The organism is Sphingomonas sp. dw_22, from assembly GCF_018449795.1.
Lineage (GTDB): Bacteria > Pseudomonadota > Alphaproteobacteria > Sphingomonadales > Sphingomonadaceae > Sphingomonas.
In genome coordinates this window covers 56,515-111,784 of sequence record NZ_JAAVVE010000009.1, presented here as the reverse complement: position 1 = coordinate 111,784, position 55,270 = coordinate 56,515, and the positions used below count along the sequence as shown (strand labels likewise).

The 55,270-nt window shown below is 67.5% G+C and carries 52 protein-coding genes and 1 pseudogene (1 of these 53 cut by a window edge); 27 read left to right on the top strand and 26 right to left on the bottom strand.

Annotation, left to right across the window (positions count from 1 at the left end; all coding sequences use genetic code 11):
* Positions 1 to 323 precede the first annotated feature (323 nt).
* The 7 genes and pseudogenes from HB724_RS06615 to HB724_RS06585 form a co-directional block, all read left to right on the top strand.
* Positions 324 to 722: pseudogene (locus tag HB724_RS06615) on the top strand (4-(cytidine 5'-diphospho)-2-C-methyl-D-erythritol kinase); the annotation flags it as partial.
* A gap of 173 nt (positions 723 to 895) precedes the next feature.
* Positions 896 to 1,624, top strand: a complete 729-nt coding sequence (locus tag HB724_RS06610; RefSeq protein WP_213980114.1) for an enoyl-CoA hydratase/isomerase family protein — start codon at positions 896 to 898, stop codon at positions 1,622 to 1,624.
* The gene (locus HB724_RS06605; protein ID WP_213980113.1) at positions 1,624 to 2,358 is read left to right on the top strand and encodes an N-formylglutamate amidohydrolase; all 735 of its coding nucleotides are present in this window, start codon (positions 1,624 to 1,626) and stop codon (positions 2,356 to 2,358) included. The genes HB724_RS06610 and HB724_RS06605 overlap by 1 nt, the downstream gene beginning before the upstream one ends.
* Positions 2,359 to 2,369: 11 nt before the next feature.
* A complete protein-coding gene (gene ilvD, locus HB724_RS06600; protein ID WP_213980112.1) occupies positions 2,370 to 4,091 on the top strand; it encodes a dihydroxy-acid dehydratase in 1,722 nt (573 codons plus the stop codon).
* A gap of 93 nt (positions 4,092 to 4,184) precedes the next feature.
* The gene (locus tag HB724_RS06595) at positions 4,185 to 4,634 is read left to right on the top strand and encodes a hypothetical protein (protein ID WP_256731352.1); all 450 of its coding nucleotides are present in this window, start codon (positions 4,185 to 4,187) and stop codon (positions 4,632 to 4,634) included.
* A complete protein-coding gene (locus HB724_RS06590; protein ID WP_213980111.1) occupies positions 4,631 to 6,037 on the top strand; it encodes an NAD(P)H-hydrate dehydratase in 1,407 nt (468 codons plus the stop codon). The genes HB724_RS06595 and HB724_RS06590 overlap by 4 nt, the downstream gene beginning before the upstream one ends.
* Entirely contained in the window at positions 6,028 to 7,230 is a 1,203-nt protein-coding gene (locus HB724_RS06585; RefSeq protein ID WP_213980110.1) for a class I SAM-dependent RNA methyltransferase, read from the top strand. Before HB724_RS06590 ends, HB724_RS06585 begins: the two co-directional genes overlap by 10 nt.
* On the opposite strand, the gene truA is transcribed toward HB724_RS06585, so the two are convergent.
* Together truA and fmt are read right to left on the bottom strand one after the other, a co-directional pair.
* The gene (truA, locus tag HB724_RS06580) at positions 7,221 to 7,961 is read right to left on the bottom strand and encodes a tRNA pseudouridine(38-40) synthase TruA (RefSeq protein WP_213980109.1); all 741 of its coding nucleotides are present in this window, start codon (positions 7,959 to 7,961) and stop codon (positions 7,221 to 7,223) included. The genes HB724_RS06585 and truA overlap by 10 nt on opposite strands.
* Positions 7,958 to 8,965 (bottom strand): methionyl-tRNA formyltransferase, encoded by a 1,008-nt coding sequence (gene fmt / locus HB724_RS06575; RefSeq protein ID WP_213980108.1) that lies wholly within the window; start codon positions 8,963 to 8,965, stop codon positions 7,958 to 7,960. The genes truA and fmt overlap by 4 nt, the downstream gene beginning before the upstream one ends.
* Positions 8,966 to 9,019: 54 nt before the next feature.
* On the opposite strand from fmt, the gene recR reads away from it, so the two are divergent.
* The 3 genes from recR to rmuC all read left to right on the top strand — a co-directional run bounded on the left by recR (position 9,020) and on the right by rmuC (position 11,884).
* Positions 9,020 to 9,616 (top strand): recombination mediator RecR, encoded by a 597-nt coding sequence (gene recR / locus HB724_RS06570; RefSeq protein ID WP_213980107.1) that lies wholly within the window; start codon positions 9,020 to 9,022, stop codon positions 9,614 to 9,616.
* A 32-nt stretch (positions 9,617 to 9,648) separates the two neighbouring features.
* Positions 9,649 to 10,173 carry a peptide deformylase gene (gene def, locus HB724_RS06565; RefSeq protein ID WP_213980106.1) on the top strand — a complete coding sequence of 175 codons (525 nt, stop codon included), beginning with the start codon at positions 9,649 to 9,651 and terminating at the stop codon, positions 10,171 to 10,173.
* Positions 10,174 to 10,513: 340 nt separating this feature from the next.
* Positions 10,514 to 11,884, top strand: coding sequence for a DNA recombination protein RmuC (gene rmuC, locus HB724_RS06560; protein WP_213980123.1), 1,371 nt, complete (start codon positions 10,514 to 10,516; stop codon positions 11,882 to 11,884).
* A 62-nt stretch (positions 11,885 to 11,946) separates the two neighbouring features.
* Here rmuC and HB724_RS06555 read toward each other — a convergent pair whose 3' ends face one another.
* A complete protein-coding gene (locus HB724_RS06555; protein ID WP_213980105.1) occupies positions 11,947 to 12,348 on the bottom strand; it encodes a hypothetical protein in 402 nt (133 codons plus the stop codon).
* A 133-nt stretch (positions 12,349 to 12,481) separates the two neighbouring features.
* Between HB724_RS06555 and HB724_RS06550 the strand changes: the two genes are divergently transcribed.
* The gene (locus HB724_RS06550) at positions 12,482 to 13,270 is read left to right on the top strand and encodes a DUF2189 domain-containing protein (RefSeq protein ID WP_213980104.1); all 789 of its coding nucleotides are present in this window, start codon (positions 12,482 to 12,484) and stop codon (positions 13,268 to 13,270) included.
* 195 nt (positions 13,271 to 13,465) lie between these two features.
* Here the strand turns inward: HB724_RS06550 and HB724_RS06545 are convergent, their stop codons facing one another.
* Genes HB724_RS06545 through HB724_RS06510 form a run of 8 tightly spaced genes read right to left on the bottom strand, consistent with a single transcriptional unit; the run spans position 13,466 to position 19,362 of the window.
* Positions 13,466 to 14,161, bottom strand: coding sequence for an META domain-containing protein (locus HB724_RS06545; RefSeq protein ID WP_213980103.1), 696 nt, complete (start codon positions 14,159 to 14,161; stop codon positions 13,466 to 13,468).
* 51 nt (positions 14,162 to 14,212) lie between these two features.
* Positions 14,213 to 15,016, bottom strand: coding sequence for an RNA methyltransferase (locus HB724_RS06540; RefSeq protein ID WP_213980102.1), 804 nt, complete (start codon positions 15,014 to 15,016; stop codon positions 14,213 to 14,215).
* Positions 15,017 to 15,058: 42 nt separating this feature from the next.
* Complete coding sequence (locus tag HB724_RS06535; protein WP_213980101.1) at positions 15,059 to 15,331, bottom strand: HPr family phosphocarrier protein; 273 nt, start codon at positions 15,329 to 15,331, stop codon at positions 15,059 to 15,061.
* Positions 15,328 to 15,735, bottom strand: coding sequence for a PTS sugar transporter subunit IIA (locus tag HB724_RS06530; RefSeq protein WP_213980100.1), 408 nt, complete (start codon positions 15,733 to 15,735; stop codon positions 15,328 to 15,330). The genes HB724_RS06535 and HB724_RS06530 overlap by 4 nt, the downstream gene beginning before the upstream one ends.
* 16 nt (positions 15,736 to 15,751) lie before the next feature.
* Positions 15,752 to 16,675 carry an RNase adapter RapZ gene (rapZ, locus tag HB724_RS06525; RefSeq protein WP_213980099.1) on the bottom strand — a complete coding sequence of 308 codons (924 nt, stop codon included), beginning with the start codon at positions 16,673 to 16,675 and terminating at the stop codon, positions 15,752 to 15,754.
* Entirely contained in the window at positions 16,672 to 17,115 is a 444-nt protein-coding gene (locus tag HB724_RS06520; RefSeq protein ID WP_213980098.1) for an aldolase, read from the bottom strand. The genes rapZ and HB724_RS06520 overlap by 4 nt, the downstream gene beginning before the upstream one ends.
* Positions 17,115 to 18,686, bottom strand: a complete 1,572-nt coding sequence (locus HB724_RS06515) for a stimulus-sensing domain-containing protein (RefSeq protein WP_213980097.1) — start codon at positions 18,684 to 18,686, stop codon at positions 17,115 to 17,117. The genes HB724_RS06520 and HB724_RS06515 overlap by 1 nt, the downstream gene beginning before the upstream one ends.
* Entirely contained in the window at positions 18,655 to 19,362 is a 708-nt protein-coding gene (locus HB724_RS06510) for a response regulator transcription factor (protein ID WP_213980096.1), read from the bottom strand. Before HB724_RS06510 ends, HB724_RS06515 begins: the two co-directional genes overlap by 32 nt.
* 208 nt (positions 19,363 to 19,570) lie before the next feature.
* On the opposite strand from HB724_RS06510, the gene HB724_RS06505 reads away from it, so the two are divergent.
* The 3 genes from HB724_RS06505 (at position 19,571) to HB724_RS06495 (ending at position 23,099) form a co-directional block, all read left to right on the top strand.
* Positions 19,571 to 21,178, top strand: coding sequence for a phosphoenolpyruvate carboxykinase (locus tag HB724_RS06505; RefSeq protein WP_213980122.1), 1,608 nt, complete (start codon positions 19,571 to 19,573; stop codon positions 21,176 to 21,178).
* Between the two features lie 91 nt (positions 21,179 to 21,269).
* Complete coding sequence (locus HB724_RS06500) at positions 21,270 to 21,638, top strand: hypothetical protein (protein ID WP_213980095.1); 369 nt, start codon at positions 21,270 to 21,272, stop codon at positions 21,636 to 21,638.
* A gap of 189 nt (positions 21,639 to 21,827) precedes the next feature.
* Positions 21,828 to 23,099, top strand: coding sequence for a hypothetical protein (locus tag HB724_RS06495; protein ID WP_213980094.1), 1,272 nt, complete (start codon positions 21,828 to 21,830; stop codon positions 23,097 to 23,099).
* 20 nt (positions 23,100 to 23,119) lie between these two features.
* Here HB724_RS06495 and HB724_RS06490 read toward each other — a convergent pair whose 3' ends face one another.
* The 3 genes from HB724_RS06490 to HB724_RS06480 are packed head-to-tail and all read right to left on the bottom strand — an operon-like array spanning position 23,120 to position 26,404.
* Complete coding sequence (locus HB724_RS06490; RefSeq protein ID WP_213980093.1) at positions 23,120 to 24,925, bottom strand: DUF885 family protein; 1,806 nt, start codon at positions 24,923 to 24,925, stop codon at positions 23,120 to 23,122.
* Positions 24,926 to 24,945: 20 nt separating this feature from the next.
* Positions 24,946 to 25,389 carry an NfeD family protein gene (locus tag HB724_RS06485; protein WP_213980092.1) on the bottom strand — a complete coding sequence of 148 codons (444 nt, stop codon included), beginning with the start codon at positions 25,387 to 25,389 and terminating at the stop codon, positions 24,946 to 24,948.
* Position 25,390: 1 nt separating this feature from the next.
* The gene (locus tag HB724_RS06480; protein ID WP_213980121.1) at positions 25,391 to 26,404 is read right to left on the bottom strand and encodes an SPFH domain-containing protein; all 1,014 of its coding nucleotides are present in this window, start codon (positions 26,402 to 26,404) and stop codon (positions 25,391 to 25,393) included.
* Between the two features lie 29 nt (positions 26,405 to 26,433).
* Between HB724_RS06480 and HB724_RS06475 the strand changes: the two genes are divergently transcribed.
* The 5 genes from HB724_RS06475 (at position 26,434) to HB724_RS06455 (ending at position 31,232) form a co-directional block, all read left to right on the top strand.
* Positions 26,434 to 27,252 (top strand): CoA ester lyase, encoded by an 819-nt coding sequence (locus HB724_RS06475; RefSeq protein ID WP_213980091.1) that lies wholly within the window; start codon positions 26,434 to 26,436, stop codon positions 27,250 to 27,252.
* A gap of 43 nt (positions 27,253 to 27,295) precedes the next feature.
* Positions 27,296 to 27,691 carry a hypothetical protein gene (locus HB724_RS06470; RefSeq protein ID WP_213980090.1) on the top strand — a complete coding sequence of 132 codons (396 nt, stop codon included), beginning with the start codon at positions 27,296 to 27,298 and terminating at the stop codon, positions 27,689 to 27,691.
* Positions 27,692 to 27,754: 63 nt separating this feature from the next.
* Positions 27,755 to 29,212: an IMP dehydrogenase gene (gene guaB, locus HB724_RS06465; protein WP_213980089.1), complete on the top strand. Its 1,458-nt coding sequence runs from the start codon at positions 27,755 to 27,757 to the stop codon at positions 29,210 to 29,212.
* 293 nt (positions 29,213 to 29,505) lie between these two features.
* Positions 29,506 to 30,690, top strand: coding sequence for an RsmB/NOP family class I SAM-dependent RNA methyltransferase (locus HB724_RS06460; RefSeq protein WP_213980088.1), 1,185 nt, complete (start codon positions 29,506 to 29,508; stop codon positions 30,688 to 30,690).
* Positions 30,691 to 30,722: 32 nt separating this feature from the next.
* The gene (locus tag HB724_RS06455) at positions 30,723 to 31,232 is read left to right on the top strand and encodes a tetratricopeptide repeat protein (protein WP_213980087.1); all 510 of its coding nucleotides are present in this window, start codon (positions 30,723 to 30,725) and stop codon (positions 31,230 to 31,232) included.
* A 175-nt stretch (positions 31,233 to 31,407) separates the two neighbouring features.
* Here HB724_RS06455 and rsmA read toward each other — a convergent pair whose 3' ends face one another.
* The 4 genes from rsmA to lptD all read right to left on the bottom strand — a co-directional run bounded on the left by rsmA (position 31,408) and on the right by lptD (position 37,020).
* Positions 31,408 to 32,226, bottom strand: coding sequence for a 16S rRNA (adenine(1518)-N(6)/adenine(1519)-N(6))-dimethyltransferase RsmA (rsmA, locus tag HB724_RS06450; RefSeq protein WP_213980086.1), 819 nt, complete (start codon positions 32,224 to 32,226; stop codon positions 31,408 to 31,410).
* Positions 32,223 to 33,218, bottom strand: coding sequence for a 4-hydroxythreonine-4-phosphate dehydrogenase PdxA (pdxA, locus tag HB724_RS06445; protein WP_213980085.1), 996 nt, complete (start codon positions 33,216 to 33,218; stop codon positions 32,223 to 32,225). Before pdxA ends, rsmA begins: the two co-directional genes overlap by 4 nt.
* Positions 33,219 to 33,237: 19 nt before the next feature.
* Positions 33,238 to 34,584: a peptidylprolyl isomerase gene (locus tag HB724_RS06440; protein WP_213980120.1), complete on the bottom strand. Its 1,347-nt coding sequence runs from the start codon at positions 34,582 to 34,584 to the stop codon at positions 33,238 to 33,240.
* Between the two features lie 123 nt (positions 34,585 to 34,707).
* Entirely contained in the window at positions 34,708 to 37,020 is a 2,313-nt protein-coding gene (gene lptD / locus HB724_RS06435; protein WP_213980084.1) for an LPS assembly protein LptD, read from the bottom strand.
* A gap of 109 nt (positions 37,021 to 37,129) precedes the next feature.
* Here lptD and HB724_RS06430 point away from each other — a divergent pair, with 109 nt between their 5' ends.
* Entirely contained in the window at positions 37,130 to 37,570 is a 441-nt protein-coding gene (locus HB724_RS06430) for a DNA polymerase III subunit chi (RefSeq protein WP_213980083.1), read from the top strand.
* Positions 37,571 to 37,838: 268 nt separating this feature from the next.
* Positions 37,839 to 38,261 carry a nucleoside-diphosphate kinase gene (gene ndk / locus HB724_RS06425; RefSeq protein ID WP_213980082.1) on the top strand — a complete coding sequence of 141 codons (423 nt, stop codon included), beginning with the start codon at positions 37,839 to 37,841 and terminating at the stop codon, positions 38,259 to 38,261.
* Positions 38,262 to 38,317: 56 nt separating this feature from the next.
* Here the strand turns inward: ndk and HB724_RS06420 are convergent, their stop codons facing one another.
* The 7 genes from HB724_RS06420 to HB724_RS06390 form a co-directional block, all read right to left on the bottom strand.
* Positions 38,318 to 39,064, bottom strand: coding sequence for a class I SAM-dependent methyltransferase (locus HB724_RS06420; protein WP_213980081.1), 747 nt, complete (start codon positions 39,062 to 39,064; stop codon positions 38,318 to 38,320).
* Complete coding sequence (locus HB724_RS06415) at positions 39,065 to 39,964, bottom strand: hypothetical protein (RefSeq protein WP_213980080.1); 900 nt, start codon at positions 39,962 to 39,964, stop codon at positions 39,065 to 39,067.
* Positions 39,965 to 40,037: 73 nt separating this feature from the next.
* Complete coding sequence (locus tag HB724_RS06410) at positions 40,038 to 41,429, bottom strand: ATP-binding protein (protein ID WP_213980079.1); 1,392 nt, start codon at positions 41,427 to 41,429, stop codon at positions 40,038 to 40,040.
* Between the two features lie 22 nt (positions 41,430 to 41,451).
* Positions 41,452 to 42,171 (bottom strand): response regulator, encoded by a 720-nt coding sequence (locus HB724_RS06405; protein ID WP_213980078.1) that lies wholly within the window; start codon positions 42,169 to 42,171, stop codon positions 41,452 to 41,454.
* An 87-nt stretch (positions 42,172 to 42,258) separates the two neighbouring features.
* On the bottom strand, positions 42,259 to 42,729 hold the full coding sequence (locus HB724_RS06400) for a ca2+ sensor protein (RefSeq protein WP_213980077.1): 471 nt from the start codon (positions 42,727 to 42,729) through the stop codon (positions 42,259 to 42,261).
* 135 nt (positions 42,730 to 42,864) lie between these two features.
* Entirely contained in the window at positions 42,865 to 43,641 is a 777-nt protein-coding gene (locus HB724_RS06395) for an acyl-CoA thioesterase domain-containing protein (protein ID WP_213980076.1), read from the bottom strand.
* Positions 43,638 to 45,134 (bottom strand): class I adenylate-forming enzyme family protein, encoded by a 1,497-nt coding sequence (locus tag HB724_RS06390; RefSeq protein WP_213980075.1) that lies wholly within the window; start codon positions 45,132 to 45,134, stop codon positions 43,638 to 43,640. The genes HB724_RS06395 and HB724_RS06390 overlap by 4 nt, the downstream gene beginning before the upstream one ends.
* 584 nt (positions 45,135 to 45,718) lie before the next feature.
* Here HB724_RS06390 and HB724_RS06385 point away from each other — a divergent pair.
* The 4 genes from HB724_RS06385 to HB724_RS06370 all read left to right on the top strand — a co-directional run bounded on the left by HB724_RS06385 (position 45,719) and on the right by HB724_RS06370 (position 51,673).
* Positions 45,719 to 46,954, top strand: coding sequence for an acyl-CoA dehydrogenase family protein (locus HB724_RS06385; protein ID WP_213980074.1), 1,236 nt, complete (start codon positions 45,719 to 45,721; stop codon positions 46,952 to 46,954).
* Between the two features lie 167 nt (positions 46,955 to 47,121).
* Complete coding sequence (locus HB724_RS06380; protein ID WP_213980073.1) at positions 47,122 to 48,192, top strand: acyl-CoA dehydrogenase family protein; 1,071 nt, start codon at positions 47,122 to 47,124, stop codon at positions 48,190 to 48,192.
* A 250-nt stretch (positions 48,193 to 48,442) separates the two neighbouring features.
* Positions 48,443 to 51,181, top strand: a complete 2,739-nt coding sequence (locus tag HB724_RS06375; protein WP_213980072.1) for a TonB-dependent receptor — start codon at positions 48,443 to 48,445, stop codon at positions 51,179 to 51,181.
* Positions 51,182 to 51,334: 153 nt separating this feature from the next.
* Entirely contained in the window at positions 51,335 to 51,673 is a 339-nt protein-coding gene (locus HB724_RS06370) for a PilZ domain-containing protein (protein ID WP_213980071.1), read from the top strand.
* A 10-nt stretch (positions 51,674 to 51,683) separates the two neighbouring features.
* On the opposite strand, the gene HB724_RS06365 is transcribed toward HB724_RS06370, so the two are convergent.
* Positions 51,684 to 52,943, bottom strand: a complete 1,260-nt coding sequence (locus tag HB724_RS06365) for a TetR/AcrR family transcriptional regulator (RefSeq protein WP_213980070.1) — start codon at positions 52,941 to 52,943, stop codon at positions 51,684 to 51,686.
* Between the two features lie 162 nt (positions 52,944 to 53,105).
* Between HB724_RS06365 and HB724_RS06360 the strand changes: the two genes are divergently transcribed.
* Together HB724_RS06360 and HB724_RS06355 are read left to right on the top strand one after the other, a co-directional pair.
* Positions 53,106 to 54,389, top strand: coding sequence for an acyl-CoA dehydrogenase family protein (locus tag HB724_RS06360; RefSeq protein WP_213980069.1), 1,284 nt, complete (start codon positions 53,106 to 53,108; stop codon positions 54,387 to 54,389).
* A 139-nt stretch (positions 54,390 to 54,528) separates the two neighbouring features.
* Positions 54,529 to 55,270, top strand: the 5' portion of a protein-coding gene (locus HB724_RS06355; protein ID WP_213980068.1) for a Zn-dependent alcohol dehydrogenase. The gene runs 344 nt beyond the window's last position; only the first 742 of its 1,086 coding nucleotides appear in the window; its start codon is at positions 54,529 to 54,531; its stop codon lies beyond the right edge, outside the window.

The window sequence follows — 55,270 nt, the reverse complement described above, 5'->3', positions numbered from 1 at the left end:
CCGGCGCCGCTGATCCCCGCTCCTTCCCTGCGGGGAAGGACGTCACGCCGGGCGCCCCCCCCCCCATGCGCCCGCCGTGAGCCCGCCCCCCGGCCCCGCCCCCCGCGTCCCCCCCCCCCCCGGGTGCCGGCCCCCCCCCCCCCCCGCCCCCCCCCCCCCCCCCCCGCCCCCCCCCCCCCCCCCCCCCCCCCCCCCCCCCCCCCCCGGCCCGCCGGGCCCCCCCCCCCCCCCCCCCCCCGCCCCCCCCCCCCCCCCCCCGCCCCGCCCGCCCCCCCCCCCCCCGCCCCCCCCGCCCCGCCCCCCCCCCCCCCCCCCGCCCCCCCGGCCGGCCCCCCCTGGGCAAGGGCCGGGGCGAGCGACTCGAACCGATCGCAGGCCTCCCCGGCACGCCCGTCCTGCTGGTGAACCCCGGCGTCGCCGTCTCCACCGCCGCGGTGTTCCGCGCCTGGGACGGCACCGATCGCGGGCCGATCGGGCAGGGCGATCTCCTCCAGGCCGCCCGCGCCGGCCGCAACGACCTCGAAGCGCCCGCCCGCGCGCTCGCGCCGGTGATCGGCGACGTGCTCGAAGCTCTTGCCCGGCAGGACGGCGTACTGCTCGCCCGCATGTCCGGCTCCGGCGCCACCTGCTTCGCCCTGTTCGAAAGCGAGGACGCCCGCGCCCGCGCGGCCGCCGCCATCGCCCGCCCCGATTGGTGGATTCTCGAAACCCGCCTCGCCTGAGCCGTTTACCAATTCCCGAAAGCTCCCGTTGGCATTCCCGCGCGCATAGCCGTCGCCAGCGGATCAGACGCTTGGCGCGGGACGTTCGCTGGTGGCTCGCGTGACCGGGTGAAAGCCCCGTCCGCGCGCCATCCCCGTGACAGCGGCGCCCGGATCGGGCAGAGCCGCCTCCCATGATCCAGACCAGCCGAGACGGACCCATCGCCACCATCGCGCTGGCGCGCCCCGAAGCCAGGAACGCCCTCCCGATCGCGGCATGGGAAGCCATCGCCGCCGCCGCCCGCGAAATCGGCGATGCCCGCGCCGTGATCCTCCGCTCCGATGTCCCCGGCATCTTCTCCGCCGGTGCCGACATCCGCGAATTCGAGCAGCTCCAGGCCGATCCAGGCCTTCGCATCCGCTTCCGCGAAGCGATGCGCGCCGGGATCGAGGCCGTCGCCGCGCTTCCCATGCCGGTGATCGCCGCGATCGACGGCGGCTGTTTCGGCGCCGCGGTCGCGCTGGTCCTCGCCGCCGACATCCGCGTCGCCGGCAACGGCGCCGAATTCGCCACCACGCCCGCGCGCCTCGGCATCGGCTATCCGCAGCAGGACGTCGCCCGCCTCCGCGCCCAGGTGGGCAGGGGAGTCGCCGCGACGATGCTGTTCACCGGCGATTGGGTGAAGGCCGACGAAGCCAAGGCGATCCGCCTGGTCGAGATCCGCGCGAAGAACGCCGGCGATACCGCGCTCGCCATCGCCCGCACCGTCGCCGCCAACGCGCCCCAGGCCGTCCGCCAGCTCAAGCGCGCGCTGGGCGGACCCGCCGTCGATCTGGATCAGGCGTTCGACGATGCGTTCGGCGGCCCCGAATTCGCCGAGGGCCTCGCCGCCTTCGGCCGGCGCCGCAAGCCGGTCTATTGATGCAGCCGCCCGCCGAAATCCTCGAAGGCGCCGCGCAGGACGTCCTCCTGCTCTGCGACCACGCCTCCAACGCCGTGCCCGAGGACGTAGGCCTCGGCATCCCCCCGGAACTGCTCGACCTCCACATCGCCATCGACATCGGCGCCGCCGCCGTTACCCGCGCGCTCGCCGCTCGCCTCGAAACCCCCGCGATCCTCGCCACCGTCTCGCGCCTGGTCATCGATCTCCACCGCGAGCCCGATCATGTCGGCCTGATCCCCCATCGGAGCGACGGCCACCTGATCCCCGGCAATGAAACCGCGAACCGCGCCGAACGCATCGCCCGCTTCCACGCCCCCTATCACCGCCTGATCCGCGACCGCATCCGCGCCCGGCGCCCCAGCCTCATCCTCTCGATCCACAGCTTCACGCCCTGTCTGGAGCATGGCGGCACCCCGCGCCCCTGGGAGGTCGGCGTGCTCTACAATCGCGACACCCGCGCCGCGCACCCTACGATCGCCTTCTTCCGCGACCAGGGCCTGACAACCGGCGACAACGAGCCCTATTCGGGCCGCCTGCTCAACGCGACGCTCAACCGCCATGCCGAGGGGCAGGGCATTCCCTCGGTCGCGATCGAGATCCGCAACGACCTGATCCGCGAAGCGGCGGGCGTCGAGCGGTGGAGCGGAATTCTGGCGGACCTCACAAATTCTTTGCGCAATAGTCTTGCGCGAAACGGGTCTGTCGCGACATAGGCTTGCGCGCCATGACCAACCGATTCGATAAATCCAAGCTCCCCAGCCGCCACGTCTCCGTCGGCGTCGAGAGCGCCCCGCACCGCAGCTATTATTACGCCATGGGCCTCACCGAGGAGGAGATCGCCCGTCCGTTCGTCGGCATCGCCTCCGCCGGCAATGATTCCGCCCCGTGCAACACCACGCTCGACATGCAGGCCGATTGGTGCCGCACCGGCGTCAACGAAGCCGGCGGCATGCCGCGCCGCTTCAACACCATCACCGTGACCGACGGCATCGCGATGGGCCATCAGGGGATGAAGTCCTCGCTGGTCAGCCGGGAGGTGATCGCCGATTCGGTCGAGCTCAGCGTGCGCGGCCATTGCTATGACGCGCTCGTCACCTTCGCCGGCTGCGACAAGTCGCTGCCCGGCATGATGATGGCGATGCTGCGGCTCAACGTGCCGTCGATCTTCGTCTATGGCGGCTCGATCCTGCCCGGCCGCTGGCACGACCGCGACCTGACCGTGATCGACGTGTTCGAGGTGGTCGGCCGCTACTCCGCCGGCAAGTGCCCGCTCTCCGAGGTCACCGAGATCGAGAAGGCGGCATGCCCCGGCCACGGTGCCTGCGGCGGCCAATACACCGCCAACACCATGGCCTGTGTCGGCGAGGCGATCGGTTTGTCCCTGCCGAACAGCAATATGGCACCGGCTCCTTATAAATCACGTGAGGAAATCGCGGTCGCTGCAGGCCGCCAGGTGATGGAGCTGATCGCCCGCAACATCCGCCCGCGCGACATCTGCACGCGCGAGGCGTTCGAGAATGCCGCGCGCATCGTCGCGGCGACGGGCGGCTCGACCAACGGTGCGCTTCACCTCCCGGCTATGGCGCACGAGGCGGGGATCGAGTTCGACCTGTTCGACGTCGCAGAGATCTTCAAGACCACCCCGTACATCGCCGATCTCAAGCCCGGGGGCCGCTATGTCGCCCGGGACATGTATGATGCGGGCGGCATCTACATGCTGATGAAGACGCTGGCGGCCGAGGGCTTCCTGCATCTCGATTGCCTGACCGTCACCGGCAAGACGCTGGGCGAGAATATCGACGAGGTCACCTGGAACCCGGACCAGAAGGTCATCTACGACGCGAAGACGCCGATCACGCCCACCGGCGGCGTCGTCGGCCTCAGGGGCTCGCTGGCGCCCGAGGGCGCGATCGTGAAGGTGGCGGGGATGAAGCGCCTCCAGTTCACCGGCGCCGCCAAGGTGTTCGAGCGCGAGGAGGATGCCTTCGCCGCGGTCGAGGCGAACGCGATTCACGAGGGCACCGTCGTCGTCATCCGCTATGAAGGGCCCAAGGGCGGGCCGGGCATGCGCGAGATGCTGGCGACCACGGCGGCGCTCTATGGCCAGGGGCTGGGCGAGAAGGTCGCCCTCATCACCGACGGCCGCTTCTCCGGCGGCACGCGCGGCTTCTGCATCGGCCATGTCGGGCCGGAGGCGGCGGACGGCGGCCCGATCGCGCTGGTCGAGGATGGCGACATCATCCGGATCGATGCCGAAGCCGGCACGATCGATCTCGATGTCGCCGAGGATGTTCTCGCCGAACGCCGCGCCCGCTTGGAGCCGCGGGTGAACGATTACCAGTCCGGCGCGCTCTGGCGCTATTCCCGAAATGTCGGCCCGGCCTATAAGGGCGCGGTGACGCACCCGGGAGCCAGCGCCGAACGCCATGTGTACGCCGACATCTGAACTAAAAGCCCTCTCCCGCTTGAAATCCCTCTCCCGCCTGCGGGAGAGGGTGGCCGAGCAACGCGAGGCCGGGTGAGGGTGAGTCGTGTCCTCATGCACGTCGCTCACCTCTCGCACACACCCTCGCCCCGACCCTCTCCCGCAAGCGGGAGAGGGAGAATAAGTATTGCCTTTCTGACGCTGACGCTCACCGCCTGTGGCGTCCAGGTTCGCGACAAGGCGACCGAGGCCAAGGCGCAGACCCATGAAAAGGCGATCGAACATGCCGAAGGCCGCATCGAATGTGCCCCCGAAGGCGCGGCGCAGTTCGCCTATGTCTGCGCGATCGATCGCGTCCAGTCGCAGGACGGGCTGTTCCTTACCCTGCGCCAGCCCGATGGCGGCTTCCGGCGCCTGCTGGTCACCACCGACGGGCGCGGCGTGGTCGCCGCCGATGGAGCGGAACCGGCAGTGGTGATGCTGCTGCCGCCCAACCGGATCGAAGTGGCGATCGGCGGCGCACGCTACCGGCTCCCGGCCACGGTACGCGGAGCGAGCCGATGACCATCCCCGCCGGCGCCCCGATCGTCACTGCCGCGCAGATGCGCGGGGCGGAGGAAGCCGTATTCCGCAGCGGTGTCTCGCAGGACGCGCTGATGGAGCGGGCAGGGGAGGCCGTCGCCCGCGAGGCGGCGCGCTTCGCGATGGGCAGGCCGATCCTGGTCCTGGCAGGCCCTGGTAACAACGGCGGAGACGCCTATGTCGCCGCGCGCCTGCTCAAGGCGGCCGGGCAGGACGTCATGCTGGTCGCGACCGGCGAGCCCAAGCCCGGCGCCGCCCAGCGCATGCACGCGCAATGGGACGGCCCGACCACGTCGCTCTACGCCGCGCGCCCGCGCCCGCTGTTGGTCGACGGCCTGTTCGGCACCGGCATGACCCGCCCGCTCGAACGCGGCCTCGCGGCGGTCTTCACCGAACTCTGTCGCGGCGCCGATTTCACGCTGTCGATCGATCTCCCCTCGGGCATCGATACCGATAGCGGCGCCAATCTCGGTGCGCCGATCCGCAAGGGCGCAACGCTGGCGCTGGCCGCGCTCAAGCCCGCGCACCTGCTCGATTACGGGCTGGAGGCATGCGGGCACGTCCTGCTCGCCGACATCGGCATTCCCGTCGACACCCGTTGGCGCAGCGCCGCGCGGCCCGGGCTGGCCGCGCCCGGACCCAACAGCCACAAATACACGCGGGGCCTTGTCGCCGTCATCGAGGGCGCCATGCCCGGAGCGGCCCGCCTCGCATCCCGCGCGGCGATGGCGGGCGGTGCGGGCTATGTCGTGCTCGCCGGCGTCGATCCCTGGACTGGCGGTCCCGACGCGCTGGTCCGCCGCGGCATCGGCACCAGCGACGATCTCGCCGAATTTCTCGCCTGGGACCGGATCGACGCCGTGGTGCTTGGCCCCGGCCTCGGCCGCGATCGCCGCGCCGAAGCCTATGTCCGCGCCGCCTTCGCCTGCGACAAGCCGATGGTCCTCGACGGCGACGCGCTCAGCCTGCTCGCCTCGGGTGCGACCCGCAGCCTCCAGGCCCGTACCGCGCCGACCTGGCTCACTCCCCATTCGGGCGAGTTCGATCGCATGTTCGAAGGCGAAGGCAGCAAGATCGATCGCACCCTGGCCGCCGCCGCCGCCACCGGCGCGACGATCCTCCACAAGGGCGCCGACACCGTGATCGCCGATCCCAGGGGCGAGGTCCGCGTGCTTGCCGGCGCCTCGTCCTGGCTCTCCACCGCCGGCACCGGCGATGTCCTGGCCGGCCTGCTCGCGGCGCGGGTAGCGGGAGGCGGGAAGGGCGTCGGCCCCGCCGAAGCGGCCGCATGGCTCCACGGTCGCGCGGCGCAGCTTGCGGGACCGGCCTTCATCGCCGATGGCCTGATCGACCGAATCCCCAGGGCCATTTCCGAATGTCTGTGATCGAAGACGAAATCATCCGCGTCGCCGCGCGCGGCGATGGCGTCACCGCGGACGGCCGCCACGCCGCCTTCGCCGCGCCCGGCGATCGCCTGACCGTTGAGGGCGCCGTGATCCCCGGCCCGCACCACCGCCAGCCCCCCTGCCGGCATTTCCCCGAATGCGGCGGTTGCCAGCTCCAGCATCTCGACGATGCCGCCTGGGCCGGCTTCATCACCGATCGCATCACCGCCGCGCTTGCCGCGCACGGCCTGAACACCGAAATCCGCCCGCCTGCGCTCTCGCCGGACAGGACGCGCCGCCGCGCCACGCTTCATGCCGAGCTTCGCGGCCGCCAGCTCCGCCTCGGCTTCACCGAGCCCGGCAGCCACAAGATCGTCGACCTTCAGGAATGCTGGATCCTGGATCCCGCCCTCTTCGCGCTGCTGAACCCCTTGCGCGGCCTGCTCACCGCGCTCCTCCCCGGCGCCCGCCGCGTCAACGTCCATCTCGCGATGACCGATCAGGGCCCGGACATCCTCATCGACGGCATGGAAGCCGAGGGCTTGGCCGCCGCCGAGGCGATCACCGCCTTCGCCGCCCGCAACAGGCTCGCGCGCTTCTCGCTCGACGAAGGTTTCGGCCCCACCGCGCGCTGGGAACCCGATCCGGTGACGGTTACGCTCGGCGGCATCGCGGTGCCGTTCCCCAGCGGCAGCTTCCTCCAGGCGACGCCCGAGGGCGAGGCCGCGCTGGTCGCCGCCGCGCGCGAGGCGGTCGGCGGGGCAGGGACGGTCGCCGATCTCTTCGCCGGCCTCGGCACCTTCACCTTCGCCTTCCCCGATGCCCGCGTCTATGCGGCCGAGGCGGCGCGCGATCCCATCTTCGCGCTCAAGGCCGCAGCGGGCGGTGCCCGGCGCCAGGTCTTCGCCGATCACCGCGACCTGTTCCGCCGCCCGGTCCCCGCCGCCGACCTGAACAATTTCGCCGCGGTCGTCCTCGATCCCCCTCGCGCCGGCGCGCGCGAACAAGCGGCCGAGCTGGCCGGATCCGGGGTGCCGGTCATCGCCTATATATCCTGCAATCCCAGCACTTTCGCGCGCGATGCGGAAACCCTGTCTCAAGCAGGCTACAGCCTCGACTGGATCCAGCCGGTGGGCCAGTTCCGCTGGTCCATCCATGTCGAGCTGGCGGCGAAGTTCAGCCGTCAGGGATAATCGGCGCGCAGGAAGAACAGTCCGTCCGGAGGCGCATTGAGCCCCAGCCGCGCCCGGTCCCGTGCCTCAAGCGCCTCAGTCATATCGTCCGGCGACCATTTCCCCTGGCCGACCAGCGCCAGGCACCCGACCATCGAGCGCACCTGATGATGCAGGAACGACCGCGCCGATGCGAACACGCGGATCCGGTCGTCCTCCTGCGCCACGTCGAGCCGGTCGAGCGTCCGCAAGGGGCTGTCCGCCTGGCAATGCGCCGATCGGAAGGTGGTGAAGTCGTGCCGCCCCACCAGCCGCGCCGCGCCGGCCTGCATCGCCGCCACGTCCAGCACCTGCGGCACGCGCCAGGCCAGCCCCTTCTCCCAGGTCAGCGGCGCCCGCCGCGTCACGATCCGATATTCATAGTGCCGCGCCATGCATGAGAAGCGCGCATGCCAGTCGCCCGCCACTTCGACGCAATCGAGCACCGCCACCGGCGCCGGCCGCAGCAGGGCGTTGAGCGCCTCCATCAGCCGGAACGGCGCGATCCCGCGTCCGATATCGAGATGCGCCCGCATCCCCAGCGCATGCACCCCCGCATCGGTCCGCCCGGCCGCATGCACCGTCACCGCCTCGCCGGTGATCGCATGTGCGGCGTCCTCGATCGCCTGCTGCACGCTCGGCCCATGGTCCTGGCGCTGCCAGCCCATGAACGGCCGCCCGTCATATTCCACCGTCAGCGCGAACCGCGTCAAAGCCGGCTACCCACAGGGATCGGGAAGCCCCGAAGCAACTCCCCCGCCGTCATGACGCCACGCCCGGCACGCTGGACAAGCAACGGCCGGATCGCGCCCTCGCCACAGGCAATCACAAAGCCCTCTCCCCCCCGGGGAGCATCGGGTCGGTCACGCTCCCGGCGTGACCTGAGCAGCGCGGGGCGCTGCTCACCCGATGCTGGTTGGGAGAGGGGCAGGGAGGCCAGGTCAACGACCACGCCACTTTCCCCGGTGGAGAGAGGGAGAATCTCAGCCGAATGCACCCGCACCCGCTCGCCCGAGAACTCGAAGAACGCCCCCGGCGCCGGATTGAACGCGCGCACCTGCCGCTCGACCTCCACCGCGCTCCGCCCGAAATCCAGTCGCGCCTCGGCCTTGTCGATCTTGGGCGCATAGGTCACGCCGTCCTCGGCCTGCGCCACTGCCGGATGCCCTTCGACATCCGCCAACACCGCCACCATCAGCCGCGCCCCCATCGCGCTCAACTCGGCGGTGAGTTCGCCCGCGGTCTTGCCATCGATCGGCGTCCGCTCCTCCAGCCGCACCGGCCCGGTGTCGAGCCCGGCCTCCATCTGCATGATCCCCACGCCCGTCTCGGCATCCCCCGCCAGGATAGCCCGCTGGATCGGCGCCGCCCCCCGCCAGCGCGGCAGCAGCGAGCCATGCACGTTGAGGCACCCCAGCCGAGGCGCCTCCAACACCGTGCGCGGCAGGATCAGCCCATAAGCCGCCACCACCGCCACATCCGCCCCCAGCGCCGCAAATTCCGCCTGCGCCTCCGCATCCCGCAGCGTCAGCGGCGTCCGCACCGCGATCCCCAGCGCCTCGGCCCGAGCCTGCACCGGCGAAGGCGTCAGGCTCTTGCCGCGCCCCGCGCGTCTTGGCGGCTGGCTGTACGCCGCAACCACATCATGCCCCGCCGCCACCAGCGCTTCCAGCACCGGCACGGCAAATTCGGGCGTTCCCATGAAGACGATCCGCATGCCGTTCTCTCAACCGCTTGGCAGGAGCGCTGGCAAGCCCCTATGTCTGCGGCCATGGCTTCTCCCGAAATCGAAGCGCTCACCCAGGCCCTGTCGCGGCTGCCCGGCCTCGGCCCGCGCTCGGCCCGCCGCGCCGTGCTCCATCTGCTCAAGAAGCGCGAGACCGCGCTCGATCCGCTGCTCGCCGCCCTGGGCGCGGTCAGCAGGCATCTCAGCACCTGTTCGATCTGCGGCAATGTCGACACGGCGGACCCCTGCGCGATCTGCGCCGATCCCCGCCGCGACGCCCGCGCGCTCTGCGTGGTGGAGGAGGTCGCCGATCTCTGGGCGCTCGATCGATCGCGCCTTTTCCCCGGCAAGTTCCACGTGCTCGGCGGCCGCCTCTCCGCGCTCGAAGGCATCCGCCCCGAGGATCTGCGCATAGACAGCCTGGTCCGCCGCATCGCCGCCGGGGGCATCGACGAAGTGGTCCTCGCGATGAACGCTACGCTCGAAGGCCAGACCACTGCGCACTACATCGCCGAGCGGATCGAATCCTACCCCGTCCGCGTCACGCAACTCGCGCACGGCCTGCCGGTAGGCGGCGAGCTCGACTATCTCGACGAAGGCACGCTCGCCCAGGCGCTCCGCGCGCGCCGTCCGGTTGCTTGACCCCGCACCTCCGGACACCTAAATTTCCCCCTATGGCTCTCCTACCCATCATCGAAGTACCCGATCCGCGCCTGCGCCTCATCTCCCAACCCGTGGAGAAGGTGGACGACGAACTGCGTGCCCTGATCGCCGACATGTTCGATACGATGTACGACGCGCCCGGCATCGGCCTGGCCGCGATCCAGGTCGGCGTGCCCAAGCGCGTGATCGTCATGGACCTCCAGGAGCAGGAGGACGAGGAGGGCAAGCCGATCCGCGAGCCCCGCGTCTTCATCAACCCCGAGATCCTCGAACCCGCCGAGGAACAGTCGGTCTATACCGAGGGCTGCCTGTCGGTCCCCGATCAGTTCGCCGATGTCGAGCGCCCCGCGCGCTGCCGCGTCAAATGGCTCGACGAGAAGGGCGATGCGCATGACGAGCAGTTCGAAGGGCTGCTCGCCACCTGCATCCAGCACGAGATGGACCATCTCGAAGGGATCGTCTTCATCGATCATCTCTCGCGCCTGAAGCGCGACATGATCCTCAAGAAGCTCAACAAGGCCCGCAAGGCCGCCTGATCTTCGCTTTTCCCATGCCCTCCGGATTTCCCCTCGTCACCCCGGCCGAAGTGCCGGGGTCCACTTATCCGCGAGAGAGCCCCTCTAGGCTTCGAGCGGCTCTCCCGGCCGCACGGTAGACCCCGGCACTTCGGCCGGGGTGACGCAAGTTCTTTGCGGCCGTGGTTTCCTGACTGAGTTCTGGCTCTCGGCTTTCGCCGGAATGGGAAATCGGCGAGAACCCTGCGAACGACCGTATCGCGCGCTTGGTCGCGATCCGCTTGCCCTGAGTCCCGGACCCGTTTAGGTTCGCCTTCTGTTCCGGCGGGAGGCGTAATTGGATCCGACTTCACTCATCCTCATGATCGCGGCGCTCGTCGTCGGCGCCGGTCTCGGCTGGTTCCTCGGCGCACGCGGCACCGCCGAGGCGCGCGCCGAAGCCCAGCGTCGCGAGGATGATTTCAAGGCCGCGATCGCCGATCTCGCCACGGCGGAGGAGCGCGCGGCACAGGTCCAGCCGCTCCGCGACGAACTCGCCGGCATCCGTGACGAGCGCGACATCGCCCGCCTCCAGCTCGCCGAGCTGCGCACCAAGGCTGAAGCCTTCGAGAACCGCCTGATCGAGCTGCGCGAGGCCAAGGAAATGATGGCCGCGCAATTCGGAGAGGTCGCCAACAGCCTGCTCGACAAGGCGCAGGAAAAGTTCCTCGAACGCGCCTCGGCCCGCTTCAAGGAAGCCGAGGAGCTTGCCGGCATCAATCTCAAGTCGATGCTCCAGCCGGTCAGCGATCGTCTCCAGCGCTATGAGGAAGGCGTCGCCAAGGTCGAGGCCGAGCGCCGCGATGCGTTCGGCGAACTCAAGGGCCAGATCGAGCAGATGCGGATCGGCACCGAGCGCGTCAGCACCGAGGCCGCCAAGCTGGTCAATTCGCTCCGCAACGCCCCCAAGTCGCGCGGCCGCTGGGGCGAGCAGCAGCTCAAGAACGTGCTGGAGACCTGCGGCCTCTCCGAGCACACCGATTTCGAGACCGAAGTGAATGTCGCGGGCGAGGATGGCGGGCGGCTGCGCCCCGACGCGATCGTCCGCGTGCCGGGCGGCCGCGCGCTGGTGATCGATGCCAAGGTCTCGCTCAACGCCTATCAGGATGCGTTCGGCGCGGTCGACGATACCGAGCGCCTGCGCGGCCTCGCGCTGCACGCCGCCTCGATGAAGGCGCATATCAACGGCCTCGGCAACAAGGCCTATTGGAACCAGTTCGAGGACGCGCCGGATTACGTCATCATGTTCGTCCCCGGCGAGCATTTCCTGTCGGCCGCGCTGGAGCACGACCCCACGCTCTGGGATTTCGCCTTCGACAAGCGCGTGCTGCTGGCGACGCCGACCAACCTGATCGCGATCGCCCGCACCGTCTCGGCGGTGTGGCGCCAGGAGAAGCTCGCCAAGGAGGCCCGCCAGATCGGCGAACTCGGCAAGGAGCTCTACGATCGCCTCGCCAAGGCGCTGGGCGACCTGCGCGTCGTCGGCAGCGGCCTCAACACGGCGGTCAAGAACTTCAACACCTTCGCGAACAGCCTGGAGACGCGCGCCCTGGTCTCGGCGCGGAAACTGCGCGACCTCAATATCGAGCCCGGCGCCCGGGAGATCGAATCGATCCCTCCGGTCGAGCTGTTGGCGAGCCATGCCGAGATCGAGCTTCCGGAAATCGAGGCAAAGGCCGAAGCGGCGGAATAGCGCGCGGCTTCAGGGAATCGCGGTATCGCCGCTTCCGGTCCGGCCGCGCGGGGCGATCGAAATCAGTTCGCCGCTTTGGGCTTGGTATAGGGCACGAACTTGCCGAGCAACACGAAGCCGCGCGGGAACCGCGAGGTGCGATCGATCAGGCGCACCGTATCGACGCTGCACAATTGCGAGCTGAAGGTGCGGGTCACGAGTATGTCGTCATCGTTGAGGGAGTCCGCTCCCGATCGCGGTTCGTTGACGTAGAGCTTGCCGCCCGATCGATAGACGATCGCCTTGCCGTCGATGATCTGGCTGGAGGTGATCGTCGAAAGATTGATGCAATCGACCGCCGGACCCTCCACGCGGCCCGTGAGCATCTTCTGCAGCTTCGCCTCGGGCGTGTCGCGCTGCGCGGCGCCAGCCGGCACGGCGATCGCGGCCGCGCTCAGGAGCAGGATCTGGATGAGCTTAGCCATGAGCGAGTGTTACCATAATTCCCCTGACTGGGGAATGAATGCCCGGCAGCCTTGCGATGGCTATTCCTGGTCGCGTTGCGGTTACGTCGCGAGAAGCGTATGACCGGCCGGCCGGGGATCAAAGGAGCGCGTCATGGCAGTCGCTCATTTCGAAGGCATGGATCGTCCCGCGGAGACGTATGAAGTCCGCACCATCGGCACCGCGGATCTCAGGGATGCGCTCCGGCAGGGCTGGGCCGATTTGCTGGAGTGGCGCGGCGACCTGATCTTCGTCGGCATCATCTATCCGGCGGTCGGCCTGATCGCCGCGATCGTGGCGCTCCAGGGTTCGCTCATTCCCTTCTTCTTCCCGCTTGCCGCCGGGATCTCGCTGCTGGGCCCGGCCGTGGCGATCGGCTTCTACGAACTGGCGCGCCGCCGCGAGCAGGGGCTGCCCTCCGATTGGTCGCATTTCTTCGGCTTTGCCACACGCCCCGCGCTCGACTCGATCTCCGTCGTGGTGGGGCTGCTGCTGGCAGTTTTTCTGGCTTGGCTGGCCGTCGCCGCCGGCCTCTATTTCGGATTGATGGGCACCGAGCCGCTGACCCTGGGCGCGTTCGTGACGCAGTTGTTCACGACCCCGCAGGGCTGGGCGCTGATCGTCGTCGGCAACCTCGCCGGGCTGTTCTTCGCGATAGCGGTGCTGACGTTGAGCGTCGTGTCGATGCCGATGCTCGTCGACAGGGACGTCGACGCGCGGACCGCGATCGATACGTCGATCCGTGCCGTCGCGGCGAACAAGGGGGTCATGCTCCGCTGGGGGCTCATCGTCGCGGCCTTGCTGGTGCTGGGATCGATACCCCTGTTCGTTGGATTGGCGGTCGTCCTGCCGGTGCTCGGCTATGCGACCTGGCACCTCTATACCAGGCTCGTCGTGCGCTGATCGATCGCCGGAGGAAGGGGATTGCAATGTAGGATTTCGCGTGAAATCCACGCCATTGCTCTTTGATATCCGAATATCATCACCCTCACCTCGCGCGCCCGGGCGCGCGCGCTCGCGCACGGGGAGGGTCAAATGAGTCAACCGGCAGGTATCCTGTTACCGCTCGACAGGCCGCTTTGCCTGCGACTCGGGCTTTCAGCGAACCCGCGCCAGCACCACTGCCTGCCCGCCGCGCCCGGTCATCACCAGCCTGCCGCTGCGGTTGCGGCTCACGCTCAGCCGCTGGCCGAGCAGCTTGAGCAGGTTCTGCTCCTGCGCATTGGCCGGCCCGATACAGGCGCGCCGGGTGGTGATCAGCGCGCCCGTGGTCAAATGCCCGCGCTCGAAGCGGAAGCCGCCGCCGAAATTGTTGCAGCCGGTGCTGCCGTTGATCTGCGTCCCCTGGAATCGGACCATGGGCGGCGTGCCGGGGGCAGGGCGGCGGCCCGCGATCGACTGGATCGCCCATTCGCCTTCCAGCAGCGTGGCCGGCGTCGCACCTTCGCCGCCGCAGCCGCGCAGCTTCCTCCCGTCCACGGTGAGCACCACCGTATCGCGATAGGTCCGGTCGCTCATCCCGTCGCTGCACTTCACATGGGTGATGTCCACGGTCAGCCGTCGCGTCTCGTAGCGCTCGCCGTTGAAGCCGATGATCGGCTGCGGGCTGGGGACGGTCATCGTCGTGCCGTTGGCGGGCTCGTAGCGGATCGTCTGCCCGTCGATCGTCACCGACCAGAAGGGCTGGGTGCCCAGCGCATGATAGGGCGGGGCGGCGCCCTGGGCGCTGGCATCGGCGGGCATGCAGGCGGCCAGGGCCAGCAGGCCGGCCGCGGAAACGGCGGAAACACGCATCTTCTCTCTCCCGTCCCTCTTATGCGCTTCTACGCCTGAACGGCGGATTTCCTAGCCGTGCCGCCGCTGGTTGAGCACCTCATAGGCCATCACTGCGGTCGCCACCGCCGCGTTCAGGCTGTCGGCCTTGCCGAGCATCGGGATCTTGACGAGCAGGTCGCATTCGGCGGCCATGAAATCGGGCATGCCCTGCGCCTCGTTGCCGGTCAGCAGGAAAGTGGGGGCCTGATAGCGCGGCGCCTGATAATCGAACTCGGTGTCGAGGCTCAGCCCCACGAGCTGCCCCGGCCCCTCCCGCAGCCATGCGAGGAAGTCCGCCCAGCCGGCATGCGCCACCGGCACGGTGAACAGCGCCCCCATGCTGGCGCGCACCGCCTCCACCGAAAAGGGATCGACGCAGTCGTCGATCAGGATCAGCCCTCCCGCGCCGATCGCGTCGGCGGTGCGCAGGATCGTGCCGAGATTGCCTGGATCGCGCAGCCGCTCGGCGACCAGCCAGATCGGCGCCTTGCTCCGGTCGAGCGCGTCGAGCCCCACCGCGAATTCGGGATAGACGCCCACGACGGCGCCCGGATTGTCCTTGCCCGAGAGCTTGGAGAGGATGTCGGCATTGGTCTCGATCGCCTCGCCGCCGGCCGCCTCGGTCGCCGCGACCAGCGTCCGCACCAGCGGGTGGTTGGCCATGTCGCGGGCGAAGAACAGATATTCCGGCAGCCGCCCCGCCTCGCGAGCCTCGGTCAAGATGCGCAGCCCCTCGGCGAGGAACAGGCCCTCCTCGCGGCGGTGCTTCTTGTCGCGCAGGTTGCGGACCCGCTTGATGAGCGGATTGGAAAAGGCGGTTATCTCGCGGGGCATGGCGCAGCCCCTAGACCGATCGGGCAGGGCTTGTCGAACGGCTCACTCTTCGCCGAATCGCGCCTCGACCAGCGCGACCAGCGCCTGCACCGCGCTTTCGGCGCCGTCGCCCTCGGCGCTGATCGTGATGCTGTCGCCCTTGGCGGCGCCGAGCATCATCAGGTCGAGGATCGACGTGCCCGATGCGCTCGATCCGTCCTTCTCGACGATCAGCTCGACGGGCTGGCTGGTGGCGAGGGTGACGAAGGCCATGCTGGCGCGGGCGTGCAGGCCCCGGCGGTTCTCGATCGTGACGGTGCGGACGGTGCGGCTCACGCGGCGGCCTCGCCCAGAACCTCCGAGGCGACCGTGATGTACTTGCGGCCGGCATCGCGTGCCGCCGCGACCGCATCGGTCACCTTCATCGTCTTGCGAGCGCTGCCCAGGCGGATCAGCATCGGCAGGTTGATGCCCGCGATCACTTCGATCCGTCCCGCTTCCATCAGCGAGATGGCGAGGTTCGAGGGCGTGCCGCCGAACAGGTCGCTCAGCACGATCACGCCGCGGCCCGAATCGACGCTCTTGATCGCCGCGGCGATGTCCGCGCGGCGGCTTTCCATGTCGTCGTCGGGGCCGATGCAGATCGGGGCGATCCGTTCCTGCTTGCCCACTACATGTTCCATCGCGACGACGAACTCCTCTGCGAGCCGCCCGTGCGTCACGAGTACCAGACCGATCATCGTGTACTCCGACCCCTTATATGGTCACCGGCGCGCCTTCTAGCGAGTCCTGCGGTGCCGTCTGCAAATCGCGATGGGTCACCGTGGGCGAAAATCCTTCCTCGCGCAACCGGCGGGCCATCCGTTCGGCGACATGGACCGAGCGATGCCGCCCGCCCGTGCAGCCGAATGCGACGGTAACATATGCTTTTCCTTCAGCCTGATAGCGCGGCAGAAGGAGCAGCAGCAGCGCCTCGATCTGCGCCATCGCCTGTCCATAAGCGGGATCGCTGGCGATGTAGGCGGAGACGTCGGCATCCTTCCCCGTCCCGGGACGGAGCGTCGATTCCCAGTGCGGATTGCGCAGGAAGCGCATGTCGAACACCAGATCGGCGTTCTGCGGCAGGCCGCGGGCGAAGCCGAACGACAGGATCGAGAGGGTCGTCTGGCCCAGACCGTCGCCCGAAAAGGTCGATCGGATCTGCTGGGCAAGTTCGTTGGCGGTCAGGCTGGTGGTGTCGATCAGCCGATTCGACCAGCGCCGCAGCGGCCCCAGCAATTCGCGTTCGCGGGTGATGCCGTCGCTCGCCGGCCGGTCCTGCGCTTGCGGATGCCGCCGCCGCGTCTCCGAATAGCGCCGCTCCAGCTCCGAACCCGCGCATTCGAGGAACAGCGTGCCGACGTCATGGCCATGCTCCTCGCGCAGCTTCTTGATGCGCCGCACGATGCTCTCGGCGTCGAAGCCGCGCGTCTGGGTGCCGATGCCCAGCGCCAGCGGCCGATCGTCGTCGCCGTCCGCGCCTTCGCCCGGCGCGGTGTCGAGCAGGCGGTTGAGCAGGAGGAGGGGGAGGTTGTCCACCGTCTCCCAGCCCAGATCCTCCAGCGTGCGCAGCACCGTCGACTTGCCCGCGCCGGACATGCCGGTGACGAGCAGGATGTTCTTCGGCCGCGTGCGGCTCATCGGCCGAATCGTCCCACCGCCAGCTCCACCTTGATCGGCGCGGAAGGATCGAGCGCCGCCAGCGGCAGCACCGGCACGTCGATGCCGGCAATGCGCCGCGTGCGCTGTTCCTCGGGAAAGCGCGGCGGCGAATCGAGGATCACGACGAGCAGGTCCACCGGCACGCGCTCCGCATAGGACAGTTCGACAATGCCCAGCCCCCGCACTTCGATCCGTCCGCGGCTCGCGACGGGCGCGCTGGCGAGCAGCACGCCCTCCTGCCGCACGCAGATGGCGCAATCGTCGGCGACGAGCACGGCATCGCGGTCGATCATCCGCAGGGCGAGATCGGTGCGGGCCTCGTCCGATCGGCTCTCGATCAGCACGGCGCGGCCGTTCACCGCGACACAGGCCGCCTGCACGGTCTCGGTCGAAACCTCGGGAAGGCGTGGCTCGGGCATCAGTCGCGTGCCGCCAGCGGCAGTCGAACCACGAATCGCGCTCCGCTCAACCTGTCCTCCCGCGCTTCCACCGAAATGCTCCCCTGATGGCCTTCGACAATCGTCCTCGCGATGGCAAGCCCTAGCCCCGAATGCTGACCAAATGCTTCCGTCGCGGGCCGCACCGAATGGAAGCGCCGGAAGATCGCCTCGCGCGCTTCCTCGGGCACGCCGGGGCCTTCGTCGGCGACGCGGACGACGAGCGTCTGCCGCTCGTTCGCCGCCGAGATCGTGACCAGCCCGTTCTCGGGCGAGAAGGAGATCGCATTCTCGATCAGATTGTCGAACACCCGCTCCAGCCGCGCGCCTTCGCCCAGCACGATCAGCGGCTCGGCCCGGCGATCGAAGACGATGCGGATGCCGTTGGGCAGCCCACGCGCCTCGCGCTGATCGAGCAGCGCCTGGATCATCTGCCCGATATCGACCGGCTCGAACGTCGCCCGGCTGAGCTGTGCGTCGAGTCGCGAGGCTTCGGAGATATCGCTGATGAGCCGGTCGAGCCGGTGCACATCGTCCTGCACGATCGCCAGCAGCCGGGCCTGGAGCGCGGGATCCTTGACGTTGGCGAGCCCGTCCACCGCCGAACGCAGCGAGGCGAGGGGGTTCTTGAGCTCATGCGTCACATCGGCGGCGAAGCTCTCGGTCGCGTCGATCCGCGCCCTGAGCGCCTGGCTCATGTCGGAAAGCGCGCGGGCGAGCAGGCCGATCTCGTCGCTGCGCTCGGGCAGGCGCGGCACGATGACCTCGCGGGCGCGCCCCAGCCGCACGCGGACGGCGGCGCGGGCGAGCCGGCGCAGCGGCCGCACGATCGTCCGCGCCAGGAACAGCGAGAGCAGGATCGAGACGATCGAGACGATCGCCAGCACCACGCTCAGCCGGAAGCGCTCGATTCGCACCGTCTGGGTGATGTCGCGGGCGTTGGATGTCGTCATCACCACGCCGAGATCGGTGATCGGCGCCGCGGCGGTAATCACCGGCGTCCGGTCCGGCGCGCGCCATACGGTCGCCGCGCCGCCATGGGTGGATTGGGCGGTCCGCACATCGGGCCAGTCGAGCCCATGATCCTTGGCGCGCTCGCGGTAGAGCGGGGCGCGGTCGGCCCCCGCCACGGTATCGATCACCGCATCCAGGAAGCGCGCGGCGGACTGGCCCCAGGGATCCTTGTCGGGATCGCGCAGCACGACATTGCGCAGCCCCAGCTCGCGGCTGTCGGCGATCATCTTGCCGTCCTCGCCATAGAGGCGGATGCGGGTGCCCATGTCGCGCGCCAGGCTGAGCACCAGCAGGTCGCGCCTTTTGTCGGTGGCGGAGGCCAGCGCCTGGGCGATCAGCCTTACCTCGCGGCTGGCCTGCTCCACCCGGCTGTCGACGATCCGGCTGCGATAGGAATCGAGGTACGAGAAGCCGCCGCCGAGCAGCGCCAGCGCGAAGATGTTGACCGCCAGGATCCTCGGCGTGAGGCTGACGCGGTTCGACCATTTGAGCGCAAGGTCGCGCTCTTCATTCGTCCGAGAAACGGTATCCCGCGCCATAGAGCGTTTCGATAGCATCGAATTCCGGGTCCACCTGCCGGAATTTGCGCCGGACGCGCTTGATGTGGCTGTCGATCGTCCGGTCGTCGACATAGATGTCGTCCTGATAGGCGGCATCCATCAGCTGGTTGCGCGTCTTCACGATGCCCGGCCGCTGCGCCAGCGTCTCGAGGATCAGGAATTCGGTGACGGTCAGCGTCACGTTCGTCCCATTCCAGGTCACCCGGTGGCGGGCAGGGTCCATGCTCAGCCGGCCGCGCTCCAGCACTTCGGCCGGTTCCGATTCGGCGCCGTCGGCGCTGGGCTGCACCGGCTCGGTGCGGCGCAGGATGGCGCGGATGCGCGCGATCAGCAGCCGCTGGCTGAACGGCTTGGCGATATAATCGTCCGCGCCCATCGCCAGCCCGAGCGCCTCGTCGAGCTCGTCGTCCTTGCTGGTCAGGAAGATCACCGGGATCGCGCTCTTCTCGCGCAAGCGGCGCAAAAGCTCGAGTCCGTCCATCTTCGGCATCTTGATGTCGAGCACCGCCAGGTCGGGCGGATTGTCGATCAGCGCCTTCAGCGCGCTTTCCCCATCGGAATAGACGCGCGTCAGGAAGCCCTCGGTCTGGAGGGCGATCGAGACCGAGGTCAGGATGTTGCGGTCGTCGTCGACCAGCGCGATCGTGGCGCTCATCTGGCGGCCCGGAAGTGGCTCGGAAACATCATATCCACGGTTAGACCAAAGTTCCTGTCGCCTCAACAAGCTGACAACGTTTACCCGGATTGACCATCCTTTGGCCCTCATGCGACTGACAGGGCAATAATATTGCTCGACGCGGCAAAACGCGCGGGCGAGCCCTGTGAAGAGCAGGGTCACGAATAGGAGGCACTGGGTGACTGACATGAAGCCGCGCCACGGCCTCGATGCGCAAGGCATCGGGACCGGCGCCACGATCCATTGGAATCTGATTACCGCCCCGCTGGTCGAGCACGCCATTCGCCGCGGCGAGGGCCGGCTCGCCAGGCATGGTCCGCTCGTGGTCGCCACGGGCAAGCACACCGGCCGCAGCGCGCAGGACAAGTTCATCGTCCGCGATGCCGAGACCGAGGACAATGTCTGGTGGGGCAAGACCAACAAGCCGATGACGCCCGGGCATTTCGCGGCGCTCAAGGCCGATTTCCTCGCCGAGGTCGGCGCGCGCGACGAGCTGTTCGTCCAGGATCTGTTCGGCGGCTCGCAGCCCGAGCATCGGGTGAAGGTCCGCGTCATCAACGAGCTGGCCTGGCACAATCTCTTCATCCGCACGCTGCTCGTGCGGCCCGAGGAAAGCGAGCTGGCCGATTTCGTCCCGGAATACACGATCATCGCGCTGCCGAGCTTCCGCGCCGATCCCGAGCGTCACGGCACCCGCAGCGAGACGGTGATCGCAGTCAGTTTCACCGAGAAGCTGATCCTGATCGGCGGCACCGCCTATGCCGGCGAGATGAAGAAGAGCGTGTTCGGCCTGCTCAACTATCTGCTGCCGGTCCAGGGCATCATGCCGATGCACTGTTCGGCCAATATCGGTCCGAACGGCGACACGGCGGTGTTCTTCGGCCTGTCGGGCACCGGCAAGACCACGCTTTCGGCCGATGCAAGCCGCACGCTGATCGGTGACGACGAGCATGGCTGGTCGGATACGGCGGTCTTCAATTTCGAGGGCGGCTGCTACGCCAAGATGATAAACCTCTCGGCCGAGGCCGAGCCGGAGATCTTCGCCACCTCCAGGCGCTTCGGCACGGTGCTCGAGAATGTGGTCATCGATCCCGAGACCCGCGAGCTTGATTTCGACGACAACAGCCTGGCCGAGAACAGCCGCGGCTCCTATCCGATCGACTTCATCCCCAATGCTTCCGAGCACAATATGGGGCCGGTGCCGCAGAATATCATCTTCCTGACCGCGGACGCTTATGGCGTGCTCCCGCCGATCGCGAAGCTCACGCCCGAACAGGCGATGTACCATTTCCTCTCGGGCTATACCGCGCGCGTCGCCGGCACCGAGATCGGCGTCACCGAGCCTTCGGCCACCTTCTCGACCTGTTTCGGCGCGCCGTTCATGCCACGCCATCCGTCGGTCTATGGCAATCTCCTCAAGGAGCGGATCGCGAAGGGCGGGGTGAAATGCTGGCTGGTCAACACCGGCTGGACCGGCGGCAAATACGGCGTCGGCCGGCGCATGCCGATCAAGGCGACCCGCGCGCTGCTGAACGCGGCGCTCGACGGCGGGCTCGATTCGGTCGACTATCGCCGGGATCCGAATTTCGGCTTCATGGTGCCGGTCAGCGCGCCGGGCGTCGATGCCGGCATCCTCGATCCGCGCGAGACCTGGGCGGACAAGGCCGAATATGACGCCACCGCCGCCCGGCTGGTCGATCAGTTCGTCGAGAATTTCGCCGAGTTCGAAAGCCATGTCGACGAAGGCGTGCGGCAGGCCGCGCCCCAGTCCCAGGCGGCGCCGGCCCTCGCCTGAAACATGTAAATTCGTGGCACGGCCACTCGCGCCGCATAGCGGCGCGTGTTAATCACATGCCGCAGTGCGTAACCTCAAAAGGGACAGTTCGATGAGCATTCTCGACGGCCTTCTCGGCCAGATCACTCAGAACGTGGACATCGCCAATCTCGCGGCGAAGGTCGGCCTCTCGCCCGAGCATGCCGAATCGGCCGTGACCGCGCTGGCCCAGGCGCATCCGGTGGAAGGCGACACCGCCGAGACCGCGGCCGCCCAGACCGGGCTGCCGCTGGAGAAGCTCCAGGAGATCATCGGCCATATCGGCGGCGAAGGTTCCCTCGGCCAGTTCGCCTCTCTGCTGCAGAGCCAGGGCGGCGGTATCCTGAGCTCGGTGACCGGCATGCTCGACCGTGACGGCGACGGCAATCCGATCAACGATCTGACCAGCCTCGCCTCGGGCTTCCTGGGCGGGAAGAAGTAACGCCGCACGTGAATTCCCAAGGGAGGCGGGTTCGCTTCCCTTGGGCGTCGCGTCCGGTGGTTTCCGGCATTCAAGATCGGTTGTGGACCTATCTGGCCGGGTTTGCGGACTGAAGCGGACCAGTCCCCGGTTGCAGCTCCTGCGTGAATCCCATCCCAATGTCCCCCGGGGAATATCCAGGGGGTGGGGATGCGGTTCTCGCACTTTGCCGCGCTTCTGTGCGCGGCTTTGCTTTGCTCGTGCAAGGCCATCGACAAATATCACGTGCCGCCGGTCGGCATCGTCAGCGATACGGAGCAGCCGCGCAGCTTGCTCTATGACGGTAAGATTGCGGACAACGATGCCAAGCTCGGCGCTCCCACGCTCGCGAATGCTTATCTGAAGCGGTACAAGGAGACCTATGACGCCGATTATGGCGGGACTCCCGACCCGCGAAATCTCGACGTCAAGGCGCTTGAAACAACCAGGCTCGGCATGACGCTGATCGAGCTGCGCTGCGAACTGTTTTTCGCTTCGATCGGACGCAGCGCGCAGAAGATGGATTTTCTCCATCGGGAAGTCGAAATCATCTCGACGGTTTTAACGTCGACGTTGGGCCTTGTCGGCGCGTCCGACGATCTGGTTACTGCGACGGGACTGGCGAACGGCGCCGCGCTTTCGTCGATCAACAATTTTTCGAACGTCTTTTTCTTCTCGCCCGAGATCGGCAAGGTGCAGCGGCTGGTGAACGACGCCTTCTCGGCGCTTCGCACCGAAACGCTTTCGCCGGCCAAGGCGCCGACGGATTTCGATCAGGCAGTTCGGGCACTGAAACAATATCAGATGATCTGCACGCCGCATGAGATCAAGCGGCTGGTCAACGATGCGGTGGATGCCGGAAAGGTCAAGATCTTCTATCGCGACAGTTCAGCCACTGGCCTCGATCCGCATGTCGATCTGTTGTTCAGCCGCATCGCGATGGTGCTCAGCGAAATCGAGGACAGCGACAGCGAGTCGACAAGCAAGATCGCGGGAGTGAGCTCCAATCAGGTTGTTCTCCTCAAATGGCTGTTTTCGGATCCGGCGCCCAGTCCCCAGGAAATAGATTTCATCTGCATCGCGCTTCAAAGCGAGGATTTGCGCAGGAAACTTTGCAAAGGACAGATTGGCAGCCGCGGAATAAACCAGAAGCTGACCAGCGAGAACAAGTCGGACATCAAGGAACTGGTCCGCGCGGTGGAGCTTAGCACGAACGATTGGGTCAAGACCGATCTCGGTCATATCAGGGATGTTTACAACGTTGATAAGGACCGCCTCGCCGTCCTCATGACGGCGGCAAAGACCGCGCCCAATTCGACGAAGGACGCGGCCGCGGCCGCAGTCGCCGATGCCGCACTTGTCATAACGGCACGCGCAACCAAGGACGAAACTGCGCCATCAGCCCCGACCGACGTCACTGTGGGAATAGAGAAGCCGCGATAGGCATTGTCCGGCGACGCCGATCATCCCTTCCGCTCGGCCACATAGCGATCGACGATGTGGCCGAGCACGGTCATCGGCACGTTGCCGCCCAGCACCACCGCGTCGTTGAACGCCTTGAAGTCATAGCGCTCGCCGAGCGCCCCCTTGGCCCGCTCGCGCAGCCGGTTGATCTCGCTCTGGCCGACCTTGTAGCCGCACGCCTGGCCCGGCCAGGAGCAATAGCGATCGACCTCGCCCTGCACCTCGTCCTCGGTCGATCCGTTCGCCTCGACGAACCAGCGGATCGCCTGCTCGCGCGTCCAGCGCTTGGCGTGGAGCCCGGTATCCACCACCAGCCGGCACGCCCGGAACCCCAGCGACTGGAGATAGCCGAGCTTGCCCGCCGGACTAGCGGCATAGACGCCCAGTTCGTCGGCAAGCTGCTCCGCGTACAGCGCCCAGCCTTCCGAATAGGCGTTGAACTGGAGCAGCGAGCGGATCAGCGGCATCTTGAACGTATATTCGCCCTGCCAGACATGGCCGGGGATCGATTCGTGATAGGCGAGATCGGGCAGGCTGTATTTCGTCCAGATGCCGGTCGAGCGCAGGTTGATCCATAGCCGCCCGGGCACGCTGCCGTCGATCGTGCCCGGGCCGCCATAGGCGCCGGGCGCGCCGGGCTCCTCGGCGAGCGGCAGGCGCTTCACCTCCACATTGCCCTTCACCAGCGTGTGGAAGGCGTCGGGCATCCGCTTGCGGATGTCGGCGATGCGATCGTTCAGCAGCGCGACGATCTGGGCGCGGCCCTCGTCATTGTCGGGGAAGGTGAAGCGCGGATCCTTGCCGAGCGCGGTCATCCGCGCGCCGACGCTGCCCTGGCTGTATCCCTCGGCCTTCAGGATCGTGTCCATCTCGGCCTGGATCGCCTTGAGCTGGTCGAGGCCCATCTGGTGGACCTCCTCCGGCGTCATCGTCGTCGTGGTGCCGGCACGCAGCGCCCAGGCATAATAGGCGTCGCCGTCCTTGAACTTCCACACGCCGGGATTGGCGTTGGCCCGGGCGCGATGGCGCTCCAGCTCCTTGATCTGCCGGTCGAGCGCCGGCCCCACCTTGTCCTTGGCGAGCAGCCAGGCGCGCTCGCCGAAATCGCCCTCCATCCCCGCGGTGCGATTGGCGACCGAGGTCACCACATCCCAGCCGGCCGGATTGCCGCCGCGCGCGAGCCGGATTTGCTTCAGGCATTTGTCGAGCAGGAAATCGGGCGCGGTCACGCCCTTCGCCGCGGCGATCTTGAGCCGCTCGGTCTCGCCGTCGAGCTGCTCGGCATAGGATTCGAGCCGGTCGAGATAGGCTTCGCCGTCCTCGGGAGTCGCGATCTGGTGATCGCTGTCGAGCATCCGCGGCGTATCGAGGAACGCGCCGACATTCTGCACCACGACATAGGGCGAGTTGCGCCACCCGCCCACCGCGACGTCGCCATAGCCGAAGGCGAACCCCTCCAGCGCGTTGCCATAGGACGCCTGGACCACGTCGATATGCGTCCGCATCGCCGGATCGAGCACCTTGAGGTCCAGCTTGGCGATATCCGCCAGCGCCCCGCGCAGATGCTCGGCGATCCGGCGCTGGCCCTTGATCGAGCGATCGGTGAGCCGGTGCTTGAGCGGCGCCCGCCCGTCCTTGTCCACGCCCAGCGTCGTCGCGGTCTCGGGATAGTCGGTCAGGAACGTCTCGGCGATGCGGGCGATCAGCGCGTCGGCATCGGCGGCCGGCGCTGCGCGGGCGGGCAGGGCGCTGAGCGCAAGCGTGGCGCCTGCGCCGAGCAGGAGTTGGCGGCGATCGGTACGCATGGGCAGTTCCTTGAAGGGATTCAGGCGGGTTCGACGTCGAGCGAAAGCCCGCGCGCGCCGATGATCCGCACCTTGGCGCCGGCCGGCGTGTCAGGGCCATTCGCCAGCCATTCGCCGTCGCCCACGCGAACCCGGCCCGAGCCGGCCTCGATCGGCTCCACCACGATCACGATCTCGCCGATCAGCCGCGCGATGCGGTCGTTGAGCAGCGGGTCCGCGCTCGGCACCGGATTGTCGAGATACCATTTCCGCCCGATCGCCACCGCCGCCGCGGACGCGATGACGAACACCGCCACCTGAAAGGTCAGCGCGAAATCGGGGATGATGAGCGTCACCACGCCCGCCACCGCCGCGCCCGCCGCCACGAAGACCAGGAAGATGCCCGGCACGATCAGCTCGACGATCGCGAGCACCGCGGCGAGGATCAGCCAGGCTAGCCCCGGCATGGCGAGCAGCGCGTGCATCTCATCCCTCCTGTTGCGGCGTGAACGGCGAAGACCGCGGACGAGCCGGCGATGCGGGCGGCGTCGGCGGCTTGGGACCGGAACCGCCGATCGCCTCCCGGGCAAGCTCGCCGATGCCGCCCAGCGTTCCCATCAATTGGGTCGCCTCCACCGGGAACAGGATCGTCTTGGCATTGGGCGAGGTCGCGAACTTGCCGATCGCCTCGACATATTTCTGGGCGATGAAATAGTTGATCGCCTGGGTGCTGCCGCTCTCGATCGCCTCGGAGACGGCGCGGGTCGCGGTGGCCTCCGCCTCGGCCGAACGCTCGCGCGCCTCGGCGTCGCGGAACGCGGCTTCGCGGCGCCCTTCGGCCTCCAGGATCTGCGACTGCTTCTGCCCCTCGGCGCGCAGGATTTCGGAGGCGCGCATGCCCTCCGCCTCCAGGATGTTGGCGCGCTTCTCGCGCTCGGCCTTCATCTGGCGGCCCATCGCGTTGACGATGTCGGCGGGCGGGCGGATGTCCTTGATCTCGACGCGGGTGATCTTCACGCCCCAGGGCGTCGTCGCGTGATCGACCACATTCAGCAGCCGCGCATTGATCTCGTCGCGCTTCGACAAAGTCTCGTCCAGGTCCATCGATCCCATCACGGTGCGCAGGTTGGTCGTGGTGAGCTGGAGCAGCGCCAGATACAGGTCGGAGACCTCATAAGCCGCCTTGGCCGAATCCAGCACCTGGAAGAACACCACGCCATCGGTGGAGATCATCGCATTGTCCTTGGTGATGATCTCCTGCCCCGGAATGTCGATCACCTGCTCCATCATGTTCACCTTGCGGCCGACGCGATAGAAGAAGGCGGGATAGAAATTCAGCCCCGGCGAGGCGACGGCGGTGAAGCGGCCGAAATATTCGATGGTATATTGATAGCCCTGCGTGACGATCTTCACGCTGGAGAAGAGGTAGAGCAGCACCACGGCCACCAGGACGATCAGAAAGACGTTCAGCACTTCGATTCCCCCGACTCCACTCGCCATAGCCATGCTTGCTAGCATAGAGAGGGGCCATGACCACAGCCCGCTTGGCGCCGCGCACGGCGCTCTTCCTCCCCGCATCCAATCCCCGCGCGATCGAGAAGGCGCGCGGCCTCGATGCCGACATGGTGATCCTGGACCTGGAAGACGCCGTGCGGCCCGACGCCAAGGATGCCGCGCGGGCGGCGGCGGTCGCGGCGGCGGCCGAGGGGTTCGGCGATCGGCTGTGCGCGATCCGGGTGAACGGGATCGATGCGGCCGAGCACGGTGCCGATGTGGCGGCGGTGGCCGGATCGGCCTGCGATTTCGTGGTGCTGCCCAAGGTCGAAAGCGCGGCGGATGCCGCCGCGGTCGCCAGGGCCACCGCCAAGCCGCTGCTGGCGATGATCGAGACGGCGCGGGGCGTGCTCGCCGCCGCGGACATCGCCGCTGCGCCGGGTGTCGGCGGACTGATCGCCGGAGTCAACGATCTGCGCGTGTCGCTGGGGATACCGGCGGACGCGGGCCGCGAAGGGCTGTCGCTGTCGCTCCAGACGATCGTGCTGGCGGCGCGGGCGAGCCAGACCTGGGCGTTCGACGGCGTGTTCAACGCGCTCGGCGATCCCGACGGGCTGGCGGCCGAGTGCCGCTACGGGCGGGCGCTGGGGTTCGACGGCAAATCGCTGATTCATCCGAACCAGATCGTGGTCGCGGCGCATGCCTTCGGCCCGACCGAGAGCGAGATCGCCGATGCCCGTGCGCTGATCGAGGCGGCGACCGGAGGTGCCGAGCGCTTCCGCGACCGGATGATCGAGGCGATGCATGTCGAGCAGGCGCGCGCGCTGCTGGAGCGTTTCGCACGCGAAATATAAGCGCGTTCCCCCACGCGCGCCGCCGACCCGCTATATGAATAGCATGTCCGATCTGCGTGCCCTGGATGACGAATTGCTGGCGGCGCTCGACGCGCTCGAGACGCTGACCGCACAGCCCGCATTCGACCTGACGCTCCTCTCGAACGCCCGCTACCGGATCTCGCGGGCCATCATGGCGCGGCGCAAGTGCATCGACGCGCTGCTCCGCAAGGCCACCGCGCAGGGCGGCGAGAAGGCCAAAATCGCGCGCGTCGAGCATGACAGGAGCATGATCGTGCGCACCCGCTACACCGCGCATGTCGGCACCTGGACTCCTGCGGCCGTGGCGAGCGACTGGCCGGGCTATTGCGCCGCCTCCGCCGATCTGCGCGCGGTGATCCGCGCCAAGCTCGCGGAGCAGAAGCCGATCCTCTATCCGTGGCTCGCGCTCGCCCCCTAGCGGAATGCCCCCCTCGCGGTTACATGGGCCGCCAACCTCCGACTCAGGACTTTGGCGCACCTCATGGATATTCCCCTCGGCCTAACCTTCGACGACGTCCTTCTCTATCCGGGCGAGTCCGAGATCGTGCCGAGCATGGCCGATACGCGGACCCAGGTGACGCGCACGCTCGCGCTCAACATCCCGATGCTTTCCTCGGCGATGGATACCGTCACCGAGGCGAGCATGGCGATCGTGATGGCGCAGCTCGGCGGCATCGGCGTGATCCACCGCAACCTAGAGGTCGAGGAGCAGGTCGAGGCGATCCGCCAGGTCAAGCGCTTCGAGAGCGGCATGGTGGTCAATCCGATCACGATGCGCCCCAGCGGCACGCTGGCCGAGGCGCAGGCGCTGATGCAGCAGCACAAGATCAGCGGCATCCCGATCATCGAGAATGGCGGCAAGCTGGTCGGCATCCTCACCAATCGCGACGTGCGCTTCGCCGAGAATCCGAACCAGCCGGTCGCCGAGCTGATGACGCATGAAAACCTCGCGACGGTCTCGATCGATGTCGGCAAGGAGGATGCGCGCCGCCTGCTCCACCAGCGCCGGATCGAGAAGCTGCTCGTGGTCGATGCCGAATATCGCTGCGTCGGCCTCATCACGGTGAAGGACATCGAAAAGGCCGTCACCTCGCCCAACGCGACCAAGGATGCGGCCGGCCGCCTGTGCGCCGCGGCGGCGACGACGGTGGGCGACAAGGGCTTCGCGCGCACCGAGGCGCTGGTCGATGCCGGCGTCGACCTGGTGGTGATCGACACCGCCCATGGCCACAACAAGGACGTCAGCCGCGCGGTCGAGCGAGTGAAGAAGCTCTCCAACAGTGTCCAGGTCATCGCTGGCAACATCGCCACCGCCGAAGCGGCCAAGGCGCTGATCGGCGCGGGCGCGGACGGGGTCAAGGTCGGCATCGGCCCGGGCTCGATCTGCACGACGCGCGTCGTCGCCGGCGTCGGCGTGCCGCAGCTCACCGCCGTGCTCGATGCCGCGAGCGAGGCGGCGAAGTCGGGCGTGCCGGTGATCGCCGATGGCGGCATCCGCACCTCGGGCGACATCGCCAAGGCGATCGCCGCGGGCGCTTCCGCCGTGATGGTCGGCTCGCTGCTGGCGGGCACCGAGGAAGCGCCGGGCGAGACGTTCCTTTATCAGGGCCGCGCCTATAAGTCGTATCGCGGCATGGGCTCGGTGGGGGCGATGGCGAAGGGCTCGGCCGATCGCTATTTCCAACAGGACATCAAGGACCAGCTCAAGCTCGTGCCCGAGGGCATCGAGGGCCAGGTGCCGTTCAAGGGCCCGGCGCGCGACATCATCCACCAGATGGTGGGCGGCGTGAAGGCGGCGATGGGCTATGTCGGCGCGGGCACGATCCCCGAATTCCAGAAAAAGGCGCGGTTCGTGCGGATCACCGGCGCGGGCCTGCGCGAAAGCCATGTCCATGACGTGACGATCACCCGCGAGGCGCCGAACTATCCTACGCGCTAAGCTTCCGCAATTCCTCCCCGAGCTCTGCTCGGGGAGGGGGACCATGCGCAGCATGGTGGAGGGGCGGTGCGAAGCGCCGTTGTCCCTCGCGGCACGCTTCACCGGCCTTTCCACCTGTCGACGGCGCCCGGACTTCCCAAATAGGATTTGCTCTGCTTGGCTCTGCCGATGATCCGCGCACTTCCGCCTTTCCTTTGCTCGCTCGCTCGCCTTGTCGGTCGTCCAACGGAGGGGAAGGTTTTTTCGCAATATACGTGTCAACCGTGTCAACCTGATCGACGGGGAGTGCATCCATGACTCCCGCCGCGCGCGTCCAGGCGGCGATCGACTTGCTCGACCGGATCATCGATGCCGCGCGCAACCAGGGTGCGGCGGCGGACACGCTGATCGCCCGCTGGTTCGTCGAGCGGCGCTATGCGGGCTCGAAGGATCGCCGCGCGGTCCGCGAGCTTGTTTATGACGCGATCCGCCTGTGCGGCGAGCGGCCGGAGAGCGGGCGGGCGGCGATGCTGGCGTTGGTCGCGGCGCGGCCGGAGCTAGAGGCCGCGTTCGACGGATCGAGCTACGGCCCCGCCGTGATCGTTCCCGGCGAGCCGGTCGCGGCCTCAGGATTTCTGCCCGCATGGCTCGCCGAGGCGATGGCGGCTTCGGGTCTTGGCGAGGAGGAGCAGGCGGCGCTGCTCGAACGCGCGCCGCTGGACCTTCGCGTCAATCGCTTGAAGGCCGATGTGGCGACGGTGGCGAAGTCGATGCCCGAGGCGGTTTCGCTGGCCCATCTGCCCGATGGCCTCCGCCTGCCGGGCGACACGCCGGTCGAGCGGATGCCTGCCTTCGAGGACGGGCAGTTCGAGGTGCAGGATGCCGGCAGCCAGTTGGTGACGCTGGCGGCGGGCGCCGCGCCCGGCATGCATGTGATCGATCTCTGCGCGGGCGGCGGCGGCAAGACGCTGGCGCTGGCGACGGCGATGGCAGATCGCGGCTCGATCCTCGCCTGCGACATCGATCGTCCGCGCCTGTCGCGCCTGATGCCGCGCGCGGCGCGGGCAGGGGTGACGATCGCCGAAACGCGATTGCTCGATCCGCGCCGCGAGGTGGAGATCCTTGCGGACCAGGTGGGGTTGGCGGATCTGGTGCTGATCGACGCCCCCTGTTCGGGCACTGGCACCTGGCGCCGCAATCCCGAGGCGCGGTGGCGGCTGACGCCCGATCGGCTGGCGAAGCTGGTCGCGACCCAGGCGATGCTGCTCGATCTGGCCGCGACGCTGGTGAAGCCGGGCGGATCGCTCGCCTATATCGTATGCTCGCTGCTCGATGCCGAAGGTGCGGAACAGGCGCAGCGCTTCCTCGATACGCATCCGGACTGGAAAGCGGTGGCACCCGACCTACATGCGGGTACGCCGCGCGGGCCGGGGCTGCGGCTCACGCCATTCAGGGACTCGACCGACGGCTTTTTTGTCGCGAAGATGACAAGGCCATGATAGCGACAAGACGTTCAATTTCGGAGATTTCGATGCGGATCACGGCGATCTCGGCGGCGGCGGCGCTGGTGGTGCTTACGGTATCCACCGGCCTGATGGCGCAGCGGCCCGACGACCAGATCGATCCCAAGTCGCTCGCGCTGCTGCAACAGGCGCGCGCGGCCCAGGCGGCCGGCAATCTCGACGGCGCCAACGATCTGCTCGAATCCGCGCTGGCGGTCGATCCGCGCAATCGCGAGGCGTTCGTCGTCCTTGCCGAGATCGCGCGCGGCACCGGGCTGCCCGGCAAGGCGATCCGCCTCTATCGCGAGGCGCTGACGCTGGAGCCGAACGACCTCGCCGCGCTGCGCGGTCAGGGCGAGGCGATGGTGGCGAAGGGCGCGGTCGAGCGCGCCAAGGAGAATCTCGCCAAGATCAAGACGATCTGCAACGGCGCGTGCAACGACGCCAACACGCTTGCGGCGGCGATCGCCAAGGGGCCGCCCGTCACCTCGACCGCGCAGGCGGACGAGCCCGACGCCGCGGCGACCGCCAAGCCGTAAGGCATCGCTATATCCTTTCCCCGGCGAAGGCCGGGGCCCAGTTGCAATGTCGCCTGGGGCAACTGCGCCCTCGCCTCGCACTGGCTCGATACTGGGCCCCGGCCTTCGCCGGGGTTGCAATGTAGGATTTGGCTTGCGAGCGTCGTCGCAGGCTCTTTGAAATTGCTGCCATGCTTCAGGCGCTGAGTGCGCTGGCGATCGCGACGAATTCCTCGATCGTGACGGTTTCGGCCCGGCGGCTCGAATCGATCGCCAGCGCTTCGAGCGCGGCAAGCGCGCCGGGCACGCCCTTCAGGCTCTGGCGCAGCATCTTCCGGCGCTGGCCGAACGCCGCACCGGTGATCGCCTCCAACACCGCCAGCCGCACCCCCTCGGGCGCCTCGCCGGGGACGATATGCACCACCGCCGACATCACCTTGGGCGGCGGCGTGAAGGCCGAGCGATGGACGGTCATCGCGATCCTCGGCGTCGAACGCCACTGGGCGAGCACGGCGAGCCGGCCGTAATGCTCGGTGCCGGGCGCCGCGACGATCCGCTCGGCCACTTCCTTCTGGAACATCAGCGTCAGGCTCGCCCACCAGGGCCGCCACTCCGCCGAGAGCCAGCCAACCAGCAGCGCGGTGCCGACATTATAGGGAAGGTTGGCGACGATATGGGGCTTGCCCGCGAAGAGCGAAGGCGCATCGACTTCGAGCGCGTCGCCCTCGATCACCCGGAGCTTGCCGGGGAAGAAGGTGCCGAGCTCCTCCAGCGCCGGGATGCAGCGCCGATCGCGCTCCACCGCGACGACACCGGCACCCGCTTCGAGCAGCGCGCGGGTGAGCCCGCCCGGACCGGGGCCGACCTCGAACACTTCGGCGCCGGTCAGATCGCCGGGAACGCGGGCGATGCGGGCGAGCAACTGGCCGTCGAACAGGAAATTCTGCCCCAGCGCCTTGCTCGCGCTGAGTCCGTATTTCGCGATCACTTCCCGAAGGGGAGGGAGCCCGCTCACGTCGTCGCTTCGGCCCGTCGCTGGGCGGCGCCGGCCGCCATGCGGATCGCCGCGATCATCGCGCCGGGATTGGCTTCGTCCTTGCCGGCGATGCCGAACGCCGTGCCGTGATCGGGCGAGGTGCGCACGATCGGCAGGCCCAGCGTGATGTTGACGCCCTCGTCGAAATGGAGCGTCTTGATCGGGATCAGCGCCTGGTCGTGATAGGCGCACAGCGCCGCGTCGTATCCGGCGCGGGCGCGGGGGTGGAACATCGTGTCGGCGGCGAACGGACCGACCGCGTCGATCCCTTCCTCGCGGAGCTGGGCGATCGCCGGGATCAGCACGTCGATCTCCTCCCGCCCGATCTCGCCGCTCTCGCCGGCATGCGGATTGAGCCCGGCAAAGGCGAGCCGCGGCTGCTCGATCCCGAAATTGCGCAGTAGGCCGCGGGCGGTGACGCGGGCCTTGGCGACCACCAGCTCCTGCGTGAGCAGATGCGGCACGTCGGCCAGCGGCACATGCACCGTGATCGGGACGACCCGGAGCGTGGGGCCGGCAAGCATCATCACCGTGTTCTCGCCCGAGACGCCGCAGCGCTCCGCGACGAACTCGGTCTGGCCGGGATGGGTGAAGCCGATGCGATAGAGCTGCGCCTTGGAGACCGGCCCGGTGACCACCGCGCCGGCAGCCCCGGCGCCGGCAAGGCCCACCGCGATCTCCAGCGACTGGAGCGCGCAGCGGGCGCTGTCCACGTCCGGTGTGCCGGGCAGGACATTGCCGTTCTCGTGGATCGAGAGCACCGGCAGCGCGGCCGGGAAGGCTTCGAACGCTTCCTCGGGGCTGGAGATGCGGGTGACGGGGCCGTCCCACACCTTCTCCACGGCGCGGATGTCGCCCACCGCGAAGAAAGGCGCGAGCGAATGCAGCTCGCGCGCCTTCCACGCCTTGGCGGTGATTTCCGGCCCGACCCCGGCGGAGTCGCCCATGGCGATGGCGAGCGGGGGAATCATCTCCGCTCGCCCGCGCGGATCATCGATATTCGACCAGCGCGTCGCGGCGCAGGTCGCGCAGCATGCGCTGGGCGCGCAGATTGACGCGCTCGTCCTCGAGCTGCTCCTGGATCTGTTCGGGCGAGGGCATGTTCGCCATCTTCGGCTCGTCGCGTCCGCAGATCACGAGCACGCGAACGCCGTCCTGGATCGTGCCGAAGGGCTGGGTCACCTGGCCGATCTGGAGCGGCATGATGAGGTTCTGCAGCGCCGGCGGCAGGCTGCCGAGCACGATGCCGTCCTTGTCGACCACTTCGGCGTTCTGCGCGCCTGCCACCTTGGCGACGTCGCCGCAGCCCTTGATCTCCTGGGTCGCGGTGGCGAATTCGCCGGCGCGCGCGGTCGCCTGAGCCTCGGTCGTGCCGGCGGCGAAATTGATGGTGAGCTGGCGCAGGCTGAGCTTCGCATCGAGCGGATTGGGCATCAGCACCTGGCGCTTCTCGGCGAGGTACAGGATCGAGAAGCCGGTCGGCAGCTCGATCGGACCGGCGACCTGGCCGGGCTGCATCTCCTGCGCCGCCTTGGCGAGCGCATCGGGCAGCATCGCCGGGCGAACCCAGCCGAGATCGCCGCCCTGCGCCTTGGTCGAGCTTTCCGAATAGGTACGCGCGAGATAATCGAACGGCGAGCCGTCGCGCATCTGCTGGATCATCTTCTGCATGCCGGCAAAGACTTCCTGCGCGCGATCCGACGTTGCGTTCTGGTAGATTTCGAAGACGTGATATTCGTCGCTGCCCTTGGCGTCTTCCATCCGCTTTATCATCGCGGCCACTTCGGCTTCACCAACATTGATGTTCACGCGGCGGCGGAGCAGGCGGCTCCAGGCCATTTCGGCCTCGATCTGGCGCTTGACCGAGCGTTCGGACGAGCCGTTCTGCTTGAGCCAGGTGCGCATTTCCTCAGGCGTGCGGCCGAAATTGCGCGCGACGCGGCCGAAGCCCTGCTCGATCTCCTTGGGCTCGACGGTGATCTCGTTGGCCTTGGCCTCCTGGATCTGGAGCGTTTCGTCGATCAGCTGGCGCAGCATCGCGAGCTTGAGCTGGTCGCGCTCCTCCGGCTTGATGTTGAGCTTCTGCAGGCCGACGATCATCGCGACGCGCTGATCGACATCGGTGCCGGTGATGACGAAATCGTTCACGATCGCGGTGGGCTTGCGGATATTCGGGTCCGCCTTGCCGAAGACCTGGAGATTCGACGGCAGGTCGAGGCCGGTCGACGGCACCGACTGATCGGGCACGGTCTGCGCGACCGCGATCGTGGCCAATCCCGCGACACCCAGCGCCAGAACCATCTTGCGGCCGACGCGGACCGTCTTTGCAACACTCATCTTCACGTGAAGCCGTACCCTCATCCCATGTCCGGATCGCAGCGCTTAGTGGCAAATTGTGCCTGAACCAAGGCTTAGCGACGACTCGGTCTCTACAGCGCCGCGCGCCGATACCGAGCTAGTCTAGCGCCCGAGATTCTTGAAAGCGAGGCTGAGCAGATAGGAATTGCCGCGCCGCGCGTCGCCGGTCGTCTCGTAATCGCGCTTCCAGGTGATGCCCAGGCGAAGGCAATCGTCCTCATAGGTGATGCCCAGCCGGTGCCGCACCGGATCGAAGCCGTCGGCCAGCGAAAGCGGATCCTCGTCGCGGTTGGTCAGGTCGATCAGCGTCGATCCCGACACCGACCAGAAACGCGCAAGCTGGATGCGGCCGCCAAGCCGGACTTCCTCGCGATCCTGAAGATCCTCGAGCGCGGGACCGATATTGCGGTTGAGCCGCAGATAGCCGACCTGGAAATAGGTGCTGCGCGAGCCCAGGGTGGTATCGACCTCGTTCCGGCGGAAGGCCAGCCCGTCCTTGTCCAGCCGGTAGCGGTGGGTGAACGAGAGGAAGTCGCGGAAGCGGACGACCGTCCGCCCGACGATGTCGGACACGCGATCGGTAAGGCCGGTCCCGTCCGGGAAGAGCGTGGGCCGGGAGCTGAGGCGATAGCTCTGGCCGACATTCGCGTCGATGCTGAAGCCCGGCAGATAGAGCGCGTAATCCACGCCCCAGGTGAACCGCGTCGAATCCTCGAACCGGTCATAGCCGGGGAAGCGATTGAGGGCGAAGAGGTTCGAATCCTCCAGATCGACCGCGCGGGCATCCTCGTTGGGGACGTCGAGATTCTCGATCTTGGGCGAGACCACCATCTGGAGGTGCGGGGTGATCCGCTGTGTGCCGCCGAACACTTCGCCGATCAGCGGCCATTTCATGTCGAGCGCGGCGGCGGCGATGCCGCGGAAGTGGAAGCCGTCCTCGCCGCGATAGCTGGCGACCGTGGTCAGCGCCGTATCGGAAGCATTGTACACGTCGCCGCGGGTATAGGCGGTGAGGGTGATTTCCTGCCCCCAGGCGGTGAGCTTGCGCAGATCCCAGCGTGCGCTGGTGAAGGCGCGCTGCGAATCCTGGCCGTCGGAGCGGGCGATCGCCAGCGTGTTGACCTCGAACTCGAAGCGGCCGCCGATGACGCCGTCGTCCATGCGCCGGCGATAATCGAGCTCGGGCAGCACGAAGGGCTGCAATCCCTGCCGCTCGCCGACGCGCAGCGTCTGCACCGCCCAGGCGTTGATAGAGAAATAGCTGTCCTGATCGATCCGCTCGACGCGGACATTGTTGCGCAGTCGATCGTCGCGCGAAATGTCGTAGCGGCGCAGGAAGGTCCGGTCGGTGGCGATGCGGAACGAGGCGCTCGCGCTCCAATTGTCGTCGAGCTGGACGCGGCCGACCGCGTCGATATAGCCGCGGAAATCGTTCTTCGACGTCGCCGGGGTGATCGGCACGGTCAGGTCGTCGGCGCGGCGGCTATAGGTGCCGTATGCGGAGACCCGAAAGCCGCCCAGGCTGTTGATCTCGCGATAATCGGCCTGGAGCATCGGCAGCGTATTGGTGAAGACTCGCGGCGTGATGGTGAGGTCGCGGTTTTCCGACAGGCTGAAGAAATAGGGCAGCGCGATCTGGAGCCCGTTGGTCACGTTCAGGCGGATATCGGGGGTCAGGAAGCCGTCGTCGCTGACGCCGCCGACGGGATGCGAGAAGGCGGGCAGCGGGATCGTCGCGAAGCCGAACACCGAGATGCGCGCGCCGGTGTAGCGGATGCGCTTCTTCGCGGGGTTGTAGATGACGCGATCGGCAGTGATCTTCCAGGACGGCTCCTTGGGGCAGCCCGCCGAATCGGAGACCGCGCAGGGCGTGTAGGAGGCATTCTCGACGGTGATGATGCCGTTGTCGCGCCGCCCGCGCTCGGCGGCGATGCGGCCGCCGGCATCGAGCACGACGAGCATGTTCTCGACCACGCCGTCGCGCAGCGTATCGGTCAGCTCGATCTTGTCGCCATAGGCATTGTCGCCCTGCGGATTGGCGATGAGGATGTTGCCCTCGGCCGTCACCTGGCCGGTCTTGCGGTTCCACACCACCTTGTCGGCACGCAGCCGGTCGCTGCGGCGATAGAGGCGCACATCGCCGGTCGCGGTGACGACATCGGCCTCCGAATCATATTCGAGGACGTCGGCGGTGAACTGGATCTGCTCGGGATCGGCGGGCTGCGCCGTAGGCAGAAGCGGCGGGGCCTCGCCGGGGCGATCCTGGAGATTCGCGGCCGGCACTGCGGGAGCGAGCGGCTGGTCCGCCGGAGTCTCGCGCGGATCCGCCGTCTCCTGGGCACGTGCCTGCGCCGTCAGGCACAGCCCGAGCGCAGCCGAGAGCAGCAGGCCCTTGCGCGTCACGAATTTTCCCACCTTTTATCTCTACTCCCGGGCACGCGGCTCCTTCCGCCCTATCGCAGCGGTTGCGGCACCGCAATGTTACGTGCGTTGGCCCGAACGCCCGGAACGGCTATCGGGAGCCATGCAGGTCGATTTCTACCATCTGACGCGGGCACCGCTGGAGCGCGTGCTGCCGCAAATCGCGGAGAAGGTGCTGGCCGGGGGAGGGCGGCTGCTCATCGTGTCGGACGATGCGGGGCAGCGGGCCAGGCTCGACCAGTTGCTGTGGAGCTATGCGCCCGAGAGCTTCCTGCCCCATGCCCAGGCCGGGGGCGAGGAGGATGCCGCGCAGCCGGTGCTGATCGGCGCCGCGGTGGAGGCGGCGAACGGCGCCCGCAATATCGCCCTGGCGGACGGGATATGGCGCGAGGAGGCGCTGGGCTTCGATCGCGCTTTCCACTTCTTCGACGAGGAGCGGATCGCCGAGGCGCGGGCGGCCTGGCGGGGACTGGCGGATCGTCTGGGCGTCGAGCGCCGCTACTGGAAGCAGAACGAGGCCGGGCGCTGGGAACAGGCGGCGTAGGATTTTCGGCGGGTAGCCGGGTACCCGTTGGTTGACCAAGTTGACTCTGTAGGAGATTTTTCCGAGCACGGATTTCGTGCGCGGGATGGCTTCGACGATGAGAAAGATCGCTTCCGGCGATCGGCGCTGAAATCCTACATTGCAAGGGCCGGCGCTCCATTCCGGCCGGTGCCGCGCCGCGAACCGTCGCCCGGCTTGCATCGTCCCGGCGCGGGGACTAGAGAGCCGCGACTTTTCCACAACCCCAAGACACAGGAGCCGCACGGCCATGGCCGCGACCCGGACCTTTTCGATCATCAAGCCCGATGCCACCCGCCGCAACCTGACCGGTGCGGTCACCAAGATGCTTGAGGAAGCCGGCCTGCGCGTCGTCGCCTCCAAGCGCATCCAGATGACCCGCGAGCAGGCCGAGGGCTTCTACGGCGTCCACCGCGAGCGCCCCTTCTTCAACGATCTGGTCGAGTTCATGATCTCGGGTCCGGTCGTGGTGCAGGTGCTCGAGGGCGAGAACGCCGTGCAGGCGAACCGCGACATCATGGGCGCGACCAACCCGGCCAATGCCGAGCCCGGCACGATCCGCAAGGAGCTGGCGGAATCGATCGAGGCGAACTCGGTCCATGGCTCCGACAGCGAAGAGAATGCGGCGATCGAGATCGCCTATTTCTTCAAGCCGGAAGAGATCGTCGGCTAAGGCGGGTACCGCTTGGCGGAATCGAAAAGGCCGGGGTTTCCCCGGCCTTTTTATTGTCAGCGCCAGGGGCGAGGAGACTCGCCGATATCGCCATCGTTCATCGCGCGCCGCCATGCGCCGATCCATCCGGCAACGGGGGGCACGCCTTGCGCCGAACGGCGGCGGCCTAGGGGCCTGACGTCGCCGTCAATCTGGATCAGACATGCGGAATCGGGCACGAATCCCGCTTTCTCGATGGTCGTGAAAAGCCGTTCCCGCTCATGCTTGAAGGTGTCGGCAGGAATATTCCTGCCTTCGACGGGCAGGCGCGTGTGCATATAGTCGTGGCCGGCATCGACGTCGGACAGCAGCAACAATCCGCCGGGCGCCAGCACCCGCCGCATCTCGCGAATGGCTGGTTCGACATTCGGCAGGTGCGACAGGACGCGCGTAGAGATCACCACGTCGAAGCGCCGGGGCGGGAATGGTATCGACCGGGCATCCGCCTGCTCCAGCAGCGTGCGGGCAAGCCGGTGCCGGGCCACGACGAGCATGCCCGGGCTGAGATCGATGCCTGCTGCCTCGCGGTACAAAGGCTGGAGCTGCTCCAGATACCAGCCGGTCCCACAGCCCACATCGAGCAGCTTCAGCGCCGCCGACCGTCCCCGGCCGAATCGGGCCAGCGTTTCCCGGACCCAGGGAAATTCATGCTCGCGCCAGAAGGATTGCCAGGACCAGCCGTCGTAAAAGGGCGCCGAAAGATCATAAGCAAGCGCCACCGGCAGCGGGCGGGGCGCATCCGATGACCGATGCGGAGCGGTCACTCAGGGTTCCTTCTTTTCGAGCTTCGCGATTCGGGTGTTCAACTCTTGGATACGCTTCGTCAGTTCGGCGGTCTCGCCCGAATCCGCAGCGGCGGGAATGGTCACGCGCTCGCGCAAGGTCGCCTCGGCCTCCGCGCGGGCGATCTTCTTCGAATCGGGGAAGAGATTGTCCCTGGCCCAGTTCGCGCCTGACGTGATGGCCGTGAGTAGTAAGAGCGCCAAGGCAGCCCAGGCATAGGTGCCCCAGATCTTCTTGGGCGCGTCTTGCTTGAATTCAGCAACCGCATCGGCGACCGCCTTTTGCCGCGCCGTCTGGATCTCTCCGATAGCCTCGGTTTTCTGCTTATCTAGCGATGTCGCTAGATCCCCCACCTGAAGGAAGGATGAGGGCTGATTGACCGCAAGATCATGAAGCGAGGCATCATATTGCGTTCGGGGAGTCTGGCCCTGGAACGGGTTCTCCACGTCGCCCCGGATATCCACGAAGACCATCTTAGCGATATTCGTGTCACCATTGATAGGGATGTGCTGATTGCCGAAATTGACGAAGAGGCAAGCGAGATCACCCTCATAGCCAGGCTCGACCATGCTCATATTCACGAGCATCAGCCCGCGGCGTGACAGCGAGTTGGTCTGCCACCAGAAGCCGACCATATTGGTGGGAATCTTGACGTGCTCGCGAGTCCGTATCCAGATCATCTTGCCTGGATCAACAACGACGTGCTTCGGGCCGACGCCATATCGGAAATCGACCGGTTGGCTGTTGGCGTCTCCCGCCAGAAAGGCCCGGCCAGGGCGAAAGGAATAGGAGCATTCCTGCGCCTGCCTTGCATCGCCGTTCGGCACGAGTTTGCCTAGGCGCATATACTCGCGGATCTTGGCGTCGGAAAGAATGGTCACGCATCAGCCTCAACGATTTTCGCGCCAGGCGATACCATGGATTGCGCAGGAGGCACAGGCGCCTCCCGGTACGTCAGCCACGCGGCAGCGAGATGGTGGCGGTGAGACCGCCGCCTTCGCGGTTGGCCAGTGAAATGCTGCCCCCGGCATCGTGGACGATGGCGCGGGCGAGGGCCAGGCCCAGCCCGGCTCCGCCGGTCTCGCGATTGCGCGATTCCTCCAGCCGGATGAAGGGATCGAACACCGCGTCGATCTTGTCCGCCGGAATGCCCGGCCCGCGATCGCAGACCCGCACCTCCACCGATCCTTCCAGCGGCACGAGCAGCACTTCGGCCCCGCCGCCATATTTCACCGCATTCTCGATCAGGTTGCGCACCGCGCGGCGCATCAGCGTGGGCCGCAGGTGCATGAGGAGGCGCGGCGCTTCCTCGAACGTCACCTGATGATCCAGGTCGCGGAAATCCTCCACCACTGCGTCGACCAGCGCCGACAGGTCGACATCGGTCATCTTCTCGCTCGGCCGGCCGAGCCGCGCCAGCGAGAGGATATCGTCCAGCGTGCGGCTCATCTCGTCGATCGTGTCGGCCATGCGGGCGCGATCGTCCTCGTCTTCCACCGATTCGATGCGGACCCGGAGCGCCTGGAGCGGGGTGCGCAGATCATGGCCGATCGCGCCGAGCATCCGGTCCTTCTCGTCGAGCATCGCGTTCACGCGGCGGCTGAGCGCGTTGTACGCGCCGATCACCGATCGGACTTCGCCGGTTCCCTGCTCGGGCAGCGGCGGGGTGCCGTCGCCGGGCTTGAAGCTGCGTACGGCCTCGCCCAGCGTGCGCAGCGGCCGGGCGATGCGGCGGCCGGCGAGCAGCACGGGCACGAGCACCACCAGATAGAGGATCAGCGTCTGGGCGATCAATTGGGAGACCAGCCCGACTTCGGTGCGCGGCCAGGGGGAGCCGACCGCGAGCCAACCCTTGCCCGGCAATTCGACCGCGACGGCCAGCTCCGAGCGGGCGCGGCGGAGGCGATCGGCGCGGCGCTGGCCGATCTCCCGCGCCACGCGATCGTCCAGCCTGAAGGGGCGCACGACCGCGATGAGCTGGCCGACATGGATGCCGCTCTCCTCCAGCCCCTTGCGGATGGTGGCTTCGAGATCGGTCCGGCGGTTCGGCGCCGGATCGAGCGGATTGGCGCCGTGAAGCTGCACCCGCGTCCGCGGATCGGAGATATAGCCGCCGCGGGGGATCTGGATCGTGCCCGGGAGCGCCGACCTGGCGATCAGCAGGCGATCGGAAGCATCCGAAAGCCGCGTGACCGTAGGCACGATCACCTGGGCGAAGCGCGCGGCCTGGCGCTCGCGCAGCAACAGGCCGAAATTGATCGCCTGCGCCACGAACAGCGCGACCGCGACGAGCAGCGCGATCTGCCCGGCGAGGCTCTTGGGAAGGAAGCGTGCGAGCCTCTTCATGCGGCCGCCGCCGTTCGGCGCGTCACAGGCGAGTCACTTCCGCCGCGAGCGTATAGCCGCCGCCCCATACCGTCTTGATGAGCGACGGGTTCCGGGGGTCGGGCTCGATCTTCTTGCGCAACCGGCTCACCTGGTTGTCGATCGCGCGATCGAAGGCGGCTGCTTCGCGGCCCTGGGTCAGATCGAGCAACTGATCGCGGGTAAGCACCTGGCGCGGGCGCGTGACCAGGGTGTGGAGAAGGTTGTATTCGCCGGTGGAGAGCGGGACCGACACGCCCTCGCGATCGACCAGCGCGCGCTCGCCGGTCTTGAGCACCCAGCCGGCAAAGGCGAAGCTGCCGGTCTCCGGCGCATGCTGCTTCGATCCGCCGGCCGACCAGCGGCGCAGCACCACCTTGATGCGGGCGGAAAGCTCGCGGGGGGAGAAGGGCTTCACGACATAATCGTCGGCGCCCATTTCGAGGCCGACGATGCGATCGGTCTCCTCGCTGCGCGCGGTGAGCAGGATCACCGGGGTATCGCTGGTCTCGCGGATATGGCGGCAGAGGCTGAGGCCGTCCTCGCCGGGCATCATGATGTCGAGCACGACGAGATCGATCGCATAGGCGGCCATGCGGGCGCGCGCGCCCTCGGCATCGCCGGCCTGCGTCACGCGGAAGCCTTGCTTGGTCAGATATTGGGCGAGCGGCTCGCGGATCGAGCGTTCGTCGTCGACCAGGAGGAGGTGCGGAATCTCGGACATGGGGATCAGCGTACCAATTCGGACGCAAGAAGGAAGTGCCGGGCGGGCGAGGAGGCGGGAGCCCGCCCGGCAAGTTCCGGCCGACCTTTAATTGCCGTCAGGGGTCGAAGGCTGGTCGGCCGGCGGGGTCTTGGGAGGCATGTGATGGCCGCCGCGCGGGCCGTCGCCGCGCATCGACATCATCCGCTGCATCACGGCGTCGCGCTCGGCCTTGTCGAGCTTGCCGTCGTGATTGGCGTCGATCCGGTCGAAGCGCTGGAGGGACTGGGCGCGCATCTCTTCGAGCGTGATCGCGCCGTCGCCATTGCCGTCGGTGCGGCCCATCATGCGGCCGCCCATCCGGGGGCGCTCGTCGGCGGAGAGCTTGCCGTCCTTGTTGGCGTCGAGCTTGGCGAAGCGGGCATCGACATCGGCGAGGAACTCGTCGCGGGTGACGACGCCGTCATTATTGGCATCGGCGCGGGCGAGCGGATCGCGATGCGGCTGGTCCTGGCCGGCAAAGGCGCTGCCGGCGAGCAAGGTGGACGCCAGGGCGGCGGCGGCGAGCAGTTTCTTCATTACGCGGATACTCCGGGAAGGGGCAGGCGAGGGAAGGGGAAGCACCCTCGCCTTGATCCCGGTTCTGAGGGGTGGCTGTCTCAGCCGTTTGTCATGGAGCCGCGAATGTGTCGCAATTTGTCGCAGGGCGCGGTTTCAGGCGAAGATCGCCACGCCCTGCATGGCCTCGGCGATAGGATCTCCGCGCGCGTTCCACACGGTCATGCGCTGGCTGGAATAGCCGTGATGGACGGTGTCCGCCGTCGAGGCGAGCAGCCACCAGCCGTCCTCGGTCGCGGGCTCGGGCGCGATGAAATTGATCTGCCAGTTGAGCGAGCTGAGCGGGGCGCGGCGATCCTCGATCAGCTTGAACGCCGCCGGGGGCAGCGCATCGCCGATCGCCATCAGCTCTACCATGGGGTGGAGGCCGTCACGGGCACGGAGTCTCGCCCAGCGCAGCCATTCGGCGGGGCCGTGCGCGGCTTTGGGATCGTGGAAGTTGAAGTTGCTGGTGAAGAAGCCGTCGTCGGGGCCGGTATAGATTTCGGCATCCGGCGCGGGCGGCGGAAGGGGCGCGCGGGGAGCGATATCGTGCGCGATCGCCGAGGCCAGCGGGGCCATGAAGACGAAGGTGGCACGCAGGCCCAGCCCGGCCTCGGAAGTGACATCGGCCTGGAGGAAGGCGGCGTTGCGGCCGCGGCGGAGCTTCGTGGCGGTGACGGTCGCCTGGCCGGCGAGCGGGCCGATGAACGCGACCTGCGCGGAGCGGAGCGGTGGCAGGTCCGGCTCCAGGTCGAGCGCGGCCTGGAGCGCCAGCGCGGCGGAGAGGCCGCCATAGGCGGTGCGGCCCTGCATCCAGTCGCCGGGGATCGCGCAGGTGAAGCCGGTTTCGGTGCGGGCCGCGTTCGCCAGGATGTCCGCGATCGGAGTCACCGGGCGAGATACCGGTCGCGCAGCTCGCGCTTCAGCACCTTGCCGATCGCGCTGCGGGGCAGCTCGTCGATCCTTTCGAGCGCGGAAAGCCGCTGGGTCTTGCCGACGCTGCCGTTGAACCAGGCGAGGATCGCGGCGGGATCGCCCGCGCCGACATAGAAGCCGACCGGCGTCTCGCCCCATTCCGCAGACGGCACGCCGATCACGCTGCAATCGGCGACGTCGGGGTGCTGGACCAGCACGGTCTCCAGGTCCGAGGGATAGATGTTGAACCCGCCCGAGATGATGAGATCCTTCTTGCGGTCCATCAGGATCAGGAAGCCGTCCGCGTCGAAGCGGCCGATATCGCCGTGGCGGATGAAGCGGTTGCCCTGGGCGTCATGCCAGGTGGCGGCGCCGGTGGCCTCTTCGCGGCCGTGATAGCCGGTCATCATCGCAGGCGAGCGGCCGACGACCTCGCCCATCTCGCCAGGGGCGACTTCGCGGCCCTCGTCATCGATCAGGCGGATGTCATGGCCCTCCAGCGGCTGGCCGACGGTGTGGAGCTTGTCCGGATGGAGGTTGCAGACCAGCGCGCAGGTGCCGCCGCCCTCGGTCATGCCGTAATATTCGACCAGCAGCCCCGGCCAGCGCGCCAGCACATCGGCCTTGAGCGCGGCGGAGAAGGGCGCGCTGGTGCAGGTCTTGAGGCGGAAGCTCGACAGGTCGTGCGCGTCGAAATCGGGGAGCGCCATGATCCGCTGATACTGGACGGGGACCAGCATCGTATGGGTGGCGCGATGCTTCTCGGCCAGCCGGACGAACGCGCCCGCGTCGAACTTCGCCATCAATACCGCCGTTCCGCCCCAGCCGAGCGTGGGCAGGAAGCTGACGAGCGTGGTGTTCGAATAGAGCGGCGTGGCGATCATCGTCACGGCATCGCCGAAGCCGGCGGGGGCGCGGCCGATATGGATCCAGCGCATCGCATGAGGCTGGACGATGCCCTTGGGCGTGCCGGTGGTGCCGGAGGAATAGATGATGTTGAAGGCGTCGTCCGGCGTGCGGGCGACGGGCGTGGGAACGGCATCCTCGGGGGCGAGCCATGCGTCGAGCCGTTCGATCGGGACTTGCCGCGCGGCGACATCTAGCCCGGCATGGGCGGCATCGTGGAACAGGATCGGCGCGCGGCAATCGGCGACCATCGCGGCGAGCTGCCCGGGCGTCGCCGAAGGGGCGAGCGGGGCGGCGACGCAGCCGGCGCGGAGAATGCCCAGGAAGACCAGGGCATATTCGATCGAAGTCGGCGCGAGGATCGCTGTCGCGGCGCCTGCGGGAACGCCGTCGCGCTGGAGCGCCGCCGCGACCCGGTCCATGCCGCGATCGAGCTCGGTATAGCTGAGGGTCCGGTCGCCGAAGACGATCGCGGTCTTGTCGCCCCGCTCGCGGGCATGTGCGGCGATGAGATCGGAGAGCGTCGCGAAGTCGCTGGCCAGCAGGGTTGCGGCGTTTGGCATTGTTTCCCCCATGAAGCGAAGAGCTAGGCGAGCATCGTGATGAATGCCATACGCAAAATTCGAAAATATTCAGATTGGCGCCGGAACGGAGCGAGCGCGCGCGGCCACCTTCGCCTGGGGCCCGTCATGCCGCTGCATCTTCCTTCCTCATTCGACTGATTCCGGGTAATTAAATCCATCGCCATGGGGCTTCGCGGGTGGGGCGGCCATGACCGTTCCGGTTGACACGGTTGACACCACTATGTCGAAAACTTCTGGTGGTCCGATTGAAGGGCGGCAGGGAGTTGGTCCTGGCGATCGGCGAGACCGCCATCCGGGCGAGCGCCGGGATAGGGGAGCGATGCGCGGCGGGGTGGGGAAACTCCGGCTTTCGGCTTTCGCCGGGATGACGGATCATGCTTGCCGGCTTCAACTGCGTCGCCTTCGACCATGAGAGGGAATTGACGAAGGATTGCAAACCAAATCCTACATTTCCAGCGGTTTCGGCCATTCGATCCGCGGCCGGCCCCAGGATGCCGGCTTGACGCTTGCTTTTCCGTACCGCAAGTTCGAAGCAGGCGCCGGTCAGGCGTGGGAGAGGTGAAGTGGCCACAGCATCCGAGATCGAGGCGCCGACGAGCGCGCTGGAGGATTTTCGCGCGCATGTCCGCGCATGGCTGGCGGAGAATTTCCCGCCTTCGCTGAAGGGCAAGGACAATGCGATGTCGGCGGTCGAGGGGCCGCATGTCAATTCGCCCGAGGAGGATGCCTGGCAGCAGGCGATGGGCGAGAAGGGCTGGGGCGTGCCGACCTGGCCCAAGGAATATGGCGGCGGCGGGCTGAGCCGCGCCGAGGCGCGCGTGCTCCAGGAGGAAATGGCGCGGATCGGCGCCTGGAACCCGATCGGCGGCATGGGCGTGATGATGTTCGGCCCGACGCTGCTCGAATATGGCACCGAGGAGCAGAAGCGCGAGCATATTCCGGCGATCGCCCGGGGGACGGTGCGCTGGTGCCAGGGCTATTCGGAGCCGGGCGCGGGATCGGATCTCGCGAGCTTGCAGACCTTCGCCGAGGGCGCCTTTGATGAGGAATGGGGCGACCATTATATCGTCAACGGGCAGAAGACCTGGACCAGCGGCGGGCAATGGGCGGACAAATGCTTCATGCTGGTCCGCACCGACAAGACGAAGAAGCATGAGGGCATCACCTTCCTGCTCTGCGACATGGATACGCCGGGGGTGGAGGTGAAGCCGATCCGGCTGATCTCGGGTTCTTCGCCCTTTTGCGAGACCTTCTTTACCGATGTGAAGGTGTCCAAGGCCAACCGGGTCGGCGAGGAAGGGCAGGGCTGGACGATCGGCAAGCGGCTGCTCCAGCATGAGCGCAACAGCCTGTCCGGCGGCGGATCGGCGGCGGGGCGGATGTTCGCCGGCGCGCCGCTGGGGCAGATCGCCGCGAAATATGTCGGCGTGGACGAGCAGGGGCGGATCGCCGATGCCGATCTGCGGGCGCGGATCGTGCGGCACGAGATGGATCTGCGCGCCTTTATGCTGACGCTGCGGCGCGCGGCGCTGGAGGCGAAATCCAACCAGGGGCCGTCCGCGGCGACCTCGATCATGAAGAATGTCGGCGCGCGGATCATGCAGGAGCGATCCGAGCTTCTGATCGAGATCCGCGGGCTGGCCGGGCTCGGCTGGGAAGGCGAGGGCTTTTCCGACGACGAACTGCGCGACGTGCGGACCTGGCTCTTCGGCAAGGCGGTGTCGATCTATGGCGGATCGAGCGAGATCCAGAACAATGTGATCGCCAAGCGCATCCTGGGGATGCTGGATCACCAGTGATGTTTGCCCCTCTCCCCTCTGGGGAGTTTGGGGTCGGTCGTGCCCCCGGCACGACTTGAATTTCACGGGGTGAAATTCACCCCAAACTGGTTGGGAGAGGGTGCTGTTGAGAGGGCGTCGCACTGCCCCTCTCCCCGGCCCTCTCCCCGGAGGGGAGAGGGAGTTTTATGGCTGTATTGAGCGAAGAACAGACGATGCTGCGCGATATGGCGCGGGAATGGGCGGATAATGAGTCGCCCGTCAGCGCCTTTCGCAAGGTGCGCGATGCGGCGCCGGCTGCGTTCTACGACGCGGAGGCGTGGCGCGCGCAGGGTGCGATGGGCTGGGCCGGCATAGTGGTGCCCGAGGCGCAGGGCGGGGCGGGGATGGGCTATCTTTCGCTCGGGCTGGTGCTGGAACAGCTCGGCCGCACGCTGACCGCGACGCCGCTGGCCGCGACCGCCGCCGCGACGAGCGCGATCCTGCTGGGCGGATCGGAGAAGCAGCAGGCCGAATGGCTGCCGCGCATCGCCGCGGGCGAAGTGGTGGCGACGCTGGCGGTCGACGAAGGGCCGCGCTTTGCGCCGGATCGGATCGGGACCGTGGTCGCTGGCGGCAGGATCAGCGGGACGAAGGAATTCGTGGCGGAGGGCGACAGCGCGCAGCTCTTCGTCGTCGCGGCGAAGGATGGGTTGTATCTCGTTGCGGGCGAGGAGGGCGTGGGCCGCTCGCCGCGCCGGCTGGTCGATTTCCGCAGCCATGCGCAGGTCCGCTTCGACGGGGCGCCGGCCGAGAGACTGGAGGGCGGCGCCGACCTGCTGACCCAGGTGACCGATCGCGCGGCGGCGGCGAATTGCGCCGAGATGCTGGGCATGGCCGAAGCCGCCTTTGCCCAGACCAACGACTATCTGAAGACGCGCGTGCAGTTCGGGCAGGTGCTCGCCTCGTTCCAGGCGCTCCAGCACCGCATGGCGAAGATGTTCACCGAGCTGGAGCTGATGCGATCGGCGGTGGAGGGTGCGTTCGAGGCGATCGATGCCGGGCGGCCGGATGTGAGCCAGGCGGTGAGCCTCGCCAAGGCGGTGGCGGGCGAGACGCTGCATCTCGTCAGCCGCGAGATGATCCAGCTCCATGGCGGCATCGGCATGACCGACGAGCATGATGCCGGCTTCTACCTCAAGCGTGCGCGCGTGCTCGAGGCGATGTGGGGCAATGCGTCCTGGCACCGCGACCGCTTCGCGCGGCTGAACGGCTATTGAGCGGGCGGCGCGCTCCCTTCTGGAACCGTCATCCCGGCTTTTGCGGGAACGATGGGAGTGGGTGAGGGGCGCTCCGGATGCGCGCGCGGGTTTGCTGCGCAGCGACGCCGCTATGGCATTTGCGCAACACCTGCAGGCCAGTCCCGTTTTGCAACTTTTGTTCTGCTTGACGTCTAAGAGCGAACCGGCTGTATTCGAGGATAGGGTATGGAGCCGCCAAGTGCTCTGGCCCATAGGAGATGAGATGATGATGCGGCTACGCCTTATGTCGGCCTGTGCGGTGCCGGCGATGATGATCGCGCTTGCGGCGCCCGCCTATGCCCAGGACAGCCAGGCGGAAGCCCCGTCGGACACGCAGGCGGGGAACGACCAGGACGTGCGCGATCCCAACGAGATCGTCGTGACGGCGCAGGGGCGCGCCCAGGTGCTCGCCGATGTGCCGCTCGCGGTGTCGGCGGTCAGCGCCGAGACGCTGGAGCGCACCGGCGCGACCGATATCCGCGCGCTGAACCAGGTGGCGCCCTCGCTGCTCGTCTCCTCGACCGGCAGCGAGGCCAATGCCTCGGCCCGCATCCGCGGCGTGGGCACGGTGGGAGACAATCCGGGGCTGGAAAGCTCGGTCGCGACCTTCATCGACGGGGTCTATCGCTCGCGCACGGGGCTCGGCCTCAACGATCTGGGCGAGATCGAGCGCGTCGAGGTGCTGCGCGGGCCGCAGGGGACGCTGGGCGGGCGCAACGCTTCGGCTGGCATGCTCAATATCGTCACCAAGGGCCCGCAGTTCGAGTTCGGCGGCATGGCCGAGGCGACCTATGGCAATTACGATTATCTGCGCTTCCAGGGCGCGATCACCGGGCCGGTGAGCGAGCAGCTCGCGCTGCGGCTGGACGGGCTCTATGCCAAGCGCGACGGCTATAACAAGGACGTCAACACCGGCTATGACGTCAACAATCGCGACCGCTACCTGATCCGCGGACAGGCGCTGTACCAGCCGAGCGTCGACCTCTCGATCCGGCTGATCGCCGATTACAGCTATCGCAAGGAGGATTGCTGCGCGGCGATCTATGCCACCGCCGACGTGGCGCCGGCCAATGCCGGGCTGATCACGCCGACCAGCTCGGTGGCGACCGTGTTGACGGGCATCACCGGCACGACCTTCGCGCAATATTTCCCGGCGGCGAACGACGCCTATTCGCGGCGCATCGCGATCTCGCCCAATCGCAGCTATGCCGGCACGACCAAGGACTACGGTTTCTCGGGCGAGATCGACTGGAGCCTGGGCAATGTCCAGGTGACGTCGATCAGCGCCTATCGCAACTACAGCTCATATCAGGCGGCGGACGCCGATTACGGGCTGGCCGACATCCTCTATTTCGGGCCGGGCAGCGGCCGCGAGTTCAAGACCTTCTCGCAGGAGCTGCGCTTCCAGGGCAAGGCGTTCGGCGATCGGCTCGACTGGCTGGTCGGCGGCTATTACGCGCATGAGGATCTGGTCACCAAGTCCGAGCTCAAGTTCGGCGACGATTATGGGCGTTTCGCGAGCTGCCGCATCGTCTATGGCTCGTTCAATCCCTTTTATGCGCCCGGGCAGGCGGGCTGTTTGAGCCCGACCGGTGCCGATTTCCTGCGCAGCCCGACGGGGCCGCTGGGCGCGGCGGGCGCGGCGATGGTGGGCGGGCTCCAGCGGCTCGACACGGTGCGCGACGTCGGCGACGACACCGCGAACTTCAACCAGACCAGCGAGAATTTCGCCTTTTTCACGCACAATATCGTGCATCTGACCAAGACCGTCGATCTGACGCTGGGCCTGCGCTACACCAACGAGACCAAGACGCTCGACGCGAATTTCCATAACAGCAACGGGGTCTGTCCGGAGCAGCAGGCGGCTTTGCTGCCCTTCATGGCCGTGCCGGCGCTGCAGCCGCTGGCCGGGGGCATCATCACGCTGACGTGCCAGGGCGGGTCGTCCTCGGCGCTCGATGCGCTGACGCTGGGCGACAAGCGCAAGGAGGATCGGTTCACCGGCACCGCGATCCTCTCATGGAAGCCGATCGACGATTTGCTCGTCTATGGCAGCTTTTCGCGGGGCTATAAGGCCGGCGGCTTCAATCTGGACCGTTCGGCGTTCAAGAACCCGAACCCGGCCCAACCGCTGCCGATCTTCCCGGTGAGCACGGCCAATGCGGCCTATTATGCCGATGTGCTCCAGTTCGACGAGGAGACCGTCGATGCCTATGAGATCGGGCTGAAATACAGCACGCGCAGCTTCAACCTGAACCTCGCGGCGTTCCGGCAGGAATTCAGCAACTTCCAGCTCAACACGTTCAACGGCACGGTCTATCTGGTGCAGAATATCAACGGCTGCGCCGACGACCTGAACGGCGGCGATCGCGACCTGAGCCCGACGACGGGCGCCTGCACCGGCAAGACCAAGCCGGGCGTGGTCTCCAAGGGCGTCGAGATCGAGATCGGGGTGAACCCCGTGCGCGAAGTCCACGCCAATTTCGGCATGACCTATGCCGATACGCGCTATGCCGACAATCTGGTGGGATCGAAGACCGGCGTGCCGCTCGATCCGGCGCTGCGGCTGCTGCCGGGCGACAACATGTCGAACGCGCCGGAGTTCGTGGTGACCAGCTCCTTCGCCTGGACGCCCTCGATCGGGCGCAACCTGCGCGGCCTCGCCTATATCGATGCGCGGCTTTCGGACGACTACAACACCGGCTCCGACCTGTTTCCGCAGAAGGAGCAGGACAGCTTCGTGGTGGTCAACGGCCGCATCGGCATCAGCAGCGAGGATCAGCTCTGGTCGCTGGAGGTGTGGGGGCAGAATTTGACCAAGGCCAATTACATGCAGGTCGGCTTCAGCTCGCCGTTCCAGGCGGTAAGCACGACGCCGACGCCGGGCTATCCGGGCGGATCGCAGGTCTTCTCCTCCTATCTGTCCGAACCGCGGACTTACGGCGTGACGCTCCGCTCACGCTTCTGAATCACCTGGGGAGGTGTGGAACGGGCTCGCGGGAAACCGCGGGCCCGTTTTTCTTTGCGGGAGGCAGTCACCGCGCAATCCGGAGCATTTCTGGAAGAGTAATTCGTTAACCTGGGTCAATTAACTTTCTGTAGTGCGAGCAGGAGATGGAAGATGTTCCAGGCTGTTGTCGAATTACTTCCGCATGGTGAAAGCGCTCCGGTGGCATCCTGGTCGGAGCGGCGGGCGAGCGAGCGTCTTCCTGCCGATATTACGGCCAATGTTCGGGCACGGGGAAGCGGGCTGCGCGTGAAGGCCGAAGTCGTCGACCTTTCGGTGGAAGGATGCAGGTTCCTGTCCTGGGACTATCAGGTCGGCGACGACGTGCTGATCGCGCTGGCGCATCTTGCCCCGATCTGCGGGCGCGTGCGCTGGATCAAGGACGGATCGGTCGGGGTGGAGTTCGGATCGAAGCTCCATCCTTCGGTGGTCAAGCACCTCTCCTCGCTTTGAGGGGCGCGGCTCAGGCGCCCAGCACGCTATCGTCGAACAGGCCGAACGTCAGCGTCGAGGCATAGAAGGCGACCGCCCTTTCGCGCGGCATGGTGCTGGCCCATTTGCGCATGTCGAACGCGGCGTTCTGGAGCGCCATCAGCGCCTGGCTGGCGACCAGCGGGTCGATCGGGCGGATCGAGCCCTGGGCGATGCCGTCCGAGAGCATGCCGGCATAGCGGCGGGCAATGCGGTTCGAGCGGTCGATCATCGTCGAGCGCTCGCGCGGCGGCAGGCCGGACAGCGCCGTGGTGCGCAGCAGGGGGCCGCGTTCGGAGAACTGGACGTCGAGCAGGGTCGCGATCGTGCTCGCCAACCGGTCCCAATGGCTGCCGCCATGATCCTCGGCCAGGCGCTGGGCATCGGCGATGATGTCGAAGCTGCGCTTGTAGCAGGCGATCACCAGCTCGTCCTTGGCGTCGAGATGGTGATAGAAGCTGCCCTTGGTGACGTTCAGCTCGCTGGCGATCTTCTGGACCGAGGCGCCGCGATAGCCGAGCTCGTTGATGAGGCGGGTGGCGGCGAGCAGGAAGGCCTCGCGGCCGGGCTCCGGCTCGTCATGCTCCAGGTCGAGCAGCTCGGGCCGCCAGACCCGGCCCGGGGCGGCGATGCCGTGGCGGAAGACCTCCATCAGCCGCTGCTCGACGCGCGGATATTCGTCCACCTCGTAGCGGGTCAACCAAGCGGTGAGCCAGAAGGTGTTCTCCAGCACGACATGCGCGCGCGCGCCGCGCAGATCGGTCTCGGCGCGGGTGCCGTCGGTGCCCCAGATGCTGCGCGTCTTGCGGAAGATGTTGCGCCAGCCGGTGAGCAGCCGGCCCTTCATCGGCTCTTCCATCGCGCGCAGATCGGAAAGGATCGCGAACGCCTTTTCCTCGCCGCGCTCGATGCGGGCCATGCGCTCCATGTTGATGTTGAGGAAGCGCGCCACCCGCGCCTCGGGCGTTGGCTCCTCCAGCGCCTGATCGAGCATCTCGTCGAGCTTTTCGAGCGTCTGCTCGAAGGCGGCGGCGGCGAGATCCTCCTTGCGCTTGAAATAATAGGTGACGCTGGTGGTGTTGAGCCCCACGCGGCGCGCCACATCGGCGAAGGTCATGCCCTTCGCGCTCTGCTCGTTGATCGCATCGGCCGCGGCGGCCAGGATGGCGTCGCGCTTGGCCTGGAAGCGCTTGGTGCCTTTCTCCGGCCCGGCGACTTCCGGCTCCTGGGCGATTGTGTCTGACGCATTCATGTCATGCAACTTACTCAATTCACTCCGAAGCTAAAACGCTTTTTTGGGAGTCGGGGATGGCGCTCCGGGATCGGCGATACTGCGGTGCAGCATGCGTCCAATCCCCTTTACCGAATATGCGGTACGCTCTAGACCGGTCGCGAAATCAATCGGAGGGATGCCATGGACTTCACGCTGACAGAGCGCGAGACCTATTTCCGCGATCGCGTGAAGACGTTCATCGACAAGCAGGTCCGGCCCCGCGATCCCGACTATCATGCCGAGGCACATAAAGGCGATCGATGGAAGGTAAACCGGGTTCTGGAGGAAGTGAAGGTCCAGGCCAGGGCCGAGGGGCTGTGGAATTTCTTCATGCCGCCGCATTCGGGGCAGGCCCATGTCGACGACAGCTTCGCGTTCGAGGGCACGCAGCTTTCCAACCTGGAATATGCGCTGTGCGCCGAGGAGATGGGGCGCGTCGGCTGGGCTTCCGAGGTGTTCAACTGCTCGGCGCCCGATACCGGCAACATGGAAGTGCTGCATCGCTACGGCACCCGGGCGCAGAAGGACCGCTGGCTGAAGCCCTTGATGGAGGGCGAGATCCGGTCCGCCTTCCTGATGACCGAGCCGGCGGTGGCCTCGTCCGACGCGACCAATATCGAGACGCGGATCGAGCGGGACGGCGATAGCTATGTCGTCAACGGCCGCAAATGGTGGTCTTCGGGCACCGGCGACCCGCGTTGCGCGGTCTCGATCCTGATGGGCAAGACCAATCCGGACGCGGCCCGGCATGCCCAGCAGAGCATGATCCTGGTGCCGCTGGACGCGCCCGGCGTGAAGATCGAACGGATGCTTTCGGTTTACGGGTATGACCACGCGCCGCACGGGCATGGCGAGGTGGTGCTCGAAAATGTGCGGGTGCCGGCGGAGAATCTGCTGCTGGGCGAAGGGCGCGGCTTCGAGATCGCGCAGGGGCGGCTGGGGCCGGGGCGCATCCATCACTGCATGCGCACCATCGGCGTGGCGGAGGAAGCGATCGCGGCGATGGCGAAGCGGCTCGTCAGCCGGGTGGCGTTCGGCAAGCGTATTTCGGATCACTCGATCTGGGAGCAGCGCATCGCGCGGGCGCGGATCGACATCGAGATGACGCGGCTGCTGTGCCTCAAGGCTGCCGACATGATGGACAAGGCCGGCAACAAGGCGGCGCAGCTCGAGATCGCGATGATCAAGGTGCAGGCGCCAAGCATGGCGCTGCAGATCATCGACGACGCGGTGCAGGCGCATGGCGGCGCGGGCGTCTCGGGCGATTTCGGGCTGGCGCATGACTGGGCGGCGGTGCGCACGCTGCGGCTGGCGGACGGCCCGGACGAAGTCCACAACCGGGCGATCGCGCGCAGCGAGTTCGGGAAATATGGGGAGTTCAAGGCGGATCGGGTTTCGTCGGGCGAGATCGGGGTGAGCCGGTGAGCCAGTCCGGCACGGGGAGGGGGACCGTTCGCCGAAGGCGAATGGGGGAGGGGACTCCCCTCATCGGAATCCCTTGCGGTGCTCCCCCTCCACCATGCTGCGCATGGTCCCCCTCCCCGTGCCGGGGAGGATCTTGGGAATGAAAGCAGCCGTTCTTTTCGAGGCGAAATCGCCGCTGGAGATCGCCGAGGTCGTCGTCTCCAGGCCCGGGCCGCGCGAGGTGTTGATCCGGACCGCAGCGGCGGGGGTTTGCCGATCGGACCTGCATTTCGTCGATGGCGCGTTTCCGCATCCTGTGCCGACCGTGCCGGGACACGAGGCCGCCGGGGTGATCGAGGCGGTCGGCAGCGACGTCGCGCATCTGAAGCCGGGCGATCAGGTCATCACCTTCTTCACGGTGTTCTGCGGCAGTTGCGAGATGTGCGTGACCGGGCGGCCCTCGCTGTGCATCGATCCCTCGACGCGGCGGCCGGGCGATGCCGAGCCCCGGCTGCGCCTTGCGGACGGGCGGGGGCTGGCGCCGTTCCTCAATCTCTCGGCCTTTGCCGAGATGATGCTGGTGCATGAGAATGCCTGTGTCGCGATCGACAAGGCGATGCCGCTCGATCGGGCGGCGCTGCTCGGCTGCGCGGTCATCACCGGCGCGGGGGCGGTGTTCAACGACAGCCGGGTGCGGCCGGGCGAGAGCGTCGCGGTGATCGGCGCGGGCGGGATCGGGCTGGCGGCGATCAATGCGGCGAAGATCGCCGGGGCGGGCGCGATCCTGGCGATCGATCCGATGCCGGAGAAGCGCGAACTGGCGCTGAAGCTGGGGGCGACGCAGGCGCTCGATCCCGGTGCCGAGACGATCGTCAAGGACGTGCTCAAGCTGACCGATGGCG

What these genes read in the sequence shown, in the direction of transcription:
- HB724_RS06460 (WP_213980088.1), top strand. Translation starts at nt 29,506, where the DNA reads ATGACTCCCGCCGCGCGCGTCCAGGCGGCGATCGACTTGCTCGACCGG.
- HB724_RS06370 (WP_213980071.1), top strand. Translation starts at nt 51,335, where the DNA reads ATGTTCCAGGCTGTTGTCGAATTACTTCCGCATGGTGAAAGCGCTCCG.
- HB724_RS06405 (WP_213980078.1), bottom strand. Translation starts at nt 42,171, where the DNA reads ATGTCCGAGATTCCGCACCTCCTCCTGGTCGACGACGAACGCTCGATC.
- HB724_RS06440 (WP_213980120.1), bottom strand. Translation starts at nt 34,584, where the DNA reads ATGAGTGTTGCAAAGACGGTCCGCGTCGGCCGCAAGATGGTTCTGGCG.
- HB724_RS06410 (WP_213980079.1), bottom strand. Translation starts at nt 41,429, where the DNA reads ATGAAGAGGCTCGCACGCTTCCTTCCCAAGAGCCTCGCCGGGCAGATC.
- HB724_RS06590 (WP_213980111.1), top strand. Translation starts at nt 4,631, where the DNA reads ATGACCATCCCCGCCGGCGCCCCGATCGTCACTGCCGCGCAGATGCGC.
- HB724_RS06485 (WP_213980092.1), bottom strand. Translation starts at nt 25,389, where the DNA reads ATGCACGCGCTGCTCGCCATGCCGGGGCTAGCCTGGCTGATCCTCGCC.
- HB724_RS06540 (WP_213980102.1), bottom strand. Translation starts at nt 15,016, where the DNA reads ATGCCCCGCGAGATAACCGCCTTTTCCAATCCGCTCATCAAGCGGGTC.
- HB724_RS06610 (WP_213980114.1), top strand. Translation starts at nt 896, where the DNA reads ATGATCCAGACCAGCCGAGACGGACCCATCGCCACCATCGCGCTGGCG.
- rapZ (WP_213980099.1), bottom strand. Translation starts at nt 16,675, where the DNA reads ATGAGCCGCACGCGGCCGAAGAACATCCTGCTCGTCACCGGCATGTCC.
- ndk (WP_213980082.1), top strand. Translation starts at nt 37,839, where the DNA reads ATGGCCGCGACCCGGACCTTTTCGATCATCAAGCCCGATGCCACCCGC.
- HB724_RS06480 (WP_213980121.1), bottom strand. Translation starts at nt 26,404, where the DNA reads ATGGCGAGTGGAGTCGGGGGAATCGAAGTGCTGAACGTCTTTCTGATC.
- HB724_RS06365 (WP_213980070.1), bottom strand. Translation starts at nt 52,943, where the DNA reads ATGAATGCGTCAGACACAATCGCCCAGGAGCCGGAAGTCGCCGGGCCG.
- HB724_RS06530 (WP_213980100.1), bottom strand. Translation starts at nt 15,735, where the DNA reads ATGATCGGTCTGGTACTCGTGACGCACGGGCGGCTCGCAGAGGAGTTC.
- HB724_RS06500 (WP_213980095.1), top strand. Translation starts at nt 21,270, where the DNA reads ATGAGCATTCTCGACGGCCTTCTCGGCCAGATCACTCAGAACGTGGAC.
- HB724_RS06495 (WP_213980094.1), top strand. Translation starts at nt 21,828, where the DNA reads ATGCGGTTCTCGCACTTTGCCGCGCTTCTGTGCGCGGCTTTGCTTTGC.
- HB724_RS06400 (WP_213980077.1), bottom strand. Translation starts at nt 42,729, where the DNA reads ATGAAGAAACTGCTCGCCGCCGCCGCCCTGGCGTCCACCTTGCTCGCC.
- HB724_RS06585 (WP_213980110.1), top strand. Translation starts at nt 6,028, where the DNA reads ATGTCTGTGATCGAAGACGAAATCATCCGCGTCGCCGCGCGCGGCGAT.
- ilvD (WP_213980112.1), top strand. Translation starts at nt 2,370, where the DNA reads ATGACCAACCGATTCGATAAATCCAAGCTCCCCAGCCGCCACGTCTCC.
- guaB (WP_213980089.1), top strand. Translation starts at nt 27,755, where the DNA reads ATGGATATTCCCCTCGGCCTAACCTTCGACGACGTCCTTCTCTATCCG.
- HB724_RS06360 (WP_213980069.1), top strand. Translation starts at nt 53,106, where the DNA reads ATGGACTTCACGCTGACAGAGCGCGAGACCTATTTCCGCGATCGCGTG.
- HB724_RS06555 (WP_213980105.1), bottom strand. Translation starts at nt 12,348, where the DNA reads ATGGCTAAGCTCATCCAGATCCTGCTCCTGAGCGCGGCCGCGATCGCC.
- HB724_RS06430 (WP_213980083.1), top strand. Translation starts at nt 37,130, where the DNA reads ATGCAGGTCGATTTCTACCATCTGACGCGGGCACCGCTGGAGCGCGTG.
- HB724_RS06470 (WP_213980090.1), top strand. Translation starts at nt 27,296, where the DNA reads ATGTCCGATCTGCGTGCCCTGGATGACGAATTGCTGGCGGCGCTCGAC.
- HB724_RS06380 (WP_213980073.1), top strand. Translation starts at nt 47,122, where the DNA reads ATGGCTGTATTGAGCGAAGAACAGACGATGCTGCGCGATATGGCGCGG.
- HB724_RS06510 (WP_213980096.1), bottom strand. Translation starts at nt 19,362, where the DNA reads ATGAGCGCCACGATCGCGCTGGTCGACGACGACCGCAACATCCTGACC.
- recR (WP_213980107.1), top strand. Translation starts at nt 9,020, where the DNA reads ATGGCTTCTCCCGAAATCGAAGCGCTCACCCAGGCCCTGTCGCGGCTG.
- HB724_RS06515 (WP_213980097.1), bottom strand. Translation starts at nt 18,686, where the DNA reads ATGGCGCGGGATACCGTTTCTCGGACGAATGAAGAGCGCGACCTTGCG.
- fmt (WP_213980108.1), bottom strand. Translation starts at nt 8,965, where the DNA reads ATGCGGATCGTCTTCATGGGAACGCCCGAATTTGCCGTGCCGGTGCTG.
- HB724_RS06505 (WP_213980122.1), top strand. Translation starts at nt 19,571, where the DNA reads ATGAAGCCGCGCCACGGCCTCGATGCGCAAGGCATCGGGACCGGCGCC.
- HB724_RS06475 (WP_213980091.1), top strand. Translation starts at nt 26,434, where the DNA reads ATGACCACAGCCCGCTTGGCGCCGCGCACGGCGCTCTTCCTCCCCGCA.
- HB724_RS06390 (WP_213980075.1), bottom strand. Translation starts at nt 45,134, where the DNA reads ATGCCAAACGCCGCAACCCTGCTGGCCAGCGACTTCGCGACGCTCTCC.
- HB724_RS06595 (WP_256731352.1), top strand. Translation starts at nt 4,185, where the DNA reads ATGCACGTCGCTCACCTCTCGCACACACCCTCGCCCCGACCCTCTCCC.
- HB724_RS06545 (WP_213980103.1), bottom strand. Translation starts at nt 14,161, where the DNA reads ATGCGTGTTTCCGCCGTTTCCGCGGCCGGCCTGCTGGCCCTGGCCGCC.
- def (WP_213980106.1), top strand. Translation starts at nt 9,649, where the DNA reads ATGGCTCTCCTACCCATCATCGAAGTACCCGATCCGCGCCTGCGCCTC.
- HB724_RS06520 (WP_213980098.1), bottom strand. Translation starts at nt 17,115, where the DNA reads ATGCCCGAGCCACGCCTTCCCGAGGTTTCGACCGAGACCGTGCAGGCG.
- pdxA (WP_213980085.1), bottom strand. Translation starts at nt 33,218, where the DNA reads ATGATTCCCCCGCTCGCCATCGCCATGGGCGACTCCGCCGGGGTCGGG.
- HB724_RS06605 (WP_213980113.1), top strand. Translation starts at nt 1,624, where the DNA reads ATGCAGCCGCCCGCCGAAATCCTCGAAGGCGCCGCGCAGGACGTCCTC.
- HB724_RS06455 (WP_213980087.1), top strand. Translation starts at nt 30,723, where the DNA reads ATGCGGATCACGGCGATCTCGGCGGCGGCGGCGCTGGTGGTGCTTACG.
- rmuC (WP_213980123.1), top strand. Translation starts at nt 10,514, where the DNA reads ATGATCGCGGCGCTCGTCGTCGGCGCCGGTCTCGGCTGGTTCCTCGGC.
- HB724_RS06490 (WP_213980093.1), bottom strand. Translation starts at nt 24,925, where the DNA reads ATGCGTACCGATCGCCGCCAACTCCTGCTCGGCGCAGGCGCCACGCTT.
- HB724_RS06550 (WP_213980104.1), top strand. Translation starts at nt 12,482, where the DNA reads ATGGCAGTCGCTCATTTCGAAGGCATGGATCGTCCCGCGGAGACGTAT.
- HB724_RS06375 (WP_213980072.1), top strand. Translation starts at nt 48,443, where the DNA reads ATGCGGCTACGCCTTATGTCGGCCTGTGCGGTGCCGGCGATGATGATC.